The following is a 56,848-nucleotide window of genomic DNA, read 5'->3' as shown; positions in this document are numbered from 1 at the left end:
GCAGCCGTCTCCCGCGAGGCAAATGACATCCCGTTCTGGGGCGAGAAGCTTCGCGGCGATTGCGGCGGGCAAGCCGTACCCCATCGATCCCGAAGTTGGCGCAAGCTGCGTGCGATACATTTTGTACCGGAAGAAGCGGTGCAGCCAGGCGGCATAGTTTCCGGCACCGTTCGTCAGGATCGCATTCTCCGGCAATGAGCGACTCAGATGAGTGATCACATGTTCCGTTTTCAGCGGCCCCGGTGATGCCGGCGGCTCCTGCCAACCCTCGTAGGAGGCACGGGCATCGGCCACCTGATCTCTCCGTGATAGCGCGGGCGGCCTGACCCTTTCCGAAAGCTGCCGAACAACCTGGTCGGCGCGAGCTGCGACCGAAAGTGTCGGGCGATAGACATGCCCCGGTTCCGAGGGATCTGGATGAACGTGAATCAGCTTCTGCAAGGGGTCGGGCGGCGTCAGAAGCGTATAACCGCTCGTCGTCATCTCTCCGAGCCGTGGACCGAGAGCAAGAAGCACATCCGCCTCGCGCACCCGCCTTGTGAGCGCCGGGTTGATCCCTATCCCGACATCGCCCGCGTAATTAGGGTGACGGTTGTCCAGATAATCCTGAGCCCGGAAGGAAACACCAACCGGTACTTCGGCAATCTCGGCGAAGCGCGCGAGAGCGGCCGCGGCATCAGCCGACCACCCGGGTCCCCCCGCAATGACGAAGGGTCGCTCGGCACGCTCGATAAGGTCGAGGATCGCCGCGATATCCGCCTCGGCCGCCCTTCCGGACGGGAGCGTGGCCTTCGGCGCAGGTGTGCCTTCGACAATGGACGAGAGCATGTCCTCCGGCAGTGCCAGAACGACAGGGCCCGGCCGCCCGCTTTGGGCGACATGAAACGCCCGGCTTACATATTCGGGTATGCGGTCGGCGCGATCGATCTCTGCCACCCATTTCGCAAGTGGCGCGAACATCTGGCGATAATCGACCTCCTGAAACGCTTCGCGGTCTCGCTGGTCCGAGGCGACCTGACCCACGAAGAGGATCATCGGCGTCGAGTCCTGAAACGCCACGTGTATGCCAGCGGCAGCGTTCGTTGCACCGGGGCCCCTTGTGACGAATGCGATACCTGGCGCGCCCGTCAGCTTGCCCTCGGCCTCGGCCATCATCGCAGCAGCCCCTTCGTGGCGTGCGATAATAACGTCGATACCGGACCCCACCAAACCATCAAGCGCGGCGAGATAGCTTTCGCCCGGGATACAGTAGACTCGTCCGATACCTTGTGCCGCAAGGCACCTGACAAGCAGGCGCCCGGCGTGTCCGCTCGAATTTTCCGCTGAGGTCATCGTTTGATCTTCCATGTCGCACCCTTTGGAGCATTGCGAACGTCCCGAGGTATAGCAGCCGCCGCCGCAGGTGCCAGCGGCGATCGGCCGGGATGCATCGTAGCGCTGTTTGGCCTTATGGAATGGCCGTTTCAGCTATGCTGAACACACGCTGCCGGGGCTTGCGGAGACCCCTCCATTCAGGGCAGTGTCTCGCGCAGCCCGGCCGCATGCCACGGCCGGTGGTATGGGAGCGAGACACATGAACACGCCGTTCAATCCGAATGACCTGACCGAGGTGATCGAGGCCGATCGCGCGCACCTTTGGCATCACCTCATTCAGCACAAGCCGTTTGAAACCAACGATCCGCGCATCATCGTCGAGGGCAAGGGCATGCGGGTCTGGGATGCGACTGGCAAGGAGCATCTCGATGCGGTCTCGGGTGCGGTCTGGACGGTGAACGTGGGCTATGGGCGCGAGCGGATCGCGAACGCAGTGCGCGACCAGCTGATCAAGATGAACTACTTCGCCAACTCGGCAGGTTCGATCCCCGGTGCGAAATTCGCCGAGATGCTGATCGACAAGATGCCTGGGATGAGCAGGGTCTACTTCACGAACTCCGGAACCGAGGCGAACGAGAAAGCGTTCAAGATGATCCGCCAGATCGCGCACAAGCGCTACGGCGGGAAGAAGCACAAGATTCTCTACCGTGAACGCGATTATCACGGCTCGTCCATCGCGGCGATGTCGGCAGGTGGTCAGCAGGAGCGCAACGCGCAATACGGTCCTTTTGCACCGGGTTTCGTCGAGGTTCCCCATTGCCTCGAGTACCGCGCGCAGGTTTCGACCGAGAACTACGGCGAATGGGCTGCCGATCAGATCGAAGAGATCATTTTGCGCGAAGGCCCGGATACGGTGGGCGGTCTCTGCCTGGAGCCCGTAACCGCTGGCGGAGGCGTCATCACCCCGCCCGAAGGATATTGGGATCGCGTTCAGGAGATTTGCCGCAAGTACGACATCCTCCTCCACATCGACGAGGTGGTTTGCGGTGTCGGCCGGACCGGCACTTGGTTCGGCTACCAGCACTACGGCATCAAGCCCGACTTCGTGACTATGGCGAAGGGCGTGGCTTCGGGCTATGCCGCGATCGCCTGTATGGTGACGACGGAAGAGGTATTCTCCATGTTCAAGGAAGATCCCTCTGATCCGCTCGATTATTTCCGCGATATCTCGACCTTCGGAGGGTGTACGGCGGGGCCGGCGGCCGCAATCGAGAACATGAACATCATCCTTGAAGAGGGTCTTCTTGAGAATACCGACGCGATGGGTGCCCGGATGATCTCAAACCTCCATGCCTTGATGGAACAACATGCGGTTATCGGCGACGTGCGCGGCAAGGGCCTGTTCTGCGGGGCCGAACTCGTCGCCGACCGTTCGACGAAAGAGCCTGCGGCGGAAGGCAAGGTGCAGGCTGTTGTGGCCGATTGCATGGCACAGGGGGTGATTATCGGTGCCACCAACCGTTCGGTGCCCGGGTTCAACAACACTCTTTGCTTCAGCCCCGCGCTGATTGCGACACCGGACGATATCGACGAAATCACGGGCGCAGTCGATCAGGCGCTGACGCGGGTTTTCGGCTAGGCATCTGCTGAAAGGATGGGGCGGAAGTTGCGTGCCTTCCGCCCGCACGGTCCTGTTAGGATAGGAACGATCCCATGCGGTCCACCGCACGGCGGATGTCGTCCTGGCTGGCGGCATAGCTTAGGCGAAGGTAGCCCTCTCCCAGGATTCCAAAGTCAGGGCCGCCGATGGTGGCCACTCCGGTCTTTTCGAGCAGGTCCGACGCCAGGGCTTTGGCCTTCCACCCGGTCCCTGAGATGTTCGGAAAGGCATAGAACGCCCCCTTCGGCACGATGCAAGAGACGCCGGGCAGGGTGTTCAGAAGGTCGACCGTCAGCTTTCGACGTGCATCGAACGCAGCCACCATTTCACCAACCGCATCCTGCGGTCCGGTCAGCGCCTCGAGTGCCGCGTACTGCGCCGTTGCATTCACACAGGACCAGGCGTTCACGGCCAGCTTCCGCGCCTTGTCATAAAGCGCATTGGGCCAGACCGAATAGCCCAGCCGCCAGCCCGTCATCGCATACGTCTTGGACCAGCCATTTAGCAGGATTAGACGATCGCGGATGTCGGGATAGCTCAGAAGGCTTACGTGATCCTCACCGTCATAGAGGATGCGGTCATATATTTCGTCCGACATCACGGCGACATGCGGATGCTCCGCCAGCCCACGGATCAGCGCGTCGACCTCGGCTTTTGGTGTCACGCCCCCCGTCGGGTTCGCCGGTGAATTGACGATGACGAGCCGCGTCGCGGGCGTAATGAGCGACAGAAGTTCTTCCGCCGAGAACGCAAACCCGTTCTCTTCGCGGATCGGCACAGGCACCGGCTTCGCGCCGGTGAACTCGATCATCGAGCGATATATCGGAAATCCCGGATCGGGATACAGGATCTCTGCCCCGGGCTCTCCGAACATCAGGATTGCGGCGAACATCGTAACCTTGCCGCCCGGAACAATTAGCACGTTTTCCGGTGAAACCGCCGCCCCGTATCGGTTCGACAGATCCGCCGAAACCGCTTCGCGCAAGGGAAGGATGCCGGTGGCGGGCGTGTAGCCGTGTGCCCCGTCCCGCAACGCCTTGACGGCAGCTTCCACGATGTTGTCGGGCGTTGCGAAATCCGGCTGCCCGATCCCGAGGTTGATGACGTCCATGCCGCTCCGCGCCAACTCCGCCGCGCGCGCCAGGACAGCAAACGCGTTCTCTTCCCCGATCCGATCAAATTCTGCGATAGTCTGCATCTCGTTCCCGTTCAGTAGGTGGCCCGGCCGCCAGAAAGATCGAAAACCGCGCCGGTCGTAAAGGAGTTCTCGGCGGACACGAGCCAGGCGACCATGTTTGCGATTTCGTCCACTTCGACAAATCGACCGCGCGGGATCTTCGACAGCATGTAGTCGATATGCTCCTGAGACATCTGATCGAAGATTGCGGTGCGTGCTGCCGCTGGCGTGATGCAGTTGACCGAGATGTTGTGCTCTGCGGTTTCCTTGCCAATTGATTTCGTCAACGCGATCACCCCAGCTTTCGCGGCCGAGTAGGCCGCCGCATTCGGGTTGCCTTCCTTTCCGGCGACAGAGGCGATGTTGACGATCCGCCCATAGCCTTTTTCGCGCATACCAGGCAGGACTGCCTTGTTCACGTGATACGTGCCGGTGAGGTTTACCTCGATGATCCTCGCCCAATCGCGATTATCATAGGCCTCTACCGTGGCATTCGGGCCGGCAAGCCCGGCACTGTTGACGAGGATATCCGGAACACCGAATGCGGTCTTTGTCGCGTCCCGCGCACGGCAGACGATTTCCCAATCAGTGATATCGCACTCGAAGGCCCGGCCTCCACTTTCGGCAGCCACCTCTTCAGCCAGCGCTACGTCCAGATCCCAGATCGCCACCCGTGCGCCATCTGCCGTCAACCGGCGCACGACAGCCGCGCCAATCCCCTGTGCGCCGCCAGTGACGACGGCAATCTGACCCTTGAGTTTCACGTTCAAATCCCCGGTTGTTCCCTTGGCAGGATAGCACCCGGCACACCGATCACCCGCGTGGCCAGCGTGTGCCCTGCTATCAGGCATTCCCGTTCCGGTCGCCCTTCCAGGTGCGCCGCAAGATAGGCGGCGTTAAAGCTATCACCCGCTGCGGTACTGTCGACAACCTTCCGCACGGTCGCAAACGGGCCAGCATCGGACCCGTCAATTGCCACTGGTCCATGGGCGCCGCGCTTCAGGGCACCCCGTGAAACGCCCCATTCGCGAAGTCGGGTCAAGACGTCCTCGGCATTATGATCACCAAACAGCGCCATCTCGTCATCGACTGATGGCAACCCGATATCGGCCATCCTCCAAGCCTTTTCGATCTCGGATTGGGCAGTTCTGCGGTCAGGCCAAAGTGCGGGGCGAAAATTCGAATCGAAGGCAAAGCGTCCTCCGCGTTCCCGAAACCCAGTGAGCCAGCGGAACAGGTCTGACCGAGCTTCGGGCGAAATCACGGCCAGGGAGATTGCGGACGCGTAGATCACCGTAAAACCTGAAAGGGCCTCGATCGACGGAGGTTCTTCTGAGAAAAGCCGCTTGGCGGCTGAGGTGTCGCGCCAGTAGCTGAACGATCTTTCGCCGCTCTCGTCGGTCGAAATAGCGTAGAGCCCGGGGGCGCGCGACGGATCGCGCCCGATCAACCCGGTTGATATCCCTTCAGACGCAATCATCTCGATCATCCGATCAGAAAGATTGTCCGTTCCCAGTCGCGTGACATAGGCCACTTCGAACTCCGGTGCGGCACGCTTCAGGTATATGGCCGTGTTAAGCGTATCGCCCGCAAAGCCCAGTCCCGCACGGTCCGGCGTTTCAGGTCTGAGCGACAGCTCGACCATCGCTTCGCCGATCGCTGCTATGGAGATCGGCCCGCTCACGCACCGAACCGTTTGACGAAGAAATCAACCATCTGCGGCACGAGGTGATCGCCCCTGCCATCCTCCACCGCGTCCTGAAGCGCGGCGTTCGCACAGGCCGACATGATCGTATCGGCCCCCAGGTTCTCAGCCATGCGGCGATAGTAGCCAAGATCCTTCGCGGCATTCTGAACCGAGAAGGCCAGCCGTTCTGGGTCATTGTTCAGACCGTATGCTGCAACGAAATCCATCATTCCGGAGTGGAGGGGACCAGCTGACATCACATCGTAAAGTCCTTGCCTCGGCACTCCGGCTCGATCCGCCATCGCAAAGGCCTCCGCAATCGCATTCGCCGTCGTCATCGCGAAAAAGTTATTGATCAGCTTGATCGTGTGGCCCGAACCAAGCGGGCCAAGGTGAAAGACGTTCTCTCCCAGGTCGTCCAGAACAGGCCGCACCCGGTCGAACGCGGCCTTGTCGCCCGAGGCCATGATGTTCAGAAGCCCGTCCTTTGCGTGGTCCGGTGTACGGCCGAGAGGGGCATCCAGATAGGTGCCGCCTTTCGCGGAAACCGATGCCCCCAGCCGTTTCGTCGACTCCGGAAGCGACGTTCCGAAATCGATCACCACGGTAACGGGGCCTAGACCCTCGATCACCCCTTCGGGCCCTTCCATCCTCGCTTCAACCTGCTCGGAAGTGCCCATGCACAGCATCACGATGTCCGATGTCTTGGCCACGTCCTTGCCGGATTGAACTTCCACGGCACCGCGCGCGACGGCGGCTTCGATCCGGTCGCGGGTACGGTTCCCGAGAACCGTCACGGCATAGCCCTTGTCCTGCAGCCGGCCCACCATCGCCGCGCCCATCATGCCGAGACCGACAAATCCAATCCTTGGCTGCGACATCTCTCGGCTCCTTCGGCTCAGTTGAACGCGCGGGCCGTCAGCCCGCTCTGTATCTCGTAGATCGAACCCGCCGCGTCGGGCTGCGGCTGCGGGATCCGGATGGGTACCGGAACGACGCGTGGGGTCAGGGTAGGGGCCCCGCACAGCATGCGGCTGTTGTAGTCCTCGATGCCGTCGAACCGCGTCATGCCTCCCATGATCGGGAAGGCATCGGCCGCCATGATCTCATAGAACAGCACACGCCGGTCCCGGGCCGAGGTGTTCAGGGCAGACCCGTGGATTATCCGCGCATGGTGTATGCTGATCGATCCGGCGGGTCCGGTCAGCGTGACCGCGTCTGACATGTCGAGGCCGCTTTCCGAAAGCGCCATGGCCCCGACGAACACGCCGTTCTCGTGATGATCGTAGATCGGCCCCCGGTGTGATCCGGGGAAAACCATCAGAGGCCCGTTCTCTTCGGCCATGTCGTCGATCATCAGACCAACAGCGAGAACATCGTCGTTCGTATGCGGGTAAAACGCGAAATCCTGATGCCATTCAATGGCCGCACCGTGGCCGGCCGATTTCATGTTAAGCTTCGTGGTGTGCAACCGCAGATCCGGCCCGATCAGGTCCCGCACTGGTGCAAGGATCGCATCGCTCGTCATCAACTCGTTTACAGGAGGGCTGATCCTGTGTGGCAGCTTGATGCGGCGCAGGCGTGGCGCCTCGGGCCGATGGCTGTCTTCCAGATCAAGCCGGTCATTCGAGGCTTCAAGTCCGCACGCCTCTTCCTCGAAACGCGAGATCTCGGCCCGGATCGCATCGATTGCTTCGGTCGGCACGCGGCCTTCCAGAACCAGATAGCCGGTTTCGCGATACGCATTGATCTGCTCTTGTGACAGGCACTCAGGCACGTTCGGTCTCCTCCGGACGGGGTCGTAACTGCGCGAGCAATGGGAGTGCGCTGGACGGATCGGGAGCGGCGCCGCTGTAAAGCCTGAATGTTCCGAGAGCCATGTGGCAGAACAGGTCAAACCCACTCAGTATCTTCAGGCCCGCAGCCCCGGCCGCCATTAGAAAAGCTGTGTCAGTGGGCGTATAGACCGCGTCAAAGGCCCATGATTGAGGGCCGATCAGATCCGGATCAAACGCTGTACCGCCCCTGTATCCCATCCCAAGAGTTGTCGCGTTTGCAAGCCCGTCGGCTGCGCGAATGGCGTCCGGTGCATTCCGCATGTCGATCGCTTCTGCAACGGGACCAAGTTGTTCTGCCAGCGCACGCGCTCGCGTGTTCTCGGGATCCCAGACGAAGATCCGTTCCGCCCCGAGTTTCGCCAGTGCCGGACCTATCGCCCGCGCCACGCCACCGGCCCCTGCAAGAGCAACTTTCCCCGGGGCCCCACCCATCACGGCTTCCCAGGCGGAAAGGAACCCGGAGAAGTCTGTATTGTGACCGGAAAGGTCTGGCTCGAATATCAGCGTATTTGCTGCGCCGAGTGCTGCAACCTCCGGGGCCATGGCGCTTCCGGCATAAGCGGCGGCGGCGGGTTTCCACGGATGGGTGATGGTCACCCCTGTCCATCCCGAAGCCCGCTTATCGTTCACGCAGGCATTGAAGTCGAAGTCGGGACGCTCGGCGGTGTCGATCGGGATGAACGCGATCTCGATCCCGTGCCCCGCCCCCAGTAATTCAAGTGCCCGGGAGAGACAGGAGGCCCCGATGTGATCCCCTATGAGTCCACCCCGGACGACGGGCACGACGCGCGCGCCTCACGCGCACACCGGCGAAGATGAACTCCACCGGTGAATGTCGATATGGGGTGTGGCGGCGAGGTTCTCGCGTGCCGTCTCCCACATGATCTTCCAAACCTGCCAATCCCGGAGTTCCGTCCCCGGCGACTCGGCCGACCGCGCAATGAAATCCGGGAAGTGATCCCGCCCCGTTGGCTGACCGGTGCGGCTGTAACGCAGATCGAACGACCATCGGATGCCATCTGACCGGTTTTCCAACGATGCGTGTGGCAGCATCGGGTCGATCAGAACGATCCCACCCGCCCGAACAGGCAGTGGAACGCCTGCGCTTTCATCTACGAAACCTCGCGCAATCGCCGTCTGCCGGTAAGGGCAGTGTGGCAGGATTTTATCCGCAAGTCGGGGTGCGACCTGGAGACAACCGTTCTCGATCGTCGCGTCCGTTATCGCCACCCAGACCGTCATCATGTCAGTGAGATCCGCGCTTTGCAGCGCCACGGCGCGATCCTGATGCCAATCCGTTCCGCCCACATGCGCCCGCACTTCATCAGCGGCGAGCATTCCTGAGGGCGGCTTGATCCGAACATGCTGGATCGGGTTTGATGTGATTTCCGGGCCGATGATGTCCTCGACGATGTCGAGGATCTCCGGGGCCGTCACCAGATCGAACACGGCCGCTCCGAGGTGCATCGGTGTATCCGCTTCGATCCGGTCGCCGGGCAGCGATATATCCATCGGCTGGAACCAGTCGAACCCGGCCTGGTAGGCTGCGATCAACTTCTCCTCGAAGCTCTCTGCATCGGGTAAAGTCGCTTCTGCTGCCCACGTGGCATAAAGCCGGTCCATCAGCCCGTGATACTCGGAACGCAAGGGCTCCAATACGCGCTCATCCAGAGCATCCTCGATCACGAGGTACCCGTGCCGGCGAAAGTGGTCACATTGGTCCCGGGACAGCATCGCAGGCCGGGCCTAGTCCAGCAGAACTTCGATGATCGGTGGCCAGATCAGAAGCACCGACAGCGCCAGGATCTGGATGCAAATGAACGGTAGGAACCCCCGGAAGATATCAGTCAGCGAAATATGCGGGGGCGCCACCGATTTGAGGTAGAAGGCGGCGGGTCCGAACGGCGGCGATAGGAAGGAAACCTGCATGTTCATACAAAATACGACGCCAAACCAGATCGCTACATATTTCGGCTGAAGCTCTCCGAAGAAGCCAATCTCGTTGATGGGCAGGCGCAGGATGATCGGCAGGAAGACCGGAATGATCAGCAGTACTATACCGACCCAATCCATAAACGCACCCATGAATAGAAGAATGATCATCATGAAAAGGATAATGCCCATCGTCGGAAGCTCGGCCCCGGTGATCAGGTTCGCCACATAGGTCGGCCCGCCCGCGATGGTGTAAGCACCCGCCAGCGCCGTCGCGCCGATTGTGACCCAGATGATCGTCCCAGTAGATTTTAGCGTCCTCATAAGGCTGTCCCAGACGAGCTCGAGGCTTGCCTCGCCTCGGAAGACCGAAATCAGGAAGACCGCGACAACGCCCATCCCGGCGGCTTCTGTGATCCCGGTGATGCCGCCGTAGATCGAACCTAGGACCACGCCGATCACGACGATTGGTGCGACGAGCCCCTTGCCGTGCTTCCACGAACTTGCGCAGCGCTGGCGACCAAGGATGCCGAAGATCAACACAAGTGCCAGAACGACGGCGCCTCCGAACCACGGCAGGTAATCTGGCGTGCCATATTTGATCGGATCGACACCTTCAATGAGGGCGTTTTGCCCCGTGATGGTGAAGAAGGCTGCGCGCAGAAAAAGCGCTGTAGAGAAGCCAGCCACGAGGATCGCGAGGAAACCGAGGAACTGGAGGCCCTTTTCGGGGCCAACGGGGTCGCCGGGTACCGGGTCGGGCAGAGGCGCTTGCGCGGGGTCAATCTGTGTGCGCACGATGATGTAGAGTATGATCATGGTGGCCAGCATGAAGCCCGGAAGGAATGAGGCTGTGAAGAGTGCCTTGATCGAGGTTTCGGTCACGAGGCCGTAGATGATCAGTACGATCGAAGGCGGGATCATTGTGCCCAGCGACCCGCTCGCGCAGATCGTCCCGATAGCGAGGTTCTGATTGTAGCCCAGACGCAGCATCTGTGGCAGTGCGATCAGACCTAAAAGCACTACTTCGCCACCGATGATGCCCGACATCGCGGCCATGACGACAGCCATCAGCGAGGTCACAATTGCGATCCCGCCCCGGGTGCGGCTTAGCCAGAAGTTCAGCGACGAATACATATCTTTGGCGATCCCAGATCGCTCTAATAATGCGGCCATGAATATGAATAATGGTATCGATATGAGCACGTAGCCTGTTAACAGGCCGTACATCCGCTGCGCGAGGATGTTCATCGGTCCGGTGCCGAACTCGCGGAATAGGATTTCAGGCGGGAAGCGCATGACCATCACAGCCACCGCGAGGATCGCAGAGGCAAAGCCCAAGGGCATCCCGATGGCCAGAAGGAACATAAGCCCAAACAGCAGGACGAGCGAAATCGTGCCGATATCAAACATTGTCGTCGTCCGATCCCAGGATCTTCTTCATCTTGGCGATCTCTTCCTCGTCAATATCATCTGCGGCGGTGTGATGCTCGGGCGCGCGCTTCCAGTCGCGGATCAGGTTCACAACCGATTGTATTGCAACCAATGACACGATGATCAGGACAAGCGGTTTCAACGTCGCCGGGATCGGTGGATCGAACGCGGTGCCGAAAGTCTCCCAGCGCAGGAACTTGTCGTAGGCCTCGCCGAAGCCGCCATAGATCAGTGCGATCGCAAAGACGACAATTAGGACAGCCGAGATCGTGTCGCACAGCTTCTGAAGTCCACGCGGCAGAACATCATAGAGAAGGAAGATTCGGATATGGCTGCGCTGCTGCATCGCGTAGAGGCCGCTAAACAGAAATATGAACCCGGCTATCCAGAGGCTCAGCTCGGTTGCCCATACTGTCGGTGCCTCGATCACATAACGCATGAAAACCTCGTAGCCCATCACGGCAACGAGGATGACGACCAAGAGCATCGTGATCCGTCCGATAAAAATCGACACACGGTCGAATGCGCCCCAATCTTCGAATTCCATGTGGGCGCGCTTCACAGTGAGAAGGCCAACAATAAACATGATCGGCAAGAGCGCTAGCGCCACCCAGTCAATCAAGCCCGCGACAGGGAAACGGTTGCCCATCGAGTCCGTGCCGCCTCCAAAAGTGAGAATGAATCCTGGAACGCGCCAGACGACCCAGGCGGCAGGAATGATGAAGGCCAGCGGCACCAGCCATTCGTCAATCGAACCACGACTTCTGCTGTCAAAATCCCTGCTCATCCGCTCCCCAAGTATTGAAAAGTGGCCCCGCCGAAGCGGGGCCTATCTATTTCATGGTCCGAATGCGCAGCCCTACTCAGACACCAGGCCCAGCTGGCTGAGGTAATTCAGGTGGCTTTCCACCAACGCCTCGGCCTCTGGGCTAGTGGCGAACTCTGGCCAGGTCTGCTGGGCAGCTGTCCGGAAGGTCTGACGATCTTCAGATGACCACTCATGAAGCGTGATGCCCTGCTCGCGCAGGCGCGCGGCGGCCTCGGTGTTCAGAACCTGGAATTGCAGCGCGGTGCGTAACGCCAGAGATTCCATCGCCACGTTCATAATTCGGCGGTGGTGCTCAGGCATCGCGTCCCAGACCGACTTGTTGCAAGCAAGGTGATCGGACGGCATCGAGTGGAAACCGGGATAGTTGGCATGCTTCACTAGATCGTAAAGTCCGATAGACTCGTTGTTGGCCAAACCCGAATAGTCGGCAGCGTCGATGATGCCGGTTTCAACCGCGGTGAAGACCTCGGTGAAGTCCATCACGACCGGTACAGCGCCCAGCTTTTCAAAGATCTTGGTTTCCATCCCCGGGGGGGACCGAAATTTCCAGCCCTCAAGATCCTCGACACCTGCGATCGGTGTCTTGGAGGACAGCGATTCCTGGCCATAGACCCACCAGCCGACAAGCTGCATGCCATACTTGTTGTAAAGCTGCTGCGCGGCTTCGAGCCCGCCGCCGTAATATAGCCAAGATAGTTGCTGGTAGGGGTCGTCATAGCCGCCCATGATGTCACCGACGAACTGAAACGCCGGGTTCTTGCCGGTCTGATATCCACCACCCGTCATGTCGCAGTCGAGAATACCCGTGGCAGCGGCGTCGAAGGTTTCAACCGAACCCACAACCGAGGACGAATAGAACATCTCGATTTGGATTTCGCCATTTGACATTGTCTGGACGTTGTCAACAAATTCTTGCGCAAGCTTGCCGGAGGTCTGCTCGGGGCCGTAATGCGTTTGGATACGCAGCGTAGTGGTCTGTGCATAGGCGGCACTGCCGATCATAAGCACCGCAGTGCTGACGGCGGCCGCCGTCAGTTTTTTGAAAGTCATTTGAGTCCTCCCTGGACGCGTTCTTAGTTTCTTAGTGTGCGGCGCCGACGCAACTCTAGAAGAGCCATCTCGTAGGACGCGCTGGCACAAAGGGTAGCAATTGATATTCACCCTGCCAAGCTTTCCTTGAAAATCTCCGAAATTTCAAAATTATTGACGATATGCAGAATTCCCCGTTAGCATTAGACTGATGAGTGGGGACGCAAATGCGCATTGAAACGCCTGATATCTATCGGGATCTAAGGGACAAACTAGTGACGGCCCGATTGAGTCCGGGGGTAAAGCTCAAGCCAGGAGAACTTCAGGGCGCCTATGGATGCTCTGCCAACACTGTGCGCGACGTGCTCCTGCGGCTTTCCAAGGTCGGGCTCGTCGAATTCGAGATGCAGCGCGGATTCCGCGCGCGCGCGACCTCTCCGGAGCAGCGCCATGACGTCACGCGCTTCCGCATTCTTCTCGAACAGGAAGGCGCAGCCCTGTCCATGAAACATGGTGGCGTCGCGTGGGAGGCACAGTTGTCTGCCGCGCATCATGCCCTCAGCCATATCGAGACTCAGATCGCCCGCTCGGGGGATGTCGATCCCCTGATGTCCCACTGGTCCGATGCGGAATGGACGTTCCACAAGGTGCTGATCTCCGGCTGCGGATCGCCCCTTCTGCGCGAAACCTACGAATCGATTTACCTTCAGTTCCGTCAGCAGATGGTCAGCCAGGAACGCGATTTCGGCAGCAATTACTTCCGCGCCATCATAATCGAGCATCAGGCGATCCTGGACGCGGCCCTGTCGCGTGACACCGAAGCTTGCCGCAAGGCGGTCTACGACCATCTGAAACGCAATCTAAGGCCCGAGGAGTGAGCGGCAGGCCTCACCTTCACATGGTGAGCGGTCGCTTCTATCGCGCAGTGCGTCCCGAAATGGTGGATCACGCCCTGTCTGCTCCGGCTCCAGAAAGCGCCGGGCGATACCACGCACCGGGCGAGCCTGCGATCTATATGAGCCCCAAACTGGATTGGGCTCGAATCGCGGTCTCGGGCTACATGCGCGAGGAAAAGAGCAATCGCCTGATCGTTGCGGTCGACCTCGACGCGGCCTGGATCGTCGATCAGCGCGACTGGGCGGCCTGTGCCGCACTAGGCATAGATCCGGATGAATCGAATCTCCCATGGCGAACAGCTCTGGCAGAGGGCAGGACACCGCCTTCGTGGCATGCGGCAGAGCGAGCGCGCCTTGGGGGAGCCGACGGGCTGATTGACAGGTCGCGGCATATCCCGGGCGGCTGGCACGTCGTCCTGTTTCGATGGAACGCGCCCGGCGCGCCGCGTCTCGTCTCCCGAGGTCCGGTCGCCATGGCTGCTCCCAAACTGGACGGGCCTAAATGGGGCTGAATACCCCGGTCAATCAATCTCGCGGCATGTCTTCGGCGATATACGTGTCGATGATCGAACGAAAACTCTGGTCGGCAGTAAACCCAAGCTCAATCGCCCTGGCGGGGTCGAAGTTGCGCGGCCATCCGAAGACGATCCTCTGAATCGTCTCATCCGGCTCTTCTCGGATCAACTCCACAACCTTCGATCCCGCGACCTCACGCAGGGCCTCGATCTGTTCCTCGACCGTGCAACTCACGCCCGGCAGGTTCAGTACCCGGCGGCCGTCGAGACCATCGAAGTCGAGCCCCGCCGCATGCGACAGAAACCCGGCAGCGGACCGGGGCGATGCATGCCAGTGCCGGACACTCCGCGGCACCGGCAGGATCGCCTCCTGTCCGGCCAGGGGTTCCCGGATTATTCCGGAAAAGAACGACGACGCTGCCTTGTTGGGCTTTCCTGGACGAACGCAGATCGTCGGCAACCGGATCGACAAACCATCGACAAACCCCTTGCGGCTGTAGTCCTGCAATAGAATCTCTGCCATTGCCTTCTGCGCGCCGTAGGAGGTTTGCGGAGACGCCAGAAACTCATCGCCGATCCTGTCGGGATAGGGGGGGCCGAACACCGCGATCGAAGACGTGAAGATCACCTTCGCGCGATAATCTCCTTCCGAGGCTTCGTTGACCGTGCGCATCGCCTCGAGAAATGCCCAGAAAGCATGTCCGTTTATTCGCCACCCCAGGTCGAAATCCGCTTCGGCAGCCCCCGAAACGATTGCCGCAAGGTGAAAGACAACATCCGCCCGAAGCTCAGCGATCGCCTCTGCCGCGCCGGGCGCGGAAAGATCGCCGGTGATCCTGTGATGCGCGGGCGCACCTGTGTCGGGGAAGGCTATGTCGTAGAGAGTGACCTCGGGTTCCGCCATCCCTGGCAAGCCGCTGCGTGCAATGCGGTGGGCCAGCTTCTGTCCGACCATTCCGCCGCCGCCGATGATGAGTACCTTGGTCATGGTGCGATCCCGTTCATGTCGAGGAGTTCGAGGAAGAGGGCAGAGATGTCGTCATTGCCTTTGCCCATGTCATCGGTCAGCCGCACATACCGCTCGCGCATTGCGGCCACGAGGGGGAGCGTCATGTTGAGGCCGTCCGCAATCTCCAGCACGTTCCCCAGATCCTTGATCTGGAATTTGGCGGGGCCGCCGGGAAGGAAATTCCGTACGGTCATCCGGGCGCCATGCTCTTGCAGAATGGTCGAGTCCGCAAACCCGCCCTTCAACGCCGCGCGCACTGCGTCCGGATCTCCGCCGCCCTTCTCGATAAACAGCATTGCCTCCGCCACGGCCCCGACCGTTACGCCCACGATCGCCTGGTTGGCGAGCTTCGCAAGTTGTCCGGCACCCGAAGGCCCGACACGTACTGGCCGGCCCATCGCCGACAGCACATCTTCGACGGATGCGAGGGCGTTTGCCTGCCCCCCGGCCATGATAGCAAGTGTTCCCGCTTCCGCACCCGCCGTCCCTCCGGAGACGGGTGCATCTATGTGTTGAACACCGATGACTGACAGGCTTTCGGCCTGCGCCCGTGCCTCGGCGGGTCTGACGGAACTCATTTCGATCCAGATCGAACCGGTCTTCAGCCCGGCCCGTACAGCGTCCTCCGATATGAGCGCCTGTGTCGCCGCCCCGTCGCTCAGCATCGAGATCACCACATCCGCACCACGCACGGCTGATACCGCGCTGTCCGCAATATCCGCCCCGTGATCCGCAAGAGGCTCTGCCTTTGCCCGCGTCCGGTTCCAGACCCTGACAGCGAAACCGGCCTTCAGAAGATTGCGCGCCATGGGCGTTCCCATCAGGCCAGTCCCCAGCAAGGCCACCTGTCGCGCCATCGCAATCCTCCCCCCATGGCATATGCACGCGCGCACCCTAGAAAAAGCCGAACCATTCTACTAGGCCTGATCCCAGATCCGGCGCATAGCGCGCCAGCGGTTCACCTTGAAAGGACATCCAATGGTGAAAGAGGGGCCCAAACTCAGGTCGCAGAATTGGTTCAACAATCCAGACGACCGAGAGATGACTGCGCTTTATACCGAGCGCTACTTGAACTACGGGCTCACGCGGGAAGAGCTCCAGTCGGGCAAACCGATCATCGGCATCGCACAGACCGGCAGCGATCTCTCGCCTTGCAACCGTCACCACATCGAACTCGCGAAACGCGTGCGCGACGGCGTCATCGCCTCGGGCGGCACGGTGATCGAGATCCCGGTGCACCCGATCCAGGAAACCGGAAAACGCCCCACCGCGATGCTCGACCGGAACCTTGCTTATCTCTCTCTGGTCGAAACCCTGTACGGCTACCCGATCGACGGCGTTGTATTGATGATCGGTTGCGACAAGACCACGCCTGCGCTCCTGATGGCGGCCTCGACCGTAAACATCCCGGCTATCGCGCTTTCCGTCGGCCCGATGCTGAATGGCTGGTTCCAGGGCGAACGCACCGGATCGGGCACGATCGTGTGGAAAGCGCGAGAATTGCACGCGGCCGGCGAGATCGACGACGACGGGTTCATGGATCTCGTGGCCTCGTCGACACCGTCGGTCGGCTACTGCAACACGATGGGCACAGCGACCACGATGAACTCACTCGCCGAAGCGCTGGGTATGCAGCTCCCGGGATCTGCGGCCATTCCCGCGCCTTACCGTGAACGCGGCCAGATCAGCTACGAAACCGGAAAACGGATCGTTAGCATGGTGCATGAAAATCTGCGGCCCTCCGACATCATGACACGCGAGGCATTCGAAAACGCGATTGTCGTCAATTCCGCGATCGGCGGCTCGACCAATGCACCAATTCATCTCAACGGTATTGCGCGCCATCTCGGGATCGAGCTCACGAATGACGACTGGCAGCGGCTGGGATACGAAGTGCCGCTCCTCGTGAACCTCCAGCCGGCAGGTGAATATCTGGGTGAAGACTATCACCGGGCCGGCGGCGTCCCCGGCGTGATTGCGCGTCTGCTGGAAGCCAAGCTCTTGCCGCATCCCGGAGCAATAACCGCGAATGGTCGGACGATGGAGGAGAATTGCAACGGCGTCGCGATCACGAATGACGATGTGATCAAACCCGTCGATACCCCGATGGTGCGAAACGCCGGATTCCTGAATCTCAAGGGCAACCTCTTTGACAGTGCCATCATGAAGACAAGCGTGATCTCGGCGGAGTTCCGGGATCGTTACCTCAACAACCCGGATGACCCGGACGCCTTCGAAGGCACCGCCTTTGTCTTCGACGGTCCCGAGGACTACCACATAAAGATCGATGACGAAGCTCTGGGTATCGATGAGCATTCCATTCTAATCATGCGCGGTGCCGGCCCGATTGGCTATCCGGGCGGGGCGGAAGTCGTGAACATGCGTCCGCCCGCGTATCTCCTGAAGAAAGGCGTTCATTCGCTGCCCTGCCTCGGTGATGGGCGCCAGTCCGGCACATCCGGCAGCCCATCGATCCTGAACGCCTCGCCGGAAGCCGCGGACAGGGGCGGGCTTGCCTTGGTGCAAACAGGCGATCGGGTGCGTATCGATCTTAGGAAGGGCACGGCCAACATGCTGGTCGACGACGCGGAACTCGAGGCCCGGCGTGCGGCTCTTCCCGAGCGTCCCTTCGCCCCGGAAAGCCAGACCCCATGGCAGGAGATCTTCCGCGACCGGGTGCGCCCCTTCTCGGAGGGGATGACACTGCGCGGGGCAGATGCGTATCGCGACATCGCTGCCAAAACACTCCCGCGCGACAATCACTGAGGCGACACTTCATGACCGACAAACCCGACCTTCTGCTGATCGGCCGTGTCACCGACCGGATGATGGACCGTCTGAGAACGCGATTCACGGTGCACTCCCTCTTTGATGAGGCGGATCAGACCGCCTTCCTCACGCGCGAGGGGGCGCGGTTCACGGCGGTCTCCACCGACGGGCATCACGGATTGACACCGGCTCCTGTCGAGTTCCTCCCCAACCTCAAGGTCGTCTCAAGCTATGGCGTCGGCTATGACGGCATCGACGCCAAGGGACTGGCGGAACAAGGGGTGATCGTCGCCCACACACCGGATGTCTTGAACGACGAGGTTGCCGATACCGCGATCCTCCTATGGCTTGCGGTCAGCCGGCGCCTCATTCCCGCCGATGCCTGGGCGCGCTCCGGAGCCTGGGAGCGCGAGGGCGCGTTTCCACTCACGCGCAGCGTGCAGAACCAGACGGTCGGGATCCTCGGCTTCGGCCGCATCGGGCAGACGATCGCCGCCCGGGCCGAAATGTTCAATGCCCGCGTTCTCTATCACGCACGCAGCCCGAAGGACGTGCCGCACACCTATGTGGAATCACCTGTCGAGCTCGCCGCAGCGTCAAATGTCCTGATTTGCATTACGCCGGGCGGGGCGGGCACACGGCACCTCGTGAACGCCGAAGTACTCGATGCGCTGGGACCCGAAGGCATTCTCATTAATGTTGCGCGCGGCAGCGTCGTCGACGAGGCTGCTCTCGTCGCCGCTTTGTCGGAAGGGCGGCTTGGGGGGGCCGGGCTCGATGTGTTCGAGGATGAGCCCCAGATTCCGGATGCTCTCAAAGCGATGGAGCAGGTCGTACTCACCCCCCATGTCGGAAGCGCAACCGTGGAAACCCGGCGCGCAATGGGGGATTTGACCTGTGACAACCTCATTCGCTTTCTGGATGAAGGGCGCGTCCATACGCCCGTACCGGAATGTCGTGGTCTCAATGAAGCAGTGGCCTAGCGCCGGGGGAAATCGCACACCCCTGGTTGGCCAAAGCATTGTGCATCGGGGCAATGGGTGTTTCTTTCCGGCAGGGAAGACAGGAAGGGCCGCTTCTATGCAGGAACCTGGGCACGGAAGGCAGATATGACCATCCTTGTGACCGGAGGTGCCGGCTATATTGGAAGCCACATGGCATGGGCACTTGCGGATCGTGGCATTCCCTTCCTGGTGCTCGATACGCTCGAACGCGGCTTCCGCGAACTCGTGCCTCCAGCTGCGGTTTTCGTCGAGGGCGATGCCGGCGACACGGCGCTTGTGGCGCGGCTGATCGAAGAGCATGGCATCCGGGAGGTCGTGCATTTCGCCGGGCTGATCGTCGTGTCGGAAAGCGTCGAACACCCGGACCTCTATCGTGAGCGCAACACTGAGGTCTCGCGCCGCCTGATCGAAACCGCTGCCGCGTCTGGGGTCGAACGCTTCATCTTCTCGTCAACGGCGTCCGTCTACGGAATGGCCGGACTTGGCCCGTTAACGGAGACACTCGAATGTCACCCGGTAAACCCCTACGCGCAAACAAAACTCGACACGGAAGGCACACTCACCGAGGTTGCGGAGGACAGCCCTATGCGTTTCGGTATTCTGCGCTACTTCAACGTTGTGGGGGCTGATCCGAAAGGGCGTACAGGGCACACCACGAAGACGGCCACGCACCTGATCAAGGTCGCTTGCCAGGCCGCGCTCGGGCAGCGCGACGGCATCACCGTTTTCGGCACCGACTACCCCACGCCTGATGGCACATGCATCCGCGACTACATTCACGTCTGCGATCTCGTCGAAGCGCATCTCGCGCTCTTGGAAGATCTTAGGGCAGGGGGCGAAAGTGGCATCCTGAATTGCGGCTACGGCTCCGGCTACTCTGTCTGGGAAGTGATTGAGGCGGTGAAGACCGTCAGCGGCGTGGATTTCCACGTTCAGACCGGGCCTCGCAGAGAGGGCGATCCCGCGTCGCTGGTCGCCGATGTCGGTCGGATGCGTGCGCGGCTCGGCTGGGTTCCTCCGCCGCGCCCCCTCGCAGACGTGGTGCGATCGGCCTATGACTGGGACGTGAAGCTCGCGGCGGGGCGCGTTTAGTCGACCGATCCATGCACCGCCACGATGTCGAGTTCGGCATCGGACGGTATGATCGCGCGGAAGCTTTCTTTAACACCGCTTTCGGTCAGTTCCCGCGAAACGACAAGCAACGTATTCGGATCGTGATCGGCGCAAAGATCTTGCATATAAGCAAGTTCCTCGACTGCATGAGGCCGCGCCGTCTCGCGATCCGGGGCACCGTAGATTGCCACGAAATGATCGGCCAGACGGTCGGCCAAGTCAGCCAGTTCAGTGTCTTCGATCTGTGCCACTGCAACCAGCGTCGCCCGCCCGAAGCTATCGATCGACAACCAGCCATTGGCGAAGGCCTGCCGCGCCTTGCCCGTCAGATCCGCCTCCGACCAGTTCGAAAACTCGAACCCGCCTGGGATTGCCCATTCCCCGCTGTCGGCAGGGCGCGAAAAGATGTTCTGATCGCTTTCATCGAAATGGATCGTACGCGCGAGTTTCTTCATTTGCTCCCTTCCAGCATGGCGCTAAGCGGCAGGAGCCGCATTGCTTCCCCCTGTTTCAGAAGCAGACCACCCCGCTCGTCAAGCCCGGTGAAGACACCACTTTCCGTCCCGGTGGGCAGATCGACCGTCACGGTCTCGCCGACAGAAAAGGCCCGGCCCATCCAGTCGCGATGCAAACGCGGTATCCCGTTATCGAGCCATTCGTGAATCCAGACCAGCGTGTGTCGCGACCAGCTTTCGAGAAGCCGTAAGGGCTCGATCTCCGAACATCCTTCTTCCCAAAGCGTGGTCCGGTCTGGTGTTTCGCCCGGCTCCCGCTCGGCCTCGGCGAAGAACGGAACGTCGAGGCCGACCACCAGCCAATCCGGCTCCGCAGCCGGATCGCCAGTCGATGCCAAGGCCCGAAGCGCCCCGCAACGCGCACCATTGATGCGAAGGCCGCCCGGCCAATCGAATTGGCAGGCCACTTCTGACGGGGCCAATGCGCCGAAGGCATCGGCAAACCCGTTGGCAGCCGCGAGAATCATGGCCATGGCGTCTTCCAGCGGTGCTTCCGGCGCGAGAACTAGCGCGGCGGAAAGATGATCAGGCGGGATGTTATAGGTAATCAGCCCCGGGTCGGTTCCATCCCGAGCCGCCGCAATCGCGGCGTCAAAGGGCGCTGTAGCCGCCTCTCCGCTAAAGAGCGGCGGCAGGGACGGCTCTGGCACCTCTTCCGTTCCGGGCAGGGCGGCCATTGAATCAGACCACCCCGTCCCCGATCAGTTTCCGCGCCAGCGTTCGGAACGCCTGCGCCTGCGGGCTCGCCGGTTTCGAAGCAACGATCGGCGCGCCGCCGTCCGCTGCCGTCCGGATTTCCAGATCAAGCGGAATTTCACCAAGAAACGGCAAACCCAGTCGTTCCGCATCCGCCTTGGCTCCGCCATGACCAAATATATGCGCCTCGTGCCCACAGTTGGGGCAAACATAGGTCGACATGTTCTCGATCATTCCGAACACTGTAGTTCCCAATTTTTCAAACATATTCAGTGCCTTGCGGGCGTCAAGCAATGCAATATCCTGCGGCGTAGATACCACGATCGCTCCAGTCACCTCGGCCTTTTGGGTCAGCGTCATCTGTACGTCGCCGGTCCCCGGCGGCAGGTCGACGATCAGCACGTCAAGCTGACCCCATTGCACCTGCCCCAACATCTGCTGCAGCGCGCCCATCAGCATCGGCCCGCGCCAGACGACGGCCTCGTCCTCCTTCGTCATCAACCCGATCGACATAAGCGTTACGCCGTGATTCCGAAGAGGCAGGATTGTCTTCCCGTCAGGCGACGCCGGGCGTCCGGAGATTCCAAGCATCCGGGGCTGCGACGGCCCATATACATCGGCGTCTAGCATCCCGACCTTCTTGCCCTCGGCGGCGAGCGCCACGGCGAGATTCGCCGAAACGGTCGATTTCCCGACGCCGCCCTTGCCAGAAGCGATGGCGATTATCGCGTTTACGCCCGGCACTTTCTGGGGGCCGGCCTGCTGGGTTGGATGGCGCCCGATCTTCAGATCCGGCGGCGGCTTCGGCGCGGAATGCGCGGTCAGCATTGCTTGCACGTTGCCTTCTCCCGCAAGCGCCTCCACGGCCTTCACGGCGGCCTCGCGCACCGGCTCCATGGCCTTTCCATGGGCCGGATCCACCTCCATCACGAAGCGCACTTTGCCGGCATCGACCGTCAGCGCCCGAATGATATCGGACGCCACAAGATCGGTGCCCGTCGTCGGGTTCACGATCCGCTTGAGTTGCGCCAGAACGTCCTCTCTTGTCAGTGTCTTGTCAGACATCTTTCACCTGAATGTCACCTTCAACAGTGTGCGTCAGATCAAGACCGTCGATGTTTAGAACCACACGTGCCCGCACGCTCTCTTCATCAAGTTTACCGTCCGCCTTTGCGGCGCGAACGGCCTTCTCGATCTCTTGCTGAGATGTGACGCCGACCTGTTTGAGGAATTTGCGCATCGACATGTTGAAGTCGTCACTCACCTGACTTTCCTCCCGAGATTCCTGCACGGCTTGCGATCCCGTGCGCTTTGGCTTTCTCTGAGGGAAATGGGTCAAAGGTGCAAGTCGGACAAGGGAGAAGCCATGTTTCGCGCGACACTGATCACCATCGCGGCCTGGCTGGGGTTGTCTCAGGCGGCTCTCGCTGAAGGGAAAACCTTCGTTCTTGCGGTGGACGGCGTCGTCGCCGAGACGGGACTTGTCGACTACATCCTGCCCCGGTTCGCACTCAAACACGGCGTTCGTCCAAGCCTGCTCACGGGTGATCCGGATGCCTTGATCGAAGAAGCCGAAGCCCTGATCCTCACGGCGGAAGGAGCGTCGCGGCTTCTCGATGCCGGTCGGGCCGACCGCCGGAAGGCGGCATTCTTCAAGGAAACGGAACCCTCCCGCTCCTACGTGATCGTCCTAGTGCCCGAAGCGGAGAACCGCGCCCATGCCGAACAATTTGCCGATTGGCTAACCGGCGAGATCGGCCAGCGTACGGTCGCCACGTTCGAAGCGCCGGACGGATCGGCATTCATCCCCGGCGCCATCAAGGTCGCGGCACCACCGATCCCCGAGCCAGAGGGCGACGCGATGGAAGGCGACCGTCTTGCGCATTTCCACTGCGGAAGATGCCATGTCGTGAGCGAAAAGAACCGGATGGACGGGATCGGCTCCACCCCATCTTTTGCTGCGATCCGCTCCCGTGAGAACTGGCGCGATCTTTTCCAGGCCTTCTGGTCGGCCAACCCGCACCCCTCATTCACACAGGTCGAGGGTCTGACAGAACCTTTCGATCCGGATTTCCCGCCGCATATCGCGCCGATCGAAATCACGCTGGAGGATATCGAGGCGATCTTCGCCTATGCGGCGACGATCCGGCCCAAGGACCTTGGCGCTCCGATCAGCCAGCGCTGAAAGTCCGCACGCGTTCAGTTCTTCAGATAGTCGTCCGTGGTGCGCGGTCTCGGCCGATCGCCCATCCGGAACGGCGAACCCTCGGAATGGTATTGCGCTTTTACCCTGCAGTCGTCGCACATCTGAATCAGCCGGGCGTTATCCGAGTTTGTGAACATCGAATGTTTGCCCGCCAGCGTTTCTACGATTTTATCGATCGTCGATTTCACGCCAAAGAGTGCCCCGCATTCGATGCACGCGAAGGGTTCTTCCCCATGCAGAACCCTGAGCGTCAGCGCCGCCTCCGAAAAATCCATCTGCGGTTTCAGCGTGATCGCGTCTTCAGGGCAAATCGTGGCACATATACCGCATTGCAGACAGGCGTCTTCCTTGAACCGGATCTCTGGCTTGTCTGCGTTGTCGTCGAGCGCGCCCGACGGGCACAGCCCGACACAGGACAAACAAAGGGTGCAGGCCTCGGAATCGACAAGAACGGCGCCGTATGGCGCACCCTCGGGCAATGCAAAAGGCGCGGCTTCGGGCCCGCCTGCAAGCGCCCGTGTCGCGAGCCGTGTGACATCTCTGCGGGGGCCAAGGGGCAAGATCGGCTCGATCTGCGGCACCTTCGGCCGGGGCCCGTAAAGCTGGTCGGAAAGCGCATCTGGGTCGTTCAGATCCAGAAGTTGCACGGCCTCATAGGGCCACCCGGCGCCTCCCAGCAAAGCCCTGGCGAGGGCGAGTTCGCGTTCCGCCGGATCTCGCTCGCTCTTGGGGGACAACAGGACGTGTACGGCACCAAAGCCCGAAGCCAGTGCAGCAACCATCTCGGCGTGGCCGAATGCCCCGACCGAAGCGATCTCGAACGGCACGACATCTGCGGGAAGCCCGCGTCCCAGACGGGCCGAAAGCGCGATCATCTCGCGCCCGTGGCCATCGTCATGAACAAGCAGCCGGGGCAGGGTGCCGCCCGCGGCAATGAACCGTTCCGCCATCAACCGCAACGCCCGGAAGGTATCGGCCACCGCCGGCGCGTCGAAGCTCACCGCACCAGAGGGACATACGGACGAACAGGCGCCGCAGCCCGCGCAAATCATCGGATCGATCTCCACATGATCGCCCGCCGGGCTGATCGCACCTGTGGGACAGAGGTCGAGGCATCGGGTGCATCCCGTCTGCTCTGCGCGGGAATGGGCGCATAGAGTCGGCTCAACCGCCACGTGCAGCGTTTTCTCGAAGGTGCCAACAAGACCCGATGCCTCACTGCCGACCCGCGCCACGGCCGCCGGGTCACCCGGATCGGCGCGAAGGTATCCGTCGCGCTTCTCGGGTGCGGGGAAAAGCGCCGCGCCACCGGAAACATCCACGATGATGTCACACTGTGACGACGCCCCGTTCATCGGCTCCGAGAATGACAGCGGGCCGCGCCCGCCGGGCCGCGCGCCTTGATAGGCATCGATCGTCACCTTGAATGCGCCGAAGCTTCCCGTGGCAGACTTCAGGCGCCCCGCGATGACGTCGAAATTTCGTTGCGTGCCGGGCAGGATATCCGCCGGTTCCGGCAGAAGACAGGTGACCGAAAGCGTCTCGGAAAGCCGCTCTGCCAAGGGCAGCGCCACATCTTCCGCTCCCACCACGAGGCAAAGCCCTTCGCTTGAAACATCAATCGTCTTCTCCGGCTGCCGTTCCAGAATCGCGGCCGCGACAAGGGCCGCAATCTTCGGGGTGGCTCTTGCGCCTTCGTCGGACCATCCGGCCCGATCCCGGATATCCACGGTCAGGGGTGTGTTAGCCCCCACTTCCTCCGCCAGGGCCTCGAAGGTGTCCGCCTCCTGCTGGCACGCAACGATCACATCGCCACCGCGCAGCGCTTCGGCGGCAAGGTCAAGTTCTCTCGTGCAAAGCCCGGTATGGATCTTCGAGCAAGCCAGCCCGGTGGCCTTCGCGATCCCCTCCCGGTCAAGCGTCTGGGTGCCTGCGCAATCACACAGCAACAGCTTTGTCATCGTTCCTCCCGATCCCTGCCGAACTGCTGCTGGACACCTGCGTTGCCCGCCGCAATAATCCGGTCCGGCCAAAACCTAGTGAGGTGGCCCGGGGAGGACAAGATGAGCAGTGATCGAGCGCCAGAACGCAGTGTCAGCCTGCCAGTGGGCGTCGTCGTCCGCCGCGCTCCGGGTGTAACCCGCTGGGCAAAGTGGTCATGGCGCGCAACCGCTGTGCTGCCCGGTGCGGCGTCTGCCGACTGGGTCGAACTCCGCCGAGAGGGTGATGCTGTGGAATACCATGCCGCAACCGCGGACCTCACGCTCCACCGGTCTGAAACCGAAGCTTACATTCCGGCGCTAGCGAACACGCCGCCTCTGTGCTGGGTAATCATGCGGGCCGATCGCGACGGCGGAAATGATCGGCCGGAACTGCTTCTCGTCACGGTCTCGGCATACGAGGCACAGGATTATGCCGACAACGGCGAGGATATCGTCGAGGCGATCCCGATGCCCGACGGGCTCGCCGCCTGGGTGGATGATTTCGTGAAGCGGCACCATGTCGACGAGGAATTCGTGAAGCGCAAGCGCAAACGCCACTTTGAAGACCTTAAGGAAGACGGAATCGGCGACGCACGCGTGCGTCAGCCGGCCGATGTCTACCGCGCGCCGTCTTCGATCAAGAGGAAACCATCGTGACCGACGGCTCCGACGGCTTCCTGTCACGCTGGTCGCGCCGAAAGCGCGGGGCCGTGAGCAAAGAACCCGAACCCGCGCGGCCGTCGCCCGGCACCGAGCGCGCGGTGGCGACCGAACCAACCGGCGCCGCACCGCGTCCGCCTGAAAGCGAGTCGCTTCCACCTCCGGAGCCGGAAAAGCCGGAGGAAGAAGCCGAGATCCTCGCGCGGTTGGGTCTTCCGGATCCGGCCACGTTGCAGAAGGGTGATGATTTCCAGCCTTTCATGCAGGCCGGTGTTCCCGAGTTCCTGCGCCGCAAGGCCCTGCGCCGCCTGTGGCGCTCGAACCCTACGCTTGCGGTGCTCGACGGGCTGAACGACTACGACGACGATTTCACAGGCGGGTTCGTTCCACCCGGCACTCTGAAAACCCTGTACGAAGTGGGTAAGGGCCTGGTCTCGCAGGGCACGAACGAGATGCAGGAAAGTGCACGTCCCGAGACGCAGCCGGAAAAAAATGCCGGTGCACAGGACACCTTGAACAGTGCAAACACGCGCGCCCCCGATGCCCCTGGCGAGAACGACGATGCGCGCTCAACGGAGCCGGAGGCTGGGGGGGCAGGGGAGGATATCACGCCATCTGAACAAGCCGCTGCACGAGATGCGCCCGAACCCCAAGACGAAACGCCGCGCCCCACGCGCCGCCGCATGACGTTTACCCTCCCGGAAGCGTGAACCGAAATACAACCATGCGGTGCGCGAGACTCTTGCATTCCTCTGCATACCGAGTAACTTTGATGAAACCCGAAAAGGGACGCCAGGAAGGGAGGCTTGGTGACAGACCGAACTGGCAAAGTCGAGGTTACCGAAGAAGATCGGCTGCGGGCCGATCTCTATGATTTTCTTGGCGCGCTGCTGGCGCGTCCGCCGTCCCAGGACATGATCGAAAAGACGCGTGCGCTTGAGGGCGACGATTCGCTGATCGGGGAGGCTGTGACGGCCCTGACGCGGGTCGCGACGTCGCAGAGTGCTGCCGGCGTCGAACGCGAATTCAACCGCCTCTTCATCGGGGTGGGGCGGGGCGAACTTCTGCCCTTCGCAAGTTTCTACATGACGGGGTTTCTCAACGAGAAACCGCTCGCCGTTCTGCGCCGTGATATGGCGCGGCTCGGGATCGAGCGCGCCCCGGACGTTTTCGAGCCCGAAGACAACATCGGATCGCTCTGCGAGATGATGGCGGGGCTCATCACCGGGCGCTTTGGCGATCCCCTGCCGCTCTGGCAGCAGCGGGATTTCTGGAACGCTCACATCGGGCCCTGGGCCCGCCACTTCTTCTCTGATCTCGAGGGCGCGAAAAACTCGCTGTTCTACACTCCCGTTGGTGCCATCGGGCGCATCTTCATGGAGGTCGAGAAGGAAGCATTCAAGATGGCCGGCGACAGTGCGGCTTGACGGAAATGGCCGGGGACGCCCGGCAAGCGAACAGGTCGGGGACGCCCGGCTGAAAGAGGAGGCGCAAGACGTGAAAAAACCGGATCAAAAGACAGGCGAAAGCCGCAGGGGCTTCTTGAAGCTCATGAGTGTTTCGGCTCCGGCAGCGGCGGTTTCGGCAGTGACTGCGACCGAAGCCGATGCGGCAGAGCCGGTCGAAGAGGGCAGCGGTCTTCGTATGACCGCGCATGTGAAAGCCTACCTCGACAGCGCCAGGTTCTGACCGCGCGGTACCTTGGAAGCGCAGGGCCCGAACGGGCCGGCGCCAACTCAATAGGGAACAAAAACAAGATGCTCAGGAAGAAGACAAACAGCGTCGCGCGGCCCAAGGCCCGGGAAGGCCTTCTGGCCCGTGTCGGCGAAAAGCGCGTCGACCGCCGCTCATTCCTCCGTACCAGCGGCCTCGCCGTCGGTGGCCTCGCGGCCTTCGGCGCGACAGGCGGCATGGTCCAGAAGGCCGAGGCGCAATCGGCCGTCGCCAATGCGGTGAAGAACGTCAAAACCGTATGTACGCATTGTTCGGTGGGGTGCACTGTGATCGCCGAAGTGTCGGACGGCGTCTGGACGGGGCAGGAGCCCGGTTGGGACAGCCCGTTCAACCTCGGCGCCCACTGCGCCAAGGGCGCGGCAGTCCGCGAGCACGCCCACGGCGAGCGCCGTCTGAAGTACCCCACCAAGCTCGTCAACGGCGAGTGGGTGAAAGTTTCCTGGGAAGAGGCGATCAACGAAATCGGCGACCAGATGCTGAAGATCCGCGAAGAAAGCGGGCCGGACAGCGTGTACTGGCTGGGCTCCGCCAAGCACAATAACGAGCAGGCCTATCTCCTGCGCAAGTTCGCGGCCTACTGGGGCACCAACAATATCGATCACCAGGCGCGGATCTGTCACTCTACGACCGTTGCGGGTGTTGCGAATACATGGGGCTACGGCGCCATGACCAACTCCTACAACGACATCCACAACTCCAAGGCGATGTTCCTGATCGGCGGCAACCCTGCCGAGGCACATCCGGTGTCGCTTCTTCACATCCTGAAGGCGAAGGAAGAAAACAACGCGCCGCTTATCGTCTGCGACCCGCGCTTCACGCGTACGGCCGCCCATGCCGATGAGTACGTACGCTTCCGTCCGGGCTCTGACGTGGCGCTAGTCTGGGGTATCCTCTGGCACATCTTCGAGAATTCCTGGGAAGACAAGGAATTCATCCGCACCCGCGTCTGGGGTATGGATCAGATCAAGGAAGAGGTCGCCCGCTGGACGCCGGAAGAGGTGGAACGCGTCACTGGCGTGCCGGGCTCCCAGCTCGAGCGCGTGGCACGCACGCTTGCCAACAACCGTCCCGGCACAGTGATCTGGTGCATGGGCGGCACCCAGCACACCAACGGCAACAACAACACGCGTGCCTACTGTGTGCTGCAGCTTGCCCTCGGCAACATGGGCACCTCCGGTGGCGGCACCAACATCTTCCGCGGCCACGACAACGTGCAGGGCGCAACGGACCTCGGCGTTCTTGCCGATACGCTGCCTGGCTACTATGGCCTCGCACCCGGATCGTGGGCGCATTGGGCCCGGGTCTGGGAAGAAGATCTCGAATGGCTCAAGGGCCGCTTCGGCACCAAGCCCGGCGGCGGCCAGGACGGCGCCGATCTCGTCATGATGAACGAGCGCGGTATTCCGGTGTCCCGCTGGATCGATGGTGTCCTTGAAGCCAAGGAAAACCTCGACCAGCCCGACAACACCCGGGCCATGGTCTTCTGGGGCCACGCGCCGAACTCGCAGACCCGTCTGCCGGAAATGAAGACGGCGATGGAGAAGCTCGACATGCTGGTCGTGATTGATCCATTCCCGACGGTCACCGCGATCATGAACGACCGCACGGATGGCGTGTATCTTCTTCCCGCCACGACACAGTTCGAGACCTACGGCTCGGTCACCGCGTCGAACCGGTCGCTCCAGTGGCGCGAGAAGGTGATCGATCCGCTCTTCGAATCGAAGACCGATCACGAGATCATGAAGCTCTTCTCCGACAAGTTCGGTTTCACCGACCGTATCTTCCGGAACATCGCCCTCAACGGCGACGAGCCTCTGATCGAAGACATCACCCGCGAGTTCAACCGCGGCATGTGGACGATCGGTTACACCGGCCAGTCGCCCGAGCGTCTTCGCAAGCACATGGAGAACCAGCACACCTTCGACCGCACGACGCTTCGTGCGAACGGTGGGCCGGCAGATGGCGACTACTATGGTCTGCCGTGGCCAAGCTGGGGCACGCCCGAACTCAATCACCCGGGCTCACCGAACCTCTATGACATCTCCAAGCGCGTTGCCGATGGCGGCATGGGCTTCCGTGCCCGCTTCGGGGTGGAGCGTGACGGCGACAACCTGCTCGCCGAGGGCGTTGCGCCTGTCGGATCGGAGATCCAGGACGGTTATCCCGAGTTCACCATGCAGATGCTCATGGATCTCGGCTGGGACGGTGATCTGACCGACGAGGAACGCGCGTCAATCGACGCCGTCGCGGGGCCGAACACCAACTGGAAGACCGACCTCTCTGGCGGCATCCAGCGGGTGGCGATCAAGCACGGCTGCGCGCCCTACGGCAATGCGAAAGCTCGCGCGGTGGTCTGGACCTTCCCGGATCCCGTGCCGCTGCATCGCGAGCCTCTGTATTCGAACCGCCGCGATCTGGTGGCCGATTACCCAACCTACGACGACAAGAAGTTCTGGCGGGTCCCGACGATGTACTCGTCGATCCAAAAGAACGACTTCTCCGAGGAGTATCCGATCATCCTCACCTCCGGGCGACTGGTGGAGTACGAGGGCGGCGGCGACGAAACCCGGTCCAACCCGTGGCTCGCCGAACTCCAGCAGGAGATGTTCGTCGAAGTGAACCCGCGGGACGCCAACAACCTTGGCATCCGCGACGGTGCGGATGTCTGGGTGGAAGGTCCCGAGAAGGGCAAGGTCCTCGTCAAGGCCATGCTCACCGAACGGGTCGCACCCGGCGTTGCCTTCATGCCATTCCACTTTGGTGGCCACTGGCAGGGCGAAGATCGAAGATCGAAATATCCCGAGGGGGCGGATCCATACGTTCTTGGGGAAAGTTGCAACACCGCGCAGACCTATGGCTATGACTCCGTGACGCAGATGCAGGAGACCAAGGCCACCCTCTGCAAGATCTGGTCGGCGTAAAGGGAGGAATGAAGAAAAATGGCTGCAAGAGCGAAATTCCTCTGCGACGCTGAGCGCTGCATCGAATGCAACGCCTGCGTTACCGCGTGCAAGAACGAGCACGAGGTGCCCTGGGGCATCAACCGGCGCCGGGTCGTGACCATCGAAGACGGTAAGCCAGGCGAGCGGTCGATCTCGGTCGCCTGCATGCATTGCTCGGATGCGCCGTGCATGGCGGTGTGTCCGGTCGATTGCTTCTATCAGACCAATGACGGTGTGGTCCTTCACTCGAAGGATCTCTGCATCGGCTGCGGTTACTGCTTCTATGCCTGCCCCTTCGGCGCGCCGCAGTTCCCGCAGGCGGGCAACTTCGGGTCGCGCGGCAAGATGGACAAGTGCACCTTCTGCGCCGGTGGCCCGGAAGAGGACATGTCCACCGTCGAGTTCCAGAAGTACGGCCGCAACCGGATCGCGGAAGGCAAGCTTCCGATCTGTGCCGAGATGTGCTCGACCAAGGCGCTTCTCGCCGGCGACGGCGATACGGTCTCGGATATCTACCGCGAGCGTGTCGTGGCCCGTGGCTTCGGCTCGGGCGCCTGGGGCTGGGGCACGGCTTACGGCCAGAAGGGCGGCTGACGCCGCCCCAAAGGCCCTCGCGCCACGCGCATTCGGGACGTCGCGGCCAACACCGCGGCGTCCTTGTTCGATGGTCTCCGGGTACGCAAGAACAAATGGGTGCCGCCACTCCGATAGAGGGGTTTGAGCGCCTTGACTTGAAGGTGTCCCGGTACAGGTAAGCAGGCATAAAATTGGCAAAAAGCCCATGACGGCATGTCTTCTAGGGAGGTTGGTATGACAAGGGTTCTGGCAGGTCTGTTTGTCCTGATTTCGGCGGCGTTTCTTTCATCCACCCCGGCGTTGGCGCAGACCTCAATGGGTGGACCCGATGTCATCACAACTGAAGATGCAAACTCGGATCTCGAGAGCATTCTCGCGCGCCAGCGCGGCGAAGACGTTCCCCGGCTGCCGCGGGACTTCGACAGCGCGACGGAACAAGCCCAGGGCATCACCAGCATGCTGGGTGTTCGCGGCGGCGCTTCCGACGCCGAGGTCTGGGAAGCCCTGCGTTTCGGCACGGCCGATGTTACGGTCTCCGCCGGCGGTGCGCCGGCGCGCGTTCTTATGCAGGATCGCGGCATGTGGTGGCAAACCTTCCGCCAGGGCCCGCTTTCCACTTATGGCGGCTACCTCCTTCTCGGCACGCTTGGATTTCTTGCGCTCTTCTTCATACTTCGGGGACGCATCCGGATCAGCCATGGCCGCGCCGGGGTGACGATCCTCCGTTTCAACGCAATCGAACGTTTCGCCCACTGGCTTCTTGCGGGATCCTTCATCGTTCTTGGGATCACCGGGTTGCTCACGCTGTTCGGCCGTAAGGGCCTGATCCCCCTGATCGGGCACGAGGCTTACTCCACCATGGCGATCGCTTCGAAGTGGGTGCACAACAATGTGGCCTGGGCCTTCATGTTGTCGATCATCATGGTCTTCTTGCTCTGGGTCGTTCACAACTTCCCTTCGAAGCACGATCTTGTCTGGTTCGCCAAGGGCGGCGGGATCATCGGCAAATCGCATCCGCCTGCAAAGAAGTTCAACGCGGGCCAGAAGATCATCTTCTGGTCGGTGATACTGCTTGGCGGCTCGATTTCCGCCTCCGGTCTCTCGCTTCTATTCCCGTTCGAGCTGCCGATGTTCGCCAAGACTTTCGCGATCCTCAACGATTTCGGCGTGCCCGGGCTTCTCGGGATGGAGGCGTTCCCCGCCCAACTCGCGCCACATGAAGAGATGCAGTTCGCGCAACTCTGGCACGCCATCGTCAGCTTCGTGATGATGGCGATCATCATCGCGCACATCTACATCGGCTCGGTGGGCATGGAAGGCGCCTATGATGCGATGGGCACGGGCGAAGTCGATCTCAACTGGGCCAAGGAACATCATTCGCTCTGGGTTGAAGAGGTTCAGGCCAAGAAAGGCTCTGCCGCGCCCGGCGCCCAGCCCGCGGAATGATCGCGATCCTGGCCCGCGCGACGGCGCTGGCGGCGATTGTCGTCGGCGCGCTTCCCGCCGGTGCGGCAGATTTCCGCACATTCGCCGGGCACGGCGGGCCTGTGATGGGGCTCGCGATAACCGGTGATGGCGGCACCCTCCTCAGCGCGAGCTTCGACAATTCGGTCGGCCTATGGTCCCTCGAAGGCGACGAGGCCATTCACTGGCTCGACGGCCATGAGGCGGCGGTGAACACGGTGATCCCCCTGACGTCCGGACGCGCCGCCTCGGGCAGCGACGACTTCGACGTCATCATCTGGGATGTTCTCGAGGGCCGGCAAGTTCAACGTCTTGAGGGCCATACCGGCAAGGTCATGGGCCTCTCCGTCACACGGGACGGTACACGCCTCGCCTCGGCAAGCTGGGATGGGAGCGTGCGGATCTGGTCAACGGATGACGGCCGGCTCGACGCCACATTGACGGAGCACGAGGGCCCCGTGAATGCTGTCGCATGGTCAGGTGACGAGCGCCGTCTCTATACCGCAGGATATGACGGTACGCTCCTCGAATGGGAAACCGCCACATGGCGGGTTACACGTCGCCTCGCAAGCCACGGCTTCGGCATCAACGTGATCCTTCTGAACGAGGCGGAACGCTGGCTTGCCTACGGGGCACTCGATGGGGGCACTCGCATCCTCGCGCTCGAGACTGGCGAGGCGCTGGCCGATCTAACCGCGGGTCGCCGCCCGATCCTCTCGCTCGCCCATTCCTCGGCAGGGGCGCGTCTCGCGGTGGGCGACGGCGAAGGTTACATCATGATTGTCGGTACGGGGAACTGGCGTGTAGAGCACGATTTCCGCGCCGCTCTCAACGGTCCGATCTGGGCGCTTGCCTTCACCGGTTCGGGCGAGGGCATCATCGCGGGCGGCATCGCCAACGAAGCGATGCTCTGGCCGCTCGACGGCACCGACAGTGCGCCCCGCCTCGCCGAGATACGGCGCGAGTTCCATACCGACCCTGACGCGGTGCCGAATGGAGAGCGCCAGTTTCTGCGCAAGTGCTCCATATGCCATACGCTGGGCGAGGATGGCGAACGCCGAGCCGGACCGCCGCTGGCGGGGCTCTTCGGACGTCGCGCGGGCTCGGTGGACGGCTACCCCTATTCCGAGGCCATCCTCGCCCTCGATATCGTATGGAGCGAAGAAACGATCGACGCGTTGTTCGATATCGGCCCCGACCACTATATCCCCGGCACCAAGATGCCGATGCAACAGATCGCCAAGCCCGAGGACCGGGCCGACCTGATCGACTTTCTGAAACGGGAAACCGCTCTGGAGACCAAAAAATGAAACCGATGCTCCTTGCGTTCATTGCCATCGCCGTCATCGCCGCGGGGGCTGACCGCGCGCTCGACTATGCCGGCTTCTCGTCGGGCGAACGCGGCTCCGCCCCAAGCGTTCGGCTCGACTGAAGCCCGCTTTTCCTTTCGGGGGCCATCGGGTAGGGTCGCTCGACAAAAGGGAACCCGGGCGGCGTCGTCTGAACCACCACATGCTAGGCTATGTCACACAGGATGGCGCGGGACGCGCCGATGCGCTGATGGCGGATGTCGCGGCGCGGCTTCAGGCGCGCGGCTGGACGCTCGCTGGCGCGGTGCAGCACAACGTGGGCGCTGCGTCGGACGGGCGCTGTCATATGCATCTCCAGATCCTGGGCACCGACAACATTGTCCGGATCAGTCAGGATCTCGGTCCCTATGCCAGGGGGTGTCGCCTCGATACCGGCGCGCTTGAAACGGCCGTGGGATACGCGGAAAGCGCGCTCGAAGCATCACCGCGTCTCTGCATAGTCAACAAATTCGGCAAGCAGGAAATCGACGGCAAGGGCTTCCGCCCGCTGATCGGCCGCGCTCTCGCCGAAGGTGTCCCGGTGGTCTGCGCCGTCGGCCCGACCCATCTCGACGGCTTCCGCGCCTTTGCGGGCGAAATGGCCGAGCAGGTGTCGCCCGACGTGGATGCCATCCTGGCATGGATCGACAACACAGCCGCGGCAGAGGTCTGAGAGCGCCTTGAACGACATCGTCGAAGGCCTGTTGACCGCGGCCAGGCTCATACTGAGGCTCGACGCCGATCTGATCGAAATCACGCTGCGATCGCTCCATGTTACGCTGACTGCCACCCTTATTGCCTCAGCTATCGGGCTGCCCCTCGGTGCATGGCTCGCTGTCAACCGCTTCCGTGCCCGCCGGATCGTGATCGCGCTCCTCAATGCCCTGATGGGCCTGCCGCCTGTCGTGGTTGGGCTGATCGTTTACGTGCTCTTCTCGCGGGCCGGGCCATTCGGTGTACTCGGCCTTCTCTTCACCCCGACCGCGATGATCATTGCGCAGGTCCTGATCATCACGCCGATCATCGCCTCCATCGCCCACCAGGCGATCCGCGAACTCTGGGCGGATTATCACGATCTCATGATCTCTCTGAACGCCTCCCGTCGGCAACGGATCGCCTCGCTGCTCTGGGACGGCCGCCGCCCCCTGATCACCGCCTCTCTCGCAGGTTTCGGGCGTGCGATCGGCGAGGTTGGTGCGATCATGATCGTAGGCGGTAATATCGACCATGCGACCCGGGTTCTGACCACTGCCATCGCCCTCGAAACCGGCAAAGGGGATTTCGGCATGGCCCTTGCGCTCGGCTTCATTCTGATAGGCCTTTCCGTGGCGGTGAATCTCGCGCTCCACGCCCTGGGCCGTACCGAACGGGGAAGCCGATGGTAAGCCGCTGCCTGCCCCTCACGCTGCGCGGCGTAGAACTGCGCCGGCAAGGCCGCACGATCCTGGGCCCGATCGACTGGACGCTTGAAGGCGACGGGATCACGGTGCTGATGGGCCCCAACGGGTCCGGCAAAACCTCGCTCCTCAGGGCCATGCACGGGCTTGAGCGGATCAACCGGGGCGAACTCAAGTGGTCTGGCGACGAAGCCGAGGTCCGCCGCGCACAGGCCTTCGTCTTTCAGACCCCGATCCTCATGCGTCGTTCCATCGTCGATTGCATCGCCTATCCCTTGCGCCTCGACGGTGTAAGCATGCGGGAGGCCCGAAGGCAGGCGGAGGGGGCGGCTGAACAGGTCGGGCTGAGCGGTGCGCTGGATCGCCCCTCGGAAGTGCTTTCGGGAGGCGAGAAGCAAAAGATGGCCCTCGCCCGTGCGCTCATCCGTAAGCCAGAACTTCTCTTTCTGGATGAGCCTTGCGCCAATCTCGACGGCGCCTCGACCCGCGATATTGAAGAGATACTGCGCAGCGCCCGCGACGCCGGCACCCGCATCGTGATGTCCACCCACGATATCGGCCAAGCACGCCGTCTTGCCGACGAAATCCTCTTCCTTCACGGCGGGCACCTCCTTGACGCGGCGCACAGGGACGCGTTCTTTGGTGGCGAAATCTCGCGCCAAGCAACCGCCCATCTGAACGGAGAACTGATTCCATGATCCGCGCCATTGCGACACTTGCGCTTTGTATCTTCGCCCTTCCGGGGTGGGCCGATCCAATGCGCATGGCGGTTACGACGTCCTTCGCGAATTCCGGTTTGGCCGAAGTGCTTTTGCCCGAGATCGAGGCGGAAACTGGGATAGAGCTTCAGCTTCTGATCGTCGGCACCGGTCAGGCGTTGAAGCTTGGCGCGGCGGGCGATGTGGATGCGGTGCTCGTCCACTCCCGTGCGGCGGAGGACGCGTTCGTTGCAGAGGGCAACGCCCCTCATCGCCGCGAAATCATGTACAACGATTTCGTCATCGTCGGTCCCACCGGTGATCCGGCGGGCGTGTCCGGCGCGGACAACGCGAATGCCGCCCTTCGTGCAATCTCATCGGCCGAGGCGGCCTTCGTGAGCCGAGGCGATGACAGCGGAACGCACAAGATGGAACTACGGCTGTGGGATGCGGCCGGGGTGGCGGTCGAGGGCGACTGGTACAAGGAAGTCGGCGCAGGAATGGGCGCAGCCCTCAATACCGCCGCGGGCCTCGGGGCCTACATCCTCACTGACCGCGCCACCTGGCTCAAATTCGCCAACAAGGCGGGCCTGTCGCTCTTGTTCGAGGGCGATCCCGTCCTCTTCAACCAATACGCATACCTGCCTGTCAGTGCTGACAAGCACCCACATGTTAAGGCCGATCTCGCCACGCAGCTCGAAGACTGGCTGACATCACCAGCAGCTGAAGCGCTCATAAACGGCTACGAAATCGCTGGTGAGCGCCTCTTCACATTCAACGCGAAGCCGCGCTGACATCGGGCCGCGCCGCGTCGAGGTCTTCAACCTCTTCGGGCGCGAACGGACAGGCCACCATACGTGCACCTTCCCAGCGGTGCTCAGGCTCGTGATGGGCGCAGGACGTACGCGCGACAGGGCACCGTGTCCGAAATGCACAGCCCGAAGGCGGGTTTAGCGGGGAAGGCAACTCTCCTTCAAGCGAGGCCCGCATTCGCCCGCGTTCAAGCTCCGGATCGGGCAGGGGAACCGAAGCGATCAGGGCTTTTGTATAGGGATGCCAGGGGGTCGCGATCAGCTCTCGCCCCGGCGCGGCCTCCACCAGACGGCCAAGGTACATCACCGCGATCCGGTCCGACACATGGCGAACGACCGAAAGATCATGCGCGATGAAGATGATCGAAAGCCGAAACTCCTTCTGGATCGCCTTCAGAAGATTGATCACCTGCGCCTGAACCGAAACGTCCAGGGCCGAAACCGGCTCGTCACAGATCAGCAGCTTGGGCTTCAGTATTAGCGCCCGGGCGATCCCGATCCGCTGGCACTGGCCGCCTGAAAACTCGTGCGGATACCGGTTGATGAGGTTCGGCAGAAGTCCGACCTTCGTCATGATATCCTGCACCTGCGCGCGCACGTCGTCCTTAGGTGTCTTCGGGAAATGGGTGATCAGCGGCTCAGCAATGATCTGCCCGACGGTCATCCGCGGGTTCAACGCCGCGAGCGGATCCTGAAACACCATCTGCACGTCGCGCGAATGAGTCCGCCGCTCCTCGCGCGCCATTGTCAGCAGATCCTTGCCTTGCCAAAGCACCGCGCCACCGGTGGCCTTCACGGTGCCGATGATCGCGCGGGCCAACGTCGATTTCCCCGATCCGCTTTCGCCCACGATCCCCAGCGTTTCGCCTTCGTTCAGCGTCAGATCGACGCCGGTGACGGCCTTGAGCCGCTTCGGGGGCGTCCACGGCCAGTCCGACCGCCCGTGGATGGGGAAGGTAACCTCGACGCCACGCGCTTCCAGCAATGCGGCCATCACGCCACCTCCCGCAATGGCACGTGGCAGGCAAAGGCACGCGTCCCGTCGGCTTCGAGGGCCGGCACCGTCGACGCACAGCGCTCAACCGCGCGCGCACAGCGCGGGTGGAAGGGGCAGCCGGAGGGCAGGCCAAGCATGTTGGGCGGCTCCCCGTCGATCGTCGGCAGCACCTCGTGATCTTCGTCAAGCCGCGGGATCGCCTTCAGAAGCCCCGCCGTATAGGGATGCGTGGGCGCGGCGAAAAGCGGAGCCGTTTCTCCGGCCTCCATGATCCGCCCACCATACATCACGACGGTCCGGTCACAGAAGCCAGCCACGATTCCGAGGTCATGGGTGATAAGGATCACCGCCGTACCGAACTCCTCCCGGATCTCGGACAAAAGCGTCATGATCTGGTTCTGCACGGTCACGTCGAGTGCGGTCGTCGGCTCGTCAGCGATCAAAAGCTCAGGGCGGCACAGCAGCGCCATCGCGATCATGATCCGCTGCCGCATGCCGCCCGAAAACTCATGGGGGTAGTTGTCGAGGCGGTTCTTCGCATCCGGTATTTTCACGGCGTCGAGCATCCGGCCCGCTTCTGCCATCGCCTCCCGCCGGCTCATCCCCTTGTGCAGTTCGAGCACCTCGGACATCTGATCCGATACACGAAGGTAGGGGTTCAGCGAGGTCATGGGATCCTGAAAGATCATCGAAATCTTCGCCGCGCGGATCCGGTTCAACTCCGCATCGGGCTTGTTGAGGATCTCCTTACCCCCGAACCTGACCGATCCCGAGGCCCGCCCGTTTCTGGCCAGAAGGCCCATGATCGCGAATGCCGTCTGGCTCTTGCCCGATCCGCTTTCGCCCACGACAGCAAGCGTCTCCTTCGCAGCCACATCAAAGCTCACGCCGTTCACGGCATTCACTGTCCCGTCATTCGTCTCGAAGGCGACCGAAAGATCTTTCACGGATAACAGCATCAGCGATCCTTCGGGTCGAGCGCGTCACGCAAACCGTCGCCGACGAAAAAGAAGGCGAAGAGCGTGATGCAGAAGAAGAACAGGGGATAGAGAAGCTGCCACAGCGTGCCGTACTGCATCTGGCTCGCCCCGTCGTTGATGAGCGCGCCCCAGGATGTGTTGGGTTCTTGCACGCCGAGTCCGAGGAAGGAGATGAAGCTCTCGTAAATAATCATGGATGGTACCAGAAGCGTGGCATAGACGATTACCACGCCCAGAAGGTTCGGCACGATGTGGCGCAGAATGATCGTCAGCGGTCGTACACCGGTGGCGACGGCCGCCTCCACGAATTCCTTGTTCTTGATCGAAAGTGTCTGGCCTCGCGCGATCCGCGCCATGTCGAGCCACGAAATTAGGCCGATCCCGAGGAACAGCATGAACAGCGACCGTCCGAAGACAACGAGCAGCAGGATCAGCACGAACATGTAGGGAATCGACATCAGGATATCGACGATCCGCATCATGATGTTGTCGAGCCGTCCGCCGAGGTATCCCGCCGTCGCGCCATAAAGCGTGCCGATGATCACGGCCACAAGCGCGCCGATGATTCCGACCATGAGCGATATGCGCGTGCCCTGAACGACCCTCGCAAAAAGATCACGACCCAGTTCATCGACGCCGAAATAATGCCCGTTGGCTAAATTCGGGGCCCCAAGCTCGGCGACATTGCCGAGCATGTTCCAGTCAACTTCCTCGTTCGACCAGGCGGCGAAGTACTGCCCGAAAGTCGCGAACAGCCCGACGAGGATCAGGACGATCAGGCCCCCGGTCGCCGCGCGGTTCCGGAAGAACCGCGACCGGGCATCTTGCCAAAGCGACCGGCCGGCAACCGGCTCCGCGGTGATTAGCGCCTCTGTCGTGGCGGCGGGGGTCAGGGTGGGAGAACGCATGTCAGTACCTGATCCGGGGGTCGATCCATGCGTAAAGGATGTCGACCACGAGGTTGAACAGTACCGTCAGCGTTCCGATCAGAACCGTTATCCCAAGCATGACGCCGTAATCCCGGCTGAGCGCCGATTTTGCGAAGAACTGACCAATCCCGCCGGTGGAAAAGAACATGTCGATCACCACCGAACCGGTGATCATGCCGACAAAGGCGGGCCCCAGATAGGAAATCACCGGAAGCATAGCGGGCTTCAGAGCATGGCGGAAAATCACCCGCTTCATTGGCAGGCCTTTGGCGCGCGCCGTGCGAATGAAATTCGCGTTCATCGTCTCCAGCATCGAGGCGCGCGTGATCCGTGCGATGGACGCCATGAACGATGTCGACAGCGCGATCACCGGCATGATCACGTATTGCCACTGGCCGCCCTGCCAGCCGCCACCCGGCAGCCAACCCAGCCAGAGCGTAAAGATCAGGATCAGGATGGGCGCCATCACGAAATTCGGCAGCACCTGCGCCCCGATTGAAATGCCCACCGCCATGTAATCAAGCCAGGTATTCTGCCGGATCGCCGCGACGACGCCCAGCGACACGCCCACCCCGACAGCGACGAGGAACGACCACGTGCCGTACTTCAAAGTGACGGGGAAGCCCTGTGCGATGATGTCGTTCACGTCCCGGTCCTTCAGGATATAGGACGGTCCGAAATCCCAGGCAGTAACGATATTCCAGACGTATATCGCGATCCGCTGCCAGAGCGGACGATCGAGCCCGTACTTGGCTTCTAGGTTCGCAAGGACTTCCGCCGGCACACCGCGTTCGGTCGCGAACGGCGAACCGGGCGCGGCCTCCATCAGGATAAACGTCACGATAATGAGGATTAGGATCGTCGGCACCGCGACGGCAAGGCGCCTGACCGTGAAATTGAGCATGGCAACCGGCCCTCTGCAAAGAGGCGGGACGGCCCCTGCACGGGGCCGCCCCTGTCTTCAAGTCCTCATTCCGCGACGCGGTAGAAGTTCTTGACGTACCAGTTGTTTTCCACGTTGTTCATCGGGAAGCCCTTGAGGGTTTCATCGAGAAGGAACGTGTTGGCGTAGTGGTAGATCGGAATGATCGCCATCTCGTCGGCGAGGATCTGTTCCACTTCGGTATAGGCCGCCTGCGGATCCATAGAGGTCTTCGAGGCTTTCATAAGCTCGTCAACCTTGCCATTGGAATATTTCCCGTCATTGGCGCCGTGGGTGGTGGTCACGAGGTCGAGGAACGTCGAAGCCTCGTTGTAGTCACCGCACCATGCGGAGCGCGCGACGTCGAACTTCTGCTCGCCGCGCACCTCGAGGTAGGTCTGCCACTCCATGTTCTCCATGGAAACCTCGACGCCCAGCTTCTGCTTCCACATCTGCGCCATGACCGTGGCGATGGCCTTGTGGCTTTCCGACGTGTTGTAGATCAGCTGAAGTTCAAGCGGCTCTCCGCCCGCGCCATAACCTGCGGCCGACATCAGCTCTTTTGCCTTCGCGTCGCGCTCTGCCTGGGTCCAGGTCGAGTAGTCGATGGTCGGCTTCTCGAAGCCCGCCGTTGCCCAGTGTGTGAAGTTGTAGGAGGGCGCCTGGCCACCTTTTAGTACCTGGTTCACAATCACGTCGCGGTCGATGGCATAGGAAAGCGCCTTGCGCACGTTCACGTCCTGCAGCGCCGGGTTTCCGGAATCCGTGAAGTTCACTGCGTAGTAATAGCTGCAAAGCCGCGGCACGGAATGCGCCTGCTCGGGCATTTCCTCCTTGAGCGACGGGTACTGCCCGGGCGGCAGCGGCTCGAGCATATCGATCTCGCCCGCTTTGTACCGGGTCAGCGCGGTGTTCACGTCATTGATGATGACGCCCTTTACCTCTTCGATGATCGTCGCATCGGCATTCCAGTAATTCGGGTTCTTCTTCAGCGTGAAGAACTCGTTCAGCACCAGCTCTTCCAGCGTGTAGGCGCCGTTGCCCACGATGTTCTCGGGTTTCGTCCAGTCGCTGCCATGGGCTTCGATCGTCGCCTGGTGTGCAGGGTAGAAGGTCGAATAGGTGACAATGTTCGGGAAATAGGGCAGGGGCGTTTCAAGCGTGACACGCAGCGTATGGTCGTCGACAGCTTCGACCCCCAGCGTGTCGGGCGATGCCTCCCCGGCAAGGATCTGTGCGGCATTCGTGATCGATGACAGCTCGACATACCAGCCATAGGGCGAAGCCGTCGCCGGATCTGCGGCCCGGCGCCAGGCGTAAACGAAATCATGGGCGGTAACCGGATCGCCATTCGACCACTTCGCTTCCGGACGCAGCTTGAATTCCCAGGTGTTGTTTCCGTCGGGCGACGACCATTCGCTCGCGACACCGGGAACAAGGCCGCCGTTCTCGTCCTGAATGATCAGCGCTTCGAACAGCTGGCGGCCCACATGGTTGCCCGCGGTTTCCTCGATCAGCTGCGGGTCGAGCGTCGGAAACTGGTCAAGCAGGCGGTAGGTGAAGGTCTGGTTGTCGGCAAGCGCCTCGCCCGTCGTCGGATGAGTGTCCATTGCCAGCGCGCCACCCGCGATAAGGGCGGCCGCGGCCGAATAGGTGAAGAGATGCTTTAGGTTCATGAATGTGCTCCCTGTTTGGCAGTCTGCCGGGGCAATTAAAAGCGACCGGCCATCGGCGGTCTGTCCCGCCGTATTGATCCGCCCATCTTCGGCGGTTCTGTTTCGATAGCAAGACCGTTTTCGGTGGTTGTGACGCGAGGGAAGAGGCAGTTTGCGGCCTTTCGCCGTCATATCGTTTGAAAAATCACCTGTTCTTCGTGGGCGAAAAAGCTTTCTTCCTCTTGCCCCACTGTTGCGTCCTCCGACCCGGTCAGCCAGTAGGCCCAGCCGCGCCCGGTCTCCAGATCGCACCACGCGCCGCCGGTGAAGCCAAGCGCATGGCCGGCATGTCCCGCCAGCCGGCCGGGGATACGCGAATGATCCTCGTAAAGCGTCAGCCCGAGGCCAAAGGCAGGGAACAGGCCATCCGACCAGGTGCCGTTCGTCCCGTCGTAGCGCCAGGTCTGCTCGCGCATCGCCACCGCTGCCTTGTCATCTCCGCCAATGCTCCGCGCCAGCCGGGCAAGCCCGCCAATCGTCGTCCGAAGGCCCGCGTGGGGCGAAAATAGAAAGCTGTCCCGCGCCAGCCTGTAAGTTCCAAGGCCAATCCCCCGCCCATTTCGCCAGATAACGTCGGCGGTCCAGTCCCCGGGTTCCCCATCGGCCTCTGGGTCATACCGTTTTCCGCGCCGCTCGAAGAGCGGGATCCGGCGCCGCCGAGTCCCGGCATCCGCACCCGCCCAGTTGTACCAGCCTGCAATGTTCATAGGACGAAGAACTGACGCATCGACAACCCTGTCGAAACGCTCGCCGCTGACCGCCTCGATCACCGCGCCAAGTAGCACGTAGTTCAGGTTCGCATAGAAGAAATGCGCCCCGGCTGGCCAGTCCGCCACAATGCCGGCGGCATTGCGTGCAAGGAAAGAGGGCAGGTCATCGGGCGGCTCCGTCACATAGCCCGCGCGGTCCTGTTGCCCGGAACAGTGGCAAAGAAGATCCCGGAGCCGAATTCCGCGGCCGCTCAACCATTCTGGATAGCCGTAAGGGGCCAGCCGGTCGCCCACCAAGTCGTCAAGCGAAACAAGGCCAGCTTGGACCAGTTCCAGGGCGGCACGCGCAGTGAGGGCCTTGGATATCGATGCCACCCGCACCGAATATGTTTCAAGCTCGGGACGATCCCGTGCCGCTTCGCCAGGCCGCACCCGTCCCGTCAGAAACACGTTCCGTCCGTCGGTCCCGTCCTCGGCCACCGCTGCCAGAAGATACCGTCCACCGCGATCCGGGTCCGTCAACGCACGAAGGTGCCCGCGCAACCCTTCTGAAATCATACGAACTTCCGGAACGTGCGGCTCTCGTCGAAGATCTCTTCAAGGCGCCGCATGCGGTCCGAAGTACTGTCCCAGCGTATTTCCTGAACCGCAGCGATCAGGCATTCGGTCAAAAGCAGCGTGGCGACCCCGCTGTCCCACGCGCTCGGCGCCTCGATCCGGCACGAGAAGACATTCGACGCGTGCCGCGCAACGGGAGATTGCCACTGATCGGTGAAAAGAATGATCTCCGCACCCCGCCGTTCTGCCATCTCGGCCAGCCGAAGCGTCGCGTTCTCGTAGCGCCGCACGTCGTAGATCACCACGACGTCGCCTGCGGTCATGTCGAGAAGGTCATGCGGCCAGCTGTTCGCGGTCGAGCGGATATGCCCGACGCGCGGCCGGATCACCTGAAGATGCAGATAAAGGTATTCCGACACTGCGTGCGTAATCCGCCCCCCCGTCACCGAGATCGCGCGTGCTTCATCGGCCAGAAGACGCGCGGCCTCGTCGAAAGCGCCCGGGTCGAGATGGGCGATCGTCTGCCGGATGTTCTGCGTGGCCTTGTCGGTGAACCGGTTCAGGATATGCGCGTCGGGCGCTGCATCGGTCCAGCGATCTCGCTTCGCGATGGGGTTGGATATCCGCGCTTCAAGCTCCTGCCGAAGGGCATCCTGGAATTCCGGAAAACCCGAATAGCCAAGCTTCTGCACCATACGCGCCACCGTCGGGGTCGAGACATCGGCCGCTTCCGCCAGCCGTGTGATCGACCCGAGCCCCGAGACCGGATAGTTCGCCAGAATTGCCTCGGCAAGCTGCCGTTCCGCCCGGGTGAGCGTCTCCTGAATGGCTGCGATCCGTTCCTGAATGCTCTCGGTCACAGTGCTGGCCGACCTATCTCTGTCCTGCACATTTTGTAAGCATAGCTTCAGGCTTGCCGGTGGAGAAGAAAATTTTTCAGAAATGCCTTGACCGTCGCAGGCTCCCTGCGGAATGCTCGCCACGCGGGCATCAGGACGGGGGCGCGTCGGCAAGTGGCATCAGAAGCAATCGCTGCGGTGACGGAAGGCAGGGGGACCCCTGTGCTCATCGTCTGCGAACATGCCTCTCGCCACGTGCCCGACCGCTACGGCGATCTCGGCCTCGGGAAAGAGGCGCTGTCAAGCCACATCGCCTGGGATATCGGCGCCCTGGATCTGGCGCGCGACATCGCCCGCCGGCTCGGCGCTCCGCTGATCAACGCACGCGTGTCACGCCTCGTCTACGATCTGAACCGGCCGCCGGAAGTGTCGGCAGCGATCCCAGACCGAAGCGAGATCTACGACATTCCGGCCAACCGAAATCTCGACGCCACCGCGCGCGCCGAACGGGTCGAGACCACCTACCGGCCCTGGCGGGAGGCGCTTGCACAGGCGATCCGCGACAGCGGCGCCCGGGCCCTCATCACTGTCCACAGCTTCACCCCGGTCTATTTCGGCGAACGCCGCGAAACCACGGTCGGCATTCTCCATGACCGCGATTTGCGGCTGGCCGATATCGTCCTCGAGGAAGCGGGAGAGCAGGGGCGCGAATGGGATCGCAACAGCCCCTATGGCCCGGAGGATGGGGTGACCCACACCGTGCGGATCGCCGAGGATGCGGGCCTGCTTCCCCTGATGATCGAAGTGCGGAACGATCTCCTCGCAACACCCGTCGATATCGCCTCGCAGGGCGCATCGATCACCCAGGTTCTGCTTCCGGCCCTCGACCGCGCGGGTGTCGCAATCGCGGAGGCTCAGTCATGACCGGCTTCATGCTGCGCTACATCTCCGTGATCGACACCATCAACCGCCGCCTTGGGCGCGTCGTCATGTACGGGATCTTCGTGATGATGGGGATCCTGCTCTGGTCCTCTATCTCGAAGACCTTCTTCAATCCTTCGCTCTGGACGCTGGAAATGGCGCAGTTTGCGATGGTTGCCTATTACATCCTGGGCGGCCCCTACGCGATCCAGATGGGGTCGAACGTGCGGATGGATCTCTTCTACGGGGCATGGAGCGACGGGCGAAAGGCCTGGGTCGATGCCTTAACGATATTCTTCCTGATCTTCTACCTCGTGGTGATGCTCTGGGGCGGGCTCGACTCGACGATCTACAGTTTCCAGTACGGCGGTGAACGCAGCCCAACGGCCTGGCGTCCCTATCTCTGGCCGATCAAGTGCATCATGATGATCGGCCTGTCGCTCATGCTTCTTCAGGCAGTGGCTGAATTCTTCAAGGACGTGCTCAGGATCCGTGGCCACGACATTCCGCGAGAGGCGATCTGATGTCCTATGAACTGATCGCCATCCTCATGTTCTCCATGATGATGCTGATGCTCTTCACCGGGCAGCGCGTCTTCGGTGCGATCGGCTTCGTCGCGGTCGTCGCGGCTCTTTTGCTCTGGGGCGACAGGGGCGGCTACGATCTCGGCTTCGCGGCGGCCATGAAGCTTATGAAATGGTACCCGCTTCTGACGCTCCCGATGTTCATCTTCATGGGGTACGTGCTGTCGGAATCGAAGATCGCCGATGATCTTTACCGCATGTTCCATGTCTGGACGGGCGGCATGCCCGGCGGGCTCGCCATGGGCACGATCGGGCTCATGGTTCTCATTTCTGCGATGAACGGGCTATCGGTTGCGGGCATGGCCATCGGGGCGACGATCGCGTTGCCGGAACTCCTCAAGCGGGGCTACGATAAGCGGATGGTGACCGGCGTCATCCAGGCCGGTTCCTCCCTCGGCATCCTTGTGCCGCCGTCGGTCGTTCTCGTTCTCTATGCGATGATCGCTCGCCAGCCGGTCGGGCAACTCTGGCTCGCGGGGGTCATTCCGGGGCTGATGATGGCCACGCTCTTTATTATCTACATCTATATTCGCTGCCGGATCACCCCGTCCCTCGGCCCCGTCCTTCCGCTCGAAGAACGGGATGTCAGCCGCGCGGAGAAATACCGCCTCCTTTCCGCCGGCCTCCTTCCGCTCGGCATCTTCGCGGTGATGATGATCCCCTTCGTCAACGGCTGGACGGGCCTCGTCGAAAGCTCCGCAATCGGCGCGCTCGCGGCCTTCCTCGCCGCCGTTCTGAAGGGCCGAATGACCTGGCAGGTCTTCGAAACCACTGTCCGCTCGACGCTTGCCATCACCTGCATGTTCATGTGGATCATCCTCGCGGCCCTGGCCTTTGGGGCCGTGTTCGATGGTCTTGGTGCCGTCCGGGCGATCGAGAACCTCTTCACCGAACAGCTTGGCCTCAGCCCCTGGGTCATCCTCATCCTGATGCAGCTCAGCTTTATCGTAATGGGTACATTCCTAGACGATACCGCCATGCTGGTAATCGTCGCGCCGCTTTACGTGCCGCTTGTGGACGAGCTTGGGTTCAACCTGATCTGGTATGGCGTACTTTATACGATCACCACGCAGATCGCCTACATGACCCCGCCTTTCGGCTATAACCTCTTCCTGATGCGCGCCATGGCCCCGCCTGAGGTCACGCTGGGCGATATCTACCGTTCGATTGTCCCCTTTGTCTTCGTCATGGCGCTGGCGCTGACGATCGTTATGGCCTTCCCGGAAATCGCCCTCTGGCTGCCGGGATATGTTTACGGAAACTAGCAAGAACGCCGGGAAAACGGCGCAAATCACCAGCAAGGAGAGTGAGATATGACAACAAGACGTAAGCTTCTGAAGGGCGCCGCCCTCGCACCGGCTGCCGCCCTCGCAACGCCCGCCATCGCGCAGTCGACGATCCGCTGGCGGATGCAGACCTATGCGGGCCCGGCGCTGGCCGAGCACGTGATCGATCCGGCAATCGAGATGTTCAACAAGATCGCTGGCGACCGCATGCAGATCGAACTCTTCTATGCGGATCAGCTCGTGCCGACCGGCGAACTCTTCCGCGCGATGCAACGTGGCACGATCGATGCGGTGCAGTCGGATGACGACTCGATGGCTTCGCCCACCGAAGTTACCGTCTTCGGCGGCTACTTCCCCTTCGCTTCGCGCTACTCGCTCGATGTGCCGGTTCTCTTCAACCAGTACGGGCTGAACGAAATCTGGGATTCCGAATACTCCAAGGTCGGGGTGAAGCACATCTCGGCAGGCGCCTGGGATCCCTGCCACTTCGCAACGAAGGATCCGATCCGCTCGCTGGCCGATCTTCAGGGTAAGCGCGTCTTCACTTTCCCGACCGCAGGCCGCTTCCTCGCGCAGTTCGGCGTCGTTCCCGTCACATTGCCCTGGGAAGACATCGAGGTCGCGGTGCAGACTGGCGAACTCGACGGAATCGCCTGGTCGGGCATCACCGAAGACTACACGGTTGGCTGGGCCGACGTGACCGACTACTTCCTCACCAACAACATCTCCGGCGCCTGGGCGGGCTCGTTCTTCGCCAACATGGATCGCTGGAATGAACTGCCCGAGGATCTGCAAACCCTGTTCCGCGTCTGCTGCGACCAGTCGCATTACTATCGCCAGTGGTGGTACTGGGGCGGGGAAGCCAGCCTTCGCGTGAACGGTACCAAGATGCAGCTTACTTCGATCCCCGATGACGAATGGGCCCAGGTCGAAGCCGCGGCGCGCGTGTTCTGGGACGAGATCGCGGCGGAGTCCGAGGTCAAGGCGCAGGTCGTCGAGATCTTCAAGCAGTACAATGCGGACATGGAAAAGGCCGGTAGGCCCTACCGCTATACCTGATAATAGTCGTACGGCCCCGTTGCGCGGGGCCGTGCATACCCTTCAGACAACGGATCACCAAAATGCCCGGTAACCTGACCCTCGATGCCCTGACCGAACTGGTCGATCAGGGCGACATCGATACCGTCATCATGGCCCAGGTCGACATGCAGGGCCGGCTGATGGGCAAGCGCTTCCACGCGTGCCACTTCCTCGACGCCGGTGTGCACGAAACCCATGCCTGCAACTATCTTCTGACCGTCGATCAGGAGATGGAGCCTGTACCGGGCTACAAATCCGCAAGCTGGGCGCAGGGCTACGGCGATTACATGATGAAGCCCGATCTCTCGACGCTGCGCCTCGCGCCCTGGGCGCCGGGGGCGGCGATCGTGCTCTGCGACATCAAGGATCATCACGGGCACGCCGACATCTCCATCTCGCCGCGCGCCATCCTGAAGGCTCAGATCGCGCGACTGGCCGAACGCGGCATGGCGGCGATGATGGCCTCCGAGCTCGAATTCTACATATTCCGGCAATCCTTCGAACAGGCCTTCGACCAGGGCTATCGCGGTCTCGAACCCACGAGCCCTTACAACGAGGACTATCACCTCTTCACGACCGCCCGCGAAGAAGATCTTCTGCGCGATATCCGAAACGACCTCTATGAAGCGGGCATTCCCGTCGAGAACTCGAAGGGCGAGGCCTGGGCAGGCCAGCACGAGATCAACGTGAAGTACTCCGATGCGCTCGACAGCGCCGACATTCACGTGCTTACCAAGCAGGCGGTGAAGGAAAATGCCCTCGCACAGGGCCACGCGGTGACCTTCATGGCAAAATACGCCAATGCCCCTGCCGGTTCCTCATGCCACATCCACCAGTCGCTCTGGAAGGACGGCAAGCCGGTCTTCCTCGACGAAAGCGCCGATCACGGCATGTCTGCTACCATGCAGGCCTACGTCGCGGGGTTGCTGAAATATGCCTCGGATCTCACGCTCTTCCTCGCGCCCAACATCAACAGCTACAAGCGTTATGTCGCGGGCACCTTCGCACCGACGAAGGCCGTCTGGTCGCGCGACAACCGAACGGCGGGTTATCGTCTCGTCGGCGAGGGCAGCAAGGGCATAAGGATCGAGAACCGCGTGGGCGGCGCCGACCTGAACCCCTATCTCGCGTTTGCCTGCCAGATTGCCGCGGGCCTTGCAGGCATCGGCGAGGGGCTCGAACTCGAGCCTGAATTCACCGGCGACGCCTATCAGGGGGAAGGGGTGCGAGAGATTCCGCGCACCCTTCGGGACGCGGCACGCGCGCTCGATGGCTCCGTGGCGATGCGTGCGGCCCTCGGCGACGATGTGGTCGATCACTACGTCCACGCGGCGCGCTGGGAACAATCCGAATATGACCGCCGCGTCACCGACTGGGAGGTGTTCCGCGGCTTCGAGCGGTCCTGAGGCCACACCATGACAAACACATTGCAATGCATCTCCCCGGTCGACGGCTCCGTTTGTGCCGAACGGTCCGTCCTCAGCCCAGACGCTGCCCGCGCCGCCGCCGCCCGGGCGAAGGCGGCGCAACCGGGTTGGGCCGCGCGCCCGCTCTCCGAACGTGTCGAGCTTGTGCTCGCCGGCGTCGCCCGTATCGGCGAGATGAATGACGAGATCATCCCTGAACTCGCCTGGCAGATGGGCCGCCCGATCCGCTATGGTGGCGAGTGGGGTGGGTTCAATGAACGCGCCTCGTACATGGGCCGGATCGCTGGTGACGCGCTGGCCGATATCGCCATCGAGGACAGCGATACGTTCCGCCGCTTCATCCGGCGCGAGCCGCATGGCGTCGTCCTGATCGTGGCGCCGTGGAACTACCCCTACATGACCGCGATCAACACGCTCGCGCCCGCGCTGATCGCCGGCAACACGGTTGTCCTGAAACACGCGACGCAAACCCTCCTCGTCGGTGAACGCCTCGCGCGCGCCTTCCACGAGGCCGGTGTGCCCGAGGACGTGTTCCAGAACGTCTTCCTCGATCACCAGACAACCTCGTCCCTGATCGCCGAACGCGCTTTCAGTTTCGTCAACTTCACTGGGTCTGTGAATGGCGGCCGCGCCATGGAAGCCGCCGCCGCCGGCACCTTCACCCAGCTTGGGCTGGAACTCGGCGGCAAGGATCCAGGCTACGTGATGGAGGATGCCGATATCGACGCGGCAGTCGCCACCCTGATGGACGGCGCGATGTACAATTCCGGCCAGTGCTGCTGCGGGATCGAGCGGATCTATGTCCATGCTTCGCTCTACGACCGCTTCGTCGATGGCGCCATCGCCTTTGCAAGCGCCTTCAAGCTCGGCAATCCGCTCGACCAGGAGACGACGCTCGGCCCCATGGCCGCCAAACGCTTCGCCGACGAGGCGCGCGCCCAGGTCGCCGAGGCACTGGCTGCCGGGGCAACGGCTCATATCGCACCCTTCGACGCCGATGATGGTGGCACCTACCTGTCGCCTCAGGTGCTTACCGATGTCGATCACACCATGCGCGTTATGCGCGACGAAACCTTCGCTCCGGTCGTGGGAATCATGAAGGTCGACAGTGATGAAGAGGCCCTCGGCCTTATGAACGACAGTGATTTCGGCCTTACCGCCTCGCTCTGGACGCAGGATCCCGACCGCGCTGAACGTCTCGGCGCCAGGATCGAAACCGGCACCGTCTTCATGAACCGTGCCGATTATCTCGATCCGGCACTCTGCTGGACGGGCTGCAAGCTGACGGGGAAGGGCGGGGGGCTTTCGGTCATCGGCTTCCACAACCTCACCCGGCCAAAATCCTATCACCTGAAGAAAGTCACCTGACATGGCTCTCACCGCCAACTGGTCCTACCCGACCGCCATCCGCTTCGGCGCAGGCCGCATCACCGAACTTCCCGAAGCCTGCGTGGCCGCCGGCATCTCGAACCCGCTGCTCGTGACGGATCGGGGCCTTGCCGCGCTTCCCGTTACCGCGACCGCGCTGGATATCCTCGATGCCGCCGGGCTGGGCCGCGCGATCTTCGCCGAAGTCGATCCGAACCCGAGCGATCTGAACCTCGCCGAGGGGCTCAAGGTCTATCGCGAGGGCAATCATGACGGCGTCGTCGCCTTCGGCGGCGGATCCGGGCTCGATCTCGGGAAAATGGTGGCCTTCATGTCGGGCCAGTCCCGCCCGGTCTGGGATTTCGAGGATATCGGCGACTGGTGGACGCGGGCCGACCCCGATGGCATCGCCCCGATCGTGGCGGTGCCGACGACCGCCGGCACCGGCTCGGAAGTCGGGCGCGCCAGCGTCATCACCAATTCCGACACCCATGTGAAGAAGATCATCTTCCACCCGAAGGTGCTTCCGACCGTCGTGATCTCTGATCCGGAACTGACCGTGGGCATGCCGAAGCCGATCACGGCGGGCACCGGCATGGATGCCTTCGCCCATTGCCTCGAGGCCTATTGCTCGCCGCACTATCACCCGATGAGCCAGGGCATCGCGCTCGAAGGGATGCGGCTCGTGAACACATACCTCCCGCGCGCCTATGCGGACGGTGCGGATATCGAGGCGCGCTCCCATATGATGTCGGCCGCCGCCATGGGGGCGGTCGCGTTTCAGAAAGGGCTCGGTGCGATCCACGCGCTCTCCCACCCTGTCGGTGCGCTCTACAACACCCATCACGGAACGACGAACGCCACCGTCATGCCGCCGGTGCTGGAGTTCAACCGTTCGGCGGTGGAAGATCGCCTGGCAGGGGCCGCATCCTATCTTGGCATAGACGGCGGGTATGCGGGCTTCTACGACCGGGTGCTCGAGCTGCGCGAGATGCTGGCCATCCCGCCGACGCTGACCGCTCTGGGTGTCGGCACCGACCGGTTGGACGAAATGACGGCCATGGCGCTCGAAGACCCGTCGGTCGGCGGCAATCCCGTGGCCATGACGGCCGAAAACACACGCGCGCTCTACGAGGCCTGCTTCTGATTTCTGATTGACGTACCTCAGAAGCCCTGCCTAACCTGCCCTCGAAAGGGCAGCCATGGGCAAACCGACCGTCCACGATATCGCGCGCGAGGCCGGCGTAAGCCTGGCCACGGTCGATCGCGTTCTGAACGCCCGGCCCGGAGTGCGCGAGAAGACCGCCGCGCGCGTTCACACCGCGATCGAAAAGCTGGGTTATGTCCGCGACATTTATGCGGCCAACCTCGCGCGCCAGCGCAACTACAACTTCGTTTTCATTCTGCCGGACGGGCAAAGCCAGTTCCTGCACTCGATGCGCGATGCCATCGCGGAGGCCCGGGTCGGGCTTCTGGCGGATCGTTCCGATATCCGCACCATCACCGTCCAGCTTCGCGATCCGGCGGCGATGATCCGCACCATGCACCGCATCGAGCATGCCCGCGTCGACGGTGTCGCGATCCTCGCCAGCGAAACGCCCATGGTCCGGGACATGATCGCCCACTTCAAGGAGCGGGGGATCTCAGTGGTCGCCCTCGTCACGGATCAGCCGAATTCCGAGCGCGACCATTTCGTGGGTATCGACAATCTTGCGGCAGGCCGCACCGCAGGCCATCTCATGGGGCGCTTCGCTCGCCGTCCGGGCCGGGTGGCCGTCGTGCTCAACACCACCCAGGCCCGCGACATGGTCGATCGCCGGCTTGGCTTCGACGAGGTGCTGACCCGCGACTTCCCTCATCTCGTGGCGCTCCCGTCGCTAGAGGGCAGGGACGACCATGAACGCACGGCCCAGGTCCTGAACGCCTGTCTTGACTCCGTCGGTGATGTTTCGGGCATCTATTGCGTTGGCGCGGGCATGCGCGGCGTCACCCAGGTCGTCGCGGCCCGCGGCCTGACCGGCAAGGTCACCGTCGTCGGCCACGACCTGACGCCCCACACCCGAGCCGCGCTCGAGGCCGGAACGGTCGACGTCATCATCAATCAGAACACCGGGCATCTGGTGCGATCCGCCGCCCGCGTGCTCCGCGCCCGATGCGATGGCGCCCCGGTGATCGCAAGCCAGGAAAAGATAAGAATAGAAATCGTATTGAAGGAGAACCTGCCGTAACCCGCGCAGGTCAAGGGAGGATATATGAAAACGATTAAGGGCCCTGCACTGTTTCTGGCGCAGTTCGCGGGCGATGCCGCGCCTTTCAATTCATGGGATGCGATCACGAAATGGGCGGCCGAATGCGGCTATGCAGGCGTGCAAGTGCCAAGCTGGGATGGCCGCCTCTTCGATCTCGATCAGGCGGCCGCGTCGAAGGATTACTGCGACACCTTCAAGGGACAGGCGGCCGAGAACGGGATCGAGGTGACGGAGCTTTCGACCCACCTTCAGGGTCAGCTCGTCGCCGTCCACCCCGCCTATGACGCGGCTTTCGACGGGTTTGCCGATCCCTCCGTGCACGGCAATCCGAAAGCCCGTCAGGAATGGGCGGTCGAACAGGTGAAGAAGGCGATCACAGCCTCCCGGAACCTTGGAATCGGCGCCCATGTGACCTTCTCGGGCGCGCTTGCCTGGCCGTATGTCTATCCCTGGCCGCAGCGCCCGGCGGGGCTTGTCGGGGCGGCCTTTGACGAGCTTGCGGCGCGCTGGCGTCCAATCCTCGACCACGCAGAAGATAACGGGGTCGATCTCTGCTACGAGATCCATCCGGGCGAGGATCTCCACGACGGCGTCAGCTTCGAGATGTTCCTTGATCGTGTGGATGGTCACGCGCGGGCGAACATGCTTTACGATCCCTCGCACTACGTTCTTCAAGCCCTTGATTATCTGGATAATATCGACATCTACCACGAACGCATCAAGATGTTCCACGTCAAGGATGCCGAGTTGAATCCGACCGGGCGGCAGGGTGTCTACGGCGGTTATCAGTCATGGGTCGACCGGGCCGGGCGCTTCCGCTCGCTGGGCGACGGGCAGGTCGATTTCGGTGCGGTCTTCTCGAAGCTCACTCAGTACGATTTCGACGGCTGGGCCGTGGTGGAATGGGAATGCGCGATGAAGCATCCCGAGGACGGTGCCCGCGAGGGAGCAGAATTCGTGCGCGCCCACATTATCCGTGTGACCGAGGTGGCCTTCGATGATTTCGCCGCCGGCGGAACGGATGACACCGCGAACCGCGCGATGCTCGGCCTCGATCGCTAGAGTGGGAGGGGGCGCTGCCCCCGCCGCCCGTCCGGGCGGCCCCCCCGGGATATTTCAAGCCACATGAATAAGGAGGGCGCCATGCCCATCGATGGAACGAGTGAAACGAACACGGGACGGATCCGGCTGGGCATGGTGGGCGGCGGGCGCGACGCTTTCATCGGCGCCGTGCACCGGATTGCAGCGCGGCTCGACGACCGGTTCGAGCTTGTGGCGGGCTGCTTCAGTTCAACCCCCGAGAAATCGCGCGCTTCGGGCGCCGATCTCGGGCTCGATCCCGCACGGGTCTACGACGATTTCGAGGAAATGGCCAAGCGCGAGGGCCGGCTGAAGGCAGGGATCGAGGCTGTCGCCATCGTCACCCCGAACCACATGCATGCCGGGCCCGCGAAGGCTTTTCTGAAGCGCGGCATTCACGTGATCTGCGACAAGCCCCTGACCGCCACGCTGACCGAGGCAAAATCTCTGGCGAAGGCCGCGGAGCGCGCGGACGCTATTTTCGTGCTCACGCACAACTACACGGGCTATCCGATGATCCGCCAGGCCCGCGCGATGATCGCCGGTGGTGCGCTCGGCCCGATCCGCGTGGTGCAGGCGGAATACCCGCAGGACTGGCTGTCGACACCTCTCGAGGAAACCGGTATGAAGCAGGCCGCTTGGCGCACCGATCCCGAGCGGACGGGCGCGGGCGGCGCGATCGGCGATATCGGCACCCACGCCTACAACCTCGCGCGCTTCGTTACGGGCCTGCCGCTGGCAGAGCTGTCTGCCGAACTGACCTCTTTCGTGCCGGGCCGCCGTGTCGATGACGACGCACAGGTGCGCCTGAGGTTCGAGGGCGGCGCGCGCGGCATGCTCTGGGCCAGCCAGGTCTCGCCCGGCAACGAGAACGCCCTGAAGCTGCGGGTCTACGGAGAGAAGGGCGGGCTCGAATGGGCGCAGGAGGATCCGAATTACCTTTGGTATGCACCCCTGGGCGAGCCGAAGCGCCTGATCACCCGGAACGGCGCCGGTGCAGGGGAGGCCGCCGGCCGTGTGAGCCGCGTGCCGCCCGGGCATCCCGAAGGCTATCTCGAAGGCTTCGCCACGATCTACAGCGAGGCGGCGGCGGCGATTCGGGCGCACCAGGCCGGTGCGCCTGTGCCCGAGGACGTGGCCTTTCCGACCGTCCGGGACGGGCTGGAAGGCGTCGCCTTCGTCGATGCCTGCGTGCGCTCGTCGAAACGAAATGGCGCCTGGGTATCGCTCAACCTCTGAGCACCTGCCTGAATCGGGGCGCCGCGGCTTTTTGATGTGCGTACCTCAGAAAATTCCCTTGCGCTGAGGGGCGTACCTCAATTACGCTCGCTCCACATGCCGTGTCCGCCCAACCGGCGCGGCTGAACAGGGAGGACGACATGAGAACGACACAACTCTTGGCCGCGACCGCGCTGGCCGGATGCATCGGCGCAATGGCGACGAGCGCCCAGGCCGAGGATCTGACGCTCTGCTGGGCAGCCTGGGACCCGGCGAACGCGCTTGTGGAACTTTCCAAGGAATTCGAGGCCCAGTCAGGCCACAGCATGAACTTCGAATTCGTGCCCTGGCCGAACTTTGCCGACCGGATGCTCAACGAACTGAATTCTGGCGGCAAGCTTTGCGATCTTCTGATCGGCGACAGCCAGTGGATCGGTGGCGGCGCCGAAAACGGCCATTACGTGAAGCTGAACGATTTCTTCGATGCCGAAGGCATTTCGATGGACGATTTCGCCCCGGCCACGGTCTATGCTTATTCGACCTGGCCCAAGGGGTCGCCGAACTACTATGCGCTGCCGGCCATGGGCGATGCGAACGGCTGGTTCTACCGCAAGGACTGGTTCACCAATCCCGACATCATGGCCGCCTACAAGGCCGAGACGGGCGAGGATCTGCGCGAACCGCAATCCCAGCGCGAACTCATGCAGATCGCCAAGTTCTTCCAGGAGCGCGAGATCGACGGGCAAAC

General features: G+C 62.2%; 56 protein-coding genes (2 of these 56 cut by a window edge). 31 read left to right on the top strand and 25 right to left on the bottom strand.

From position 1 onward, the window contains the following. On the bottom strand, positions 1-1,332 hold the 5' portion of the coding sequence (locus tag RXV90_RS01670) for a thiamine pyrophosphate-binding protein (RefSeq protein ID WP_316646497.1). Its footprint begins 327 nt before the window's first position; the window shows 1,332 of its 1,659 coding nt (coding positions 1-1,332); it begins with the start codon at positions 1,330-1,332; its stop codon lies beyond the left edge, outside the window. Between the two features lie 241 nt (positions 1,333-1,573). Here RXV90_RS01670 and RXV90_RS01665 point away from each other — a divergent pair, with 241 nt between their 5' ends. Next, complete coding sequence (locus RXV90_RS01665; RefSeq protein WP_316646496.1) at positions 1,574-2,953, top strand: aminotransferase family protein; 1,380 nt, start codon at positions 1,574-1,576, stop codon at positions 2,951-2,953. 55 nt (positions 2,954-3,008) lie between these two features. Here RXV90_RS01665 and RXV90_RS01660 read toward each other — a convergent pair whose 3' ends face one another. The 10 genes from RXV90_RS01660 to RXV90_RS01615 all read right to left on the bottom strand — a co-directional run bounded on the left by RXV90_RS01660 (position 3,009) and on the right by RXV90_RS01615 (position 12,921). Beyond that, positions 3,009-4,172, bottom strand: coding sequence for a pyridoxal phosphate-dependent aminotransferase (locus RXV90_RS01660; RefSeq protein WP_316646495.1), 1,164 nt, complete (start codon positions 4,170-4,172; stop codon positions 3,009-3,011). 11 nt (positions 4,173-4,183) lie between these two features. Then, positions 4,184-4,915, bottom strand: a complete 732-nt coding sequence (locus tag RXV90_RS01655; protein ID WP_410482329.1) for an SDR family oxidoreductase — start codon at positions 4,913-4,915, stop codon at positions 4,184-4,186. Positions 4,916-4,917: 2 nt separating this feature from the next. Further along, on the bottom strand, positions 4,918-5,835 hold the full coding sequence (locus RXV90_RS01650; RefSeq protein WP_316646492.1) for a sugar kinase: 918 nt from the start codon (positions 5,833-5,835) through the stop codon (positions 4,918-4,920). Beyond that, complete coding sequence (locus RXV90_RS01645) at positions 5,832-6,719, bottom strand: NAD(P)-dependent oxidoreductase (protein ID WP_316646491.1); 888 nt, start codon at positions 6,717-6,719, stop codon at positions 5,832-5,834. The genes RXV90_RS01650 and RXV90_RS01645 overlap by 4 nt, the downstream gene beginning before the upstream one ends. 17 nt (positions 6,720-6,736) lie before the next feature. After that, on the bottom strand, positions 6,737-7,615 hold the full coding sequence (locus RXV90_RS01640; protein ID WP_316646489.1) for a phytanoyl-CoA dioxygenase family protein: 879 nt from the start codon (positions 7,613-7,615) through the stop codon (positions 6,737-6,739). After that, on the bottom strand, positions 7,608-8,459 hold the full coding sequence (locus RXV90_RS01635) for a shikimate dehydrogenase family protein (protein WP_316646488.1): 852 nt from the start codon (positions 8,457-8,459) through the stop codon (positions 7,608-7,610). Before RXV90_RS01635 ends, RXV90_RS01640 begins: the two co-directional genes overlap by 8 nt. Positions 8,460-8,471: 12 nt before the next feature. Then, positions 8,472-9,410, bottom strand: coding sequence for a phytanoyl-CoA dioxygenase family protein (locus RXV90_RS01630; protein ID WP_316646486.1), 939 nt, complete (start codon positions 9,408-9,410; stop codon positions 8,472-8,474). A 12-nt stretch (positions 9,411-9,422) separates the two neighbouring features. After that, entirely contained in the window at positions 9,423-11,021 is a 1,599-nt protein-coding gene (locus RXV90_RS01625; protein WP_316646485.1) for a TRAP transporter large permease, read from the bottom strand. Then, complete coding sequence (locus RXV90_RS01620; RefSeq protein ID WP_316646484.1) at positions 11,014-11,829, bottom strand: TRAP transporter small permease subunit; 816 nt, start codon at positions 11,827-11,829, stop codon at positions 11,014-11,016. Before RXV90_RS01620 ends, RXV90_RS01625 begins: the two co-directional genes overlap by 8 nt. Before the next feature lie 72 nt (positions 11,830-11,901). Continuing rightward, positions 11,902-12,921, bottom strand: a complete 1,020-nt coding sequence (locus RXV90_RS01615; protein WP_316646483.1) for a TRAP transporter substrate-binding protein — start codon at positions 12,919-12,921, stop codon at positions 11,902-11,904. Between the two features lie 206 nt (positions 12,922-13,127). Between RXV90_RS01615 and RXV90_RS01610 the strand changes: the two genes are divergently transcribed. Beyond that, positions 13,128-13,778, top strand: a complete 651-nt coding sequence (locus RXV90_RS01610) for a GntR family transcriptional regulator (RefSeq protein ID WP_316646482.1) — start codon at positions 13,128-13,130, stop codon at positions 13,776-13,778. A gap of 20 nt (positions 13,779-13,798) precedes the next feature. Next, on the top strand, positions 13,799-14,308 hold the full coding sequence (locus RXV90_RS01605) for an RES family NAD+ phosphorylase (protein ID WP_316646481.1): 510 nt from the start codon (positions 13,799-13,801) through the stop codon (positions 14,306-14,308). A gap of 13 nt (positions 14,309-14,321) precedes the next feature. On the opposite strand, the gene denD is transcribed toward RXV90_RS01605, so the two are convergent. Next, positions 14,322-15,299, bottom strand: coding sequence for a D-erythronate dehydrogenase (gene denD, locus RXV90_RS01600; RefSeq protein WP_316646480.1), 978 nt, complete (start codon positions 15,297-15,299; stop codon positions 14,322-14,324). Then, positions 15,296-16,177: an NAD(P)-dependent oxidoreductase gene (locus RXV90_RS01595; protein WP_316646479.1), complete on the bottom strand. Its 882-nt coding sequence runs from the start codon at positions 16,175-16,177 to the stop codon at positions 15,296-15,298. The genes denD and RXV90_RS01595 overlap by 4 nt, the downstream gene beginning before the upstream one ends. Before the next feature lie 121 nt (positions 16,178-16,298). Here RXV90_RS01595 and RXV90_RS01590 point away from each other — a divergent pair, with 121 nt between their 5' ends. From RXV90_RS01590 to galE, 3 genes are all read left to right on the top strand, one after another. Beyond that, the gene (locus tag RXV90_RS01590) at positions 16,299-18,086 is read left to right on the top strand and encodes an IlvD/Edd family dehydratase (RefSeq protein ID WP_316646477.1); all 1,788 of its coding nucleotides are present in this window, start codon (positions 16,299-16,301) and stop codon (positions 18,084-18,086) included. Between the two features lie 11 nt (positions 18,087-18,097). Then, positions 18,098-19,072 carry a 2-hydroxyacid dehydrogenase gene (locus RXV90_RS01585; RefSeq protein WP_316646475.1) on the top strand — a complete coding sequence of 325 codons (975 nt, stop codon included), beginning with the start codon at positions 18,098-18,100 and terminating at the stop codon, positions 19,070-19,072. 126 nt (positions 19,073-19,198) lie between these two features. Then, on the top strand, positions 19,199-20,185 hold the full coding sequence (galE, locus tag RXV90_RS01580; RefSeq protein ID WP_316646474.1) for a UDP-glucose 4-epimerase GalE: 987 nt from the start codon (positions 19,199-19,201) through the stop codon (positions 20,183-20,185). On the opposite strand, the gene RXV90_RS01575 is transcribed toward galE, so the two are convergent. The 4 genes from RXV90_RS01575 to RXV90_RS01560 are packed head-to-tail and all read right to left on the bottom strand — an operon-like array spanning position 20,182 to position 22,681. After that, a complete protein-coding gene (locus RXV90_RS01575) occupies positions 20,182-20,661 on the bottom strand; it encodes a DUF6505 family protein (RefSeq protein WP_316646473.1) in 480 nt (159 codons plus the stop codon). The two genes, galE and RXV90_RS01575, sit on opposite strands and share 4 nt — an antisense overlap. Next, on the bottom strand, positions 20,658-21,398 hold the full coding sequence (locus RXV90_RS01570; protein ID WP_316646472.1) for a biotin/lipoate--protein ligase family protein: 741 nt from the start codon (positions 21,396-21,398) through the stop codon (positions 20,658-20,660). Before RXV90_RS01570 ends, RXV90_RS01575 begins: the two co-directional genes overlap by 4 nt. 4 nt (positions 21,399-21,402) lie before the next feature. After that, on the bottom strand, positions 21,403-22,482 hold the full coding sequence (locus RXV90_RS01565) for an Mrp/NBP35 family ATP-binding protein (RefSeq protein WP_316646471.1): 1,080 nt from the start codon (positions 22,480-22,482) through the stop codon (positions 21,403-21,405). Continuing rightward, positions 22,475-22,681: a DUF6494 family protein gene (locus RXV90_RS01560; protein WP_316646470.1), complete on the bottom strand. Its 207-nt coding sequence runs from the start codon at positions 22,679-22,681 to the stop codon at positions 22,475-22,477. The genes RXV90_RS01565 and RXV90_RS01560 overlap by 8 nt, the downstream gene beginning before the upstream one ends. Positions 22,682-22,783: 102 nt before the next feature. Between RXV90_RS01560 and RXV90_RS01555 the strand changes: the two genes are divergently transcribed. Next, positions 22,784-23,602, top strand: a complete 819-nt coding sequence (locus tag RXV90_RS01555) for a hypothetical protein (protein ID WP_316646469.1) — start codon at positions 22,784-22,786, stop codon at positions 23,600-23,602. Between the two features lie 14 nt (positions 23,603-23,616). Here RXV90_RS01555 and RXV90_RS01550 read toward each other — a convergent pair whose 3' ends face one another. Beyond that, a complete protein-coding gene (locus RXV90_RS01550; RefSeq protein ID WP_316646468.1) occupies positions 23,617-25,584 on the bottom strand; it encodes a 4Fe-4S binding protein in 1,968 nt (655 codons plus the stop codon). A 102-nt stretch (positions 25,585-25,686) separates the two neighbouring features. Between RXV90_RS01550 and RXV90_RS01545 the strand changes: the two genes are divergently transcribed. The 13 genes from RXV90_RS01545 to RXV90_RS01485 all read left to right on the top strand — a co-directional run bounded on the left by RXV90_RS01545 (position 25,687) and on the right by RXV90_RS01485 (position 37,219). Continuing rightward, positions 25,687-26,262, top strand: a complete 576-nt coding sequence (locus tag RXV90_RS01545) for a DUF3305 domain-containing protein (RefSeq protein ID WP_316646467.1) — start codon at positions 25,687-25,689, stop codon at positions 26,260-26,262. Continuing rightward, positions 26,259-26,975: a DUF3306 domain-containing protein gene (locus RXV90_RS01540; protein ID WP_316646466.1), complete on the top strand. Its 717-nt coding sequence runs from the start codon at positions 26,259-26,261 to the stop codon at positions 26,973-26,975. Before RXV90_RS01545 ends, RXV90_RS01540 begins: the two co-directional genes overlap by 4 nt. Before the next feature lie 99 nt (positions 26,976-27,074). Then, entirely contained in the window at positions 27,075-27,692 is a 618-nt protein-coding gene (locus RXV90_RS01535; RefSeq protein ID WP_316646465.1) for a TorD/DmsD family molecular chaperone, read from the top strand. A gap of 70 nt (positions 27,693-27,762) precedes the next feature. Beyond that, entirely contained in the window at positions 27,763-27,954 is a 192-nt protein-coding gene (locus RXV90_RS01530) for a twin-arginine translocation pathway signal protein (RefSeq protein WP_316646464.1), read from the top strand. Between the two features lie 68 nt (positions 27,955-28,022). Continuing rightward, positions 28,023-30,920 carry a formate dehydrogenase subunit alpha gene (locus RXV90_RS01525; RefSeq protein ID WP_316646463.1) on the top strand — a complete coding sequence of 966 codons (2,898 nt, stop codon included), beginning with the start codon at positions 28,023-28,025 and terminating at the stop codon, positions 30,918-30,920. Positions 30,921-30,938: 18 nt separating this feature from the next. Continuing rightward, entirely contained in the window at positions 30,939-31,535 is a 597-nt protein-coding gene (gene fdh3B, locus RXV90_RS01520) for a formate dehydrogenase FDH3 subunit beta (protein WP_316646462.1), read from the top strand. Between the two features lie 216 nt (positions 31,536-31,751). Beyond that, a complete protein-coding gene (locus RXV90_RS01515) occupies positions 31,752-32,963 on the top strand; it encodes a formate dehydrogenase subunit gamma (protein WP_316646461.1) in 1,212 nt (403 codons plus the stop codon). Then, entirely contained in the window at positions 32,960-34,291 is a 1,332-nt protein-coding gene (locus RXV90_RS01510) for a c-type cytochrome (RefSeq protein WP_316646460.1), read from the top strand. The genes RXV90_RS01515 and RXV90_RS01510 overlap by 4 nt, the downstream gene beginning before the upstream one ends. Beyond that, a complete protein-coding gene (locus RXV90_RS01505) occupies positions 34,288-34,413 on the top strand; it encodes a hypothetical protein (protein WP_316646459.1) in 126 nt (41 codons plus the stop codon). The genes RXV90_RS01510 and RXV90_RS01505 overlap by 4 nt, the downstream gene beginning before the upstream one ends. An 80-nt stretch (positions 34,414-34,493) precedes the next feature. Continuing rightward, entirely contained in the window at positions 34,494-35,003 is a 510-nt protein-coding gene (locus RXV90_RS01500; RefSeq protein WP_316646458.1) for a DUF2478 domain-containing protein, read from the top strand. Positions 35,004-35,010: 7 nt separating this feature from the next. Then, positions 35,011-35,715 carry an ABC transporter permease gene (locus RXV90_RS01495; protein WP_316646457.1) on the top strand — a complete coding sequence of 235 codons (705 nt, stop codon included), beginning with the start codon at positions 35,011-35,013 and terminating at the stop codon, positions 35,713-35,715. Continuing rightward, positions 35,709-36,425, top strand: a complete 717-nt coding sequence (locus RXV90_RS01490; protein ID WP_316646456.1) for an ATP-binding cassette domain-containing protein — start codon at positions 35,709-35,711, stop codon at positions 36,423-36,425. Before RXV90_RS01495 ends, RXV90_RS01490 begins: the two co-directional genes overlap by 7 nt. Next, positions 36,422-37,219 carry an ABC transporter substrate-binding protein gene (locus RXV90_RS01485; RefSeq protein ID WP_316646455.1) on the top strand — a complete coding sequence of 266 codons (798 nt, stop codon included), beginning with the start codon at positions 36,422-36,424 and terminating at the stop codon, positions 37,217-37,219. The genes RXV90_RS01490 and RXV90_RS01485 overlap by 4 nt, the downstream gene beginning before the upstream one ends. Here RXV90_RS01485 and RXV90_RS01480 read toward each other — a convergent pair. From RXV90_RS01480 to RXV90_RS01450, 7 genes are all read right to left on the bottom strand, one after another. After that, positions 37,200-38,231: an oligopeptide/dipeptide ABC transporter ATP-binding protein gene (locus tag RXV90_RS01480; protein WP_316646454.1), complete on the bottom strand. Its 1,032-nt coding sequence runs from the start codon at positions 38,229-38,231 to the stop codon at positions 37,200-37,202. The two genes, RXV90_RS01485 and RXV90_RS01480, sit on opposite strands and share 20 nt — an antisense overlap. Beyond that, the gene (locus tag RXV90_RS01475; RefSeq protein ID WP_316646453.1) at positions 38,231-39,193 is read right to left on the bottom strand and encodes an oligopeptide/dipeptide ABC transporter ATP-binding protein; all 963 of its coding nucleotides are present in this window, start codon (positions 39,191-39,193) and stop codon (positions 38,231-38,233) included. The genes RXV90_RS01480 and RXV90_RS01475 overlap by 1 nt, the downstream gene beginning before the upstream one ends. After that, positions 39,193-40,122, bottom strand: a complete 930-nt coding sequence (locus tag RXV90_RS01470; protein ID WP_316646452.1) for an ABC transporter permease subunit — start codon at positions 40,120-40,122, stop codon at positions 39,193-39,195. Before RXV90_RS01470 ends, RXV90_RS01475 begins: the two co-directional genes overlap by 1 nt. 1 nt (position 40,123) lies before the next feature. Continuing rightward, positions 40,124-41,047 (bottom strand): oligopeptide ABC transporter permease OppB, encoded by a 924-nt coding sequence (gene oppB / locus RXV90_RS01465; RefSeq protein ID WP_316646451.1) that lies wholly within the window; start codon positions 41,045-41,047, stop codon positions 40,124-40,126. A 65-nt stretch (positions 41,048-41,112) separates the two neighbouring features. Further along, the gene (locus RXV90_RS01460) at positions 41,113-42,741 is read right to left on the bottom strand and encodes a peptide ABC transporter substrate-binding protein (protein ID WP_316646450.1); all 1,629 of its coding nucleotides are present in this window, start codon (positions 42,739-42,741) and stop codon (positions 41,113-41,115) included. A 167-nt stretch (positions 42,742-42,908) separates the two neighbouring features. Beyond that, positions 42,909-44,012: a serine hydrolase domain-containing protein gene (locus tag RXV90_RS01455; protein ID WP_316646449.1), complete on the bottom strand. Its 1,104-nt coding sequence runs from the start codon at positions 44,010-44,012 to the stop codon at positions 42,909-42,911. Between the two features lie 32 nt (positions 44,013-44,044). Continuing rightward, positions 44,045-44,908 carry a MurR/RpiR family transcriptional regulator gene (locus RXV90_RS01450; protein ID WP_316646448.1) on the bottom strand — a complete coding sequence of 288 codons (864 nt, stop codon included), beginning with the start codon at positions 44,906-44,908 and terminating at the stop codon, positions 44,045-44,047. Positions 44,909-45,109: 201 nt separating this feature from the next. Here RXV90_RS01450 and RXV90_RS01445 point away from each other — a divergent pair, with 201 nt between their 5' ends. The 11 genes from RXV90_RS01445 to RXV90_RS01395 form a co-directional block, all read left to right on the top strand. Then, a complete protein-coding gene (locus RXV90_RS01445; RefSeq protein WP_316646447.1) occupies positions 45,110-45,811 on the top strand; it encodes an N-formylglutamate amidohydrolase in 702 nt (233 codons plus the stop codon). Continuing rightward, the gene (locus RXV90_RS01440) at positions 45,808-46,332 is read left to right on the top strand and encodes a TRAP transporter small permease subunit (protein ID WP_316646446.1); all 525 of its coding nucleotides are present in this window, start codon (positions 45,808-45,810) and stop codon (positions 46,330-46,332) included. Before RXV90_RS01445 ends, RXV90_RS01440 begins: the two co-directional genes overlap by 4 nt. Further along, on the top strand, positions 46,332-47,657 hold the full coding sequence (locus RXV90_RS01435; protein WP_316646445.1) for a TRAP transporter large permease: 1,326 nt from the start codon (positions 46,332-46,334) through the stop codon (positions 47,655-47,657). Before RXV90_RS01440 ends, RXV90_RS01435 begins: the two co-directional genes overlap by 1 nt. Positions 47,658-47,705: 48 nt before the next feature. Continuing rightward, positions 47,706-48,737, top strand: coding sequence for a TRAP transporter substrate-binding protein (locus RXV90_RS01430; RefSeq protein ID WP_316646444.1), 1,032 nt, complete (start codon positions 47,706-47,708; stop codon positions 48,735-48,737). Positions 48,738-48,799: 62 nt separating this feature from the next. Continuing rightward, on the top strand, positions 48,800-50,164 hold the full coding sequence (locus RXV90_RS01425; RefSeq protein ID WP_316646443.1) for a glutamine synthetase family protein: 1,365 nt from the start codon (positions 48,800-48,802) through the stop codon (positions 50,162-50,164). Positions 50,165-50,173: 9 nt separating this feature from the next. Further along, positions 50,174-51,553: an aldehyde dehydrogenase family protein gene (locus tag RXV90_RS01420; protein WP_316646442.1), complete on the top strand. Its 1,380-nt coding sequence runs from the start codon at positions 50,174-50,176 to the stop codon at positions 51,551-51,553. A 1-nt stretch (position 51,554) separates the two neighbouring features. Further along, complete coding sequence (locus RXV90_RS01415) at positions 51,555-52,700, top strand: iron-containing alcohol dehydrogenase (RefSeq protein ID WP_316646441.1); 1,146 nt, start codon at positions 51,555-51,557, stop codon at positions 52,698-52,700. A 55-nt stretch (positions 52,701-52,755) separates the two neighbouring features. Further along, positions 52,756-53,781 carry a LacI family DNA-binding transcriptional regulator gene (locus RXV90_RS01410; protein ID WP_316646440.1) on the top strand — a complete coding sequence of 342 codons (1,026 nt, stop codon included), beginning with the start codon at positions 52,756-52,758 and terminating at the stop codon, positions 53,779-53,781. A gap of 24 nt (positions 53,782-53,805) precedes the next feature. Then, positions 53,806-54,864 carry a sugar phosphate isomerase/epimerase family protein gene (locus tag RXV90_RS01405; RefSeq protein ID WP_316646439.1) on the top strand — a complete coding sequence of 353 codons (1,059 nt, stop codon included), beginning with the start codon at positions 53,806-53,808 and terminating at the stop codon, positions 54,862-54,864. A gap of 81 nt (positions 54,865-54,945) precedes the next feature. Next, complete coding sequence (locus tag RXV90_RS01400; RefSeq protein WP_316646438.1) at positions 54,946-56,121, top strand: Gfo/Idh/MocA family protein; 1,176 nt, start codon at positions 54,946-54,948, stop codon at positions 56,119-56,121. A 140-nt stretch (positions 56,122-56,261) separates the two neighbouring features. Continuing rightward, positions 56,262-56,848: the 5' end (the start) of an ABC transporter substrate-binding protein gene (locus RXV90_RS01395; protein WP_316646437.1), read on the top strand. It continues 733 nt past the right edge of the window; the window shows 587 of its 1,320 coding nt (coding positions 1-587); its start codon is at positions 56,262-56,264; the stop codon falls past the right edge of the window.

The organism is Ovoidimarina sediminis, from assembly GCF_032586175.1.
GTDB classification, from domain to species: domain Bacteria; phylum Pseudomonadota; class Alphaproteobacteria; order Rhodobacterales; family Rhodobacteraceae; genus Ovoidimarina; species Ovoidimarina sediminis.
Note: the sequence above shows the minus strand (reverse complement) of the source record. Positions and strands in the feature narration are given on the sequence as shown.

What these genes read in the sequence shown, in the direction of transcription:
- RXV90_RS01545 (WP_316646467.1), top strand. Translation starts at nt 25,687, where the DNA reads ATGAGCAGTGATCGAGCGCCAGAACGCAGTGTCAGCCTGCCAGTGGGC.
- RXV90_RS01425 (WP_316646443.1), top strand. Translation starts at nt 48,800, where the DNA reads ATGCCCGGTAACCTGACCCTCGATGCCCTGACCGAACTGGTCGATCAG.
- RXV90_RS01510 (WP_316646460.1), top strand. Translation starts at nt 32,960, where the DNA reads ATGATCGCGATCCTGGCCCGCGCGACGGCGCTGGCGGCGATTGTCGTC.
- RXV90_RS01605 (WP_316646481.1), top strand. Translation starts at nt 13,799, where the DNA reads ATGGTGAGCGGTCGCTTCTATCGCGCAGTGCGTCCCGAAATGGTGGAT.
- RXV90_RS01665 (WP_316646496.1), top strand. Translation starts at nt 1,574, where the DNA reads ATGAACACGCCGTTCAATCCGAATGACCTGACCGAGGTGATCGAGGCC.
- RXV90_RS01625 (WP_316646485.1), bottom strand. Translation starts at nt 11,021, where the DNA reads ATGTTTGATATCGGCACGATTTCGCTCGTCCTGCTGTTTGGGCTTATG.
- RXV90_RS01575 (WP_316646473.1), bottom strand. Translation starts at nt 20,661, where the DNA reads ATGAAGAAACTCGCGCGTACGATCCATTTCGATGAAAGCGATCAGAAC.
- RXV90_RS01505 (WP_316646459.1), top strand. Translation starts at nt 34,288, where the DNA reads ATGAAACCGATGCTCCTTGCGTTCATTGCCATCGCCGTCATCGCCGCG.
- RXV90_RS01405 (WP_316646439.1), top strand. Translation starts at nt 53,806, where the DNA reads ATGAAAACGATTAAGGGCCCTGCACTGTTTCTGGCGCAGTTCGCGGGC.
- RXV90_RS01470 (WP_316646452.1), bottom strand. Translation starts at nt 40,122, where the DNA reads ATGCGTTCTCCCACCCTGACCCCCGCCGCCACGACAGAGGCGCTAATC.
- RXV90_RS01480 (WP_316646454.1), bottom strand. Translation starts at nt 38,231, where the DNA reads ATGGCCGCATTGCTGGAAGCGCGTGGCGTCGAGGTTACCTTCCCCATC.
- RXV90_RS01610 (WP_316646482.1), top strand. Translation starts at nt 13,128, where the DNA reads ATGCGCATTGAAACGCCTGATATCTATCGGGATCTAAGGGACAAACTA.
- RXV90_RS01420 (WP_316646442.1), top strand. Translation starts at nt 50,174, where the DNA reads ATGACAAACACATTGCAATGCATCTCCCCGGTCGACGGCTCCGTTTGT.
- fdh3B (WP_316646462.1), top strand. Translation starts at nt 30,939, where the DNA reads ATGGCTGCAAGAGCGAAATTCCTCTGCGACGCTGAGCGCTGCATCGAA.
- RXV90_RS01430 (WP_316646444.1), top strand. Translation starts at nt 47,706, where the DNA reads ATGACAACAAGACGTAAGCTTCTGAAGGGCGCCGCCCTCGCACCGGCT.
- RXV90_RS01555 (WP_316646469.1), top strand. Translation starts at nt 22,784, where the DNA reads ATGTTTCGCGCGACACTGATCACCATCGCGGCCTGGCTGGGGTTGTCT.
- RXV90_RS01630 (WP_316646486.1), bottom strand. Translation starts at nt 9,410, where the DNA reads ATGCTGTCCCGGGACCAATGTGACCACTTTCGCCGGCACGGGTACCTC.
- RXV90_RS01525 (WP_316646463.1), top strand. Translation starts at nt 28,023, where the DNA reads ATGCTCAGGAAGAAGACAAACAGCGTCGCGCGGCCCAAGGCCCGGGAA.
- denD (WP_316646480.1), bottom strand. Translation starts at nt 15,299, where the DNA reads ATGACCAAGGTACTCATCATCGGCGGCGGCGGAATGGTCGGACAGAAG.
- galE (WP_316646474.1), top strand. Translation starts at nt 19,199, where the DNA reads ATGACCATCCTTGTGACCGGAGGTGCCGGCTATATTGGAAGCCACATG.
- RXV90_RS01400 (WP_316646438.1), top strand. Translation starts at nt 54,946, where the DNA reads ATGCCCATCGATGGAACGAGTGAAACGAACACGGGACGGATCCGGCTG.
- RXV90_RS01475 (WP_316646453.1), bottom strand. Translation starts at nt 39,193, where the DNA reads ATGCTGTTATCCGTGAAAGATCTTTCGGTCGCCTTCGAGACGAATGAC.
- RXV90_RS01490 (WP_316646456.1), top strand. Translation starts at nt 35,709, where the DNA reads ATGGTAAGCCGCTGCCTGCCCCTCACGCTGCGCGGCGTAGAACTGCGC.
- RXV90_RS01595 (WP_316646479.1), bottom strand. Translation starts at nt 16,177, where the DNA reads ATGGCGCGACAGGTGGCCTTGCTGGGGACTGGCCTGATGGGAACGCCC.
- RXV90_RS01645 (WP_316646491.1), bottom strand. Translation starts at nt 6,719, where the DNA reads ATGTCGCAGCCAAGGATTGGATTTGTCGGTCTCGGCATGATGGGCGCG.
- RXV90_RS01435 (WP_316646445.1), top strand. Translation starts at nt 46,332, where the DNA reads ATGTCCTATGAACTGATCGCCATCCTCATGTTCTCCATGATGATGCTG.
- RXV90_RS01660 (WP_316646495.1), bottom strand. Translation starts at nt 4,172, where the DNA reads ATGCAGACTATCGCAGAATTTGATCGGATCGGGGAAGAGAACGCGTTT.
- RXV90_RS01615 (WP_316646483.1), bottom strand. Translation starts at nt 12,921, where the DNA reads ATGACTTTCAAAAAACTGACGGCGGCCGCCGTCAGCACTGCGGTGCTT.
- RXV90_RS01460 (WP_316646450.1), bottom strand. Translation starts at nt 42,741, where the DNA reads ATGAACCTAAAGCATCTCTTCACCTATTCGGCCGCGGCCGCCCTTATC.
- RXV90_RS01415 (WP_316646441.1), top strand. Translation starts at nt 51,555, where the DNA reads ATGGCTCTCACCGCCAACTGGTCCTACCCGACCGCCATCCGCTTCGGC.
- RXV90_RS01620 (WP_316646484.1), bottom strand. Translation starts at nt 11,829, where the DNA reads ATGAGCAGGGATTTTGACAGCAGAAGTCGTGGTTCGATTGACGAATGG.
- RXV90_RS01515 (WP_316646461.1), top strand. Translation starts at nt 31,752, where the DNA reads ATGACAAGGGTTCTGGCAGGTCTGTTTGTCCTGATTTCGGCGGCGTTT.
- RXV90_RS01485 (WP_316646455.1), top strand. Translation starts at nt 36,422, where the DNA reads ATGATCCGCGCCATTGCGACACTTGCGCTTTGTATCTTCGCCCTTCCG.
- RXV90_RS01410 (WP_316646440.1), top strand. Translation starts at nt 52,756, where the DNA reads ATGGGCAAACCGACCGTCCACGATATCGCGCGCGAGGCCGGCGTAAGC.
- RXV90_RS01440 (WP_316646446.1), top strand. Translation starts at nt 45,808, where the DNA reads ATGACCGGCTTCATGCTGCGCTACATCTCCGTGATCGACACCATCAAC.
- oppB (WP_316646451.1), bottom strand. Translation starts at nt 41,047, where the DNA reads ATGCTCAATTTCACGGTCAGGCGCCTTGCCGTCGCGGTGCCGACGATC.
- RXV90_RS01590 (WP_316646477.1), top strand. Translation starts at nt 16,299, where the DNA reads ATGGTGAAAGAGGGGCCCAAACTCAGGTCGCAGAATTGGTTCAACAAT.
- RXV90_RS01570 (WP_316646472.1), bottom strand. Translation starts at nt 21,398, where the DNA reads ATGGCCGCCCTGCCCGGAACGGAAGAGGTGCCAGAGCCGTCCCTGCCG.
- RXV90_RS01565 (WP_316646471.1), bottom strand. Translation starts at nt 22,482, where the DNA reads ATGTCTGACAAGACACTGACAAGAGAGGACGTTCTGGCGCAACTCAAG.
- RXV90_RS01500 (WP_316646458.1), top strand. Translation starts at nt 34,494, where the DNA reads ATGCTAGGCTATGTCACACAGGATGGCGCGGGACGCGCCGATGCGCTG.
- RXV90_RS01585 (WP_316646475.1), top strand. Translation starts at nt 18,098, where the DNA reads ATGACCGACAAACCCGACCTTCTGCTGATCGGCCGTGTCACCGACCGG.
- RXV90_RS01550 (WP_316646468.1), bottom strand. Translation starts at nt 25,584, where the DNA reads ATGACAAAGCTGTTGCTGTGTGATTGCGCAGGCACCCAGACGCTTGAC.